The 57671-nt window shown below is 70.8% G+C and carries 51 protein-coding genes and 1 riboswitch (1 of these 52 running past the window's edge); of the genes, 24 read left to right on the forward strand and 27 right to left on the reverse strand.

Annotation, left to right across the window (positions count from 1 at the left end):
- Window positions 1-545 precede the first annotated feature (545 nt).
- Complete coding sequence (locus QSK26_RS39445) at window positions 546-1079, forward strand: YkgB family protein (RefSeq protein WP_285780485.1); 534 nt, start codon at window positions 546-548, stop codon at window positions 1077-1079.
- A gap of 152 nt (window positions 1080-1231) precedes the next feature.
- Here QSK26_RS39445 and QSK26_RS39450 read toward each other — a convergent pair whose 3' ends face one another.
- The 5 genes from QSK26_RS39450 to QSK26_RS39470 all read right to left on the reverse strand — a co-directional run bounded on the left by QSK26_RS39450 (window position 1232) and on the right by QSK26_RS39470 (window position 5377).
- Window positions 1232-1663 carry an HAD family hydrolase gene (locus tag QSK26_RS39450; protein WP_285780536.1) on the reverse strand — a complete coding sequence of 144 codons (432 nt, stop codon included), beginning with the start codon at window positions 1661-1663 and terminating at the stop codon, window positions 1232-1234.
- 56 nt (window positions 1664-1719) lie between these two features.
- Entirely contained in the window at window positions 1720-2325 is a 606-nt protein-coding gene (locus QSK26_RS39455; RefSeq protein WP_285780486.1) for a TetR/AcrR family transcriptional regulator, read from the reverse strand.
- Between the two features lie 8 nt (window positions 2326-2333).
- Window positions 2334-2750 (reverse strand): hypothetical protein, encoded by a 417-nt coding sequence (locus tag QSK26_RS39460; protein ID WP_285780487.1) that lies wholly within the window; start codon window positions 2748-2750, stop codon window positions 2334-2336.
- A 119-nt stretch (window positions 2751-2869) separates the two neighbouring features.
- Entirely contained in the window at window positions 2870-4633 is a 1764-nt protein-coding gene (locus tag QSK26_RS39465; protein ID WP_285780488.1) for an ABC transporter ATP-binding protein, read from the reverse strand.
- Between the two features lie 129 nt (window positions 4634-4762).
- Window positions 4763-5377 carry a flavodoxin family protein gene (locus tag QSK26_RS39470; protein WP_285780489.1) on the reverse strand — a complete coding sequence of 205 codons (615 nt, stop codon included), beginning with the start codon at window positions 5375-5377 and terminating at the stop codon, window positions 4763-4765.
- Between the two features lie 132 nt (window positions 5378-5509).
- On the opposite strand from QSK26_RS39470, the gene QSK26_RS39475 reads away from it, so the two are divergent.
- From QSK26_RS39475 to QSK26_RS39485, 3 genes are all read left to right on the forward strand, one after another.
- The gene (locus tag QSK26_RS39475; protein ID WP_285780490.1) at window positions 5510-6739 is read left to right on the forward strand and encodes a LuxR C-terminal-related transcriptional regulator; all 1230 of its coding nucleotides are present in this window, start codon (window positions 5510-5512) and stop codon (window positions 6737-6739) included.
- A 318-nt stretch (window positions 6740-7057) separates the two neighbouring features.
- Window positions 7058-8563, forward strand: coding sequence for an MFS transporter (locus tag QSK26_RS39480; RefSeq protein WP_502888803.1), 1506 nt, complete (start codon window positions 7058-7060; stop codon window positions 8561-8563).
- 1 nt (window position 8564) lies between these two features.
- On the forward strand, window positions 8565-10352 hold the full coding sequence (locus tag QSK26_RS39485) for an FAD-binding oxidoreductase (protein WP_285780492.1): 1788 nt from the start codon (window positions 8565-8567) through the stop codon (window positions 10350-10352).
- Between the two features lie 58 nt (window positions 10353-10410).
- Here the strand turns inward: QSK26_RS39485 and QSK26_RS39490 are convergent, their stop codons facing one another.
- A complete protein-coding gene (locus QSK26_RS39490; RefSeq protein ID WP_285780493.1) occupies window positions 10411-11910 on the reverse strand; it encodes an NCS2 family permease in 1500 nt (499 codons plus the stop codon).
- 177 nt (window positions 11911-12087) lie between these two features.
- Between QSK26_RS39490 and QSK26_RS39495 the strand changes: the two genes are divergently transcribed.
- Entirely contained in the window at window positions 12088-12405 is a 318-nt protein-coding gene (locus QSK26_RS39495) for a DUF2530 domain-containing protein (RefSeq protein ID WP_285780494.1), read from the forward strand.
- Between the two features lie 12 nt (window positions 12406-12417).
- Here QSK26_RS39495 and QSK26_RS39500 read toward each other — a convergent pair whose 3' ends face one another.
- Both QSK26_RS39500 and QSK26_RS39505 read right to left on the reverse strand, forming a co-directional pair.
- On the reverse strand, window positions 12418-15543 hold the full coding sequence (locus tag QSK26_RS39500; RefSeq protein WP_285780495.1) for a sacsin N-terminal ATP-binding-like domain-containing protein: 3126 nt from the start codon (window positions 15541-15543) through the stop codon (window positions 12418-12420).
- Between the two features lie 70 nt (window positions 15544-15613).
- Window positions 15614-16453 (reverse strand): DUF3027 domain-containing protein, encoded by an 840-nt coding sequence (locus QSK26_RS39505; RefSeq protein ID WP_285780496.1) that lies wholly within the window; start codon window positions 16451-16453, stop codon window positions 15614-15616.
- 239 nt (window positions 16454-16692) lie between these two features.
- Here QSK26_RS39505 and QSK26_RS39510 point away from each other — a divergent pair, with 239 nt between their 5' ends.
- Complete coding sequence (locus tag QSK26_RS39510) at window positions 16693-18198, forward strand: MFS transporter (RefSeq protein ID WP_285780497.1); 1506 nt, start codon at window positions 16693-16695, stop codon at window positions 18196-18198.
- 4 nt (window positions 18199-18202) lie between these two features.
- Here the strand turns inward: QSK26_RS39510 and QSK26_RS39515 are convergent, their stop codons facing one another.
- Together QSK26_RS39515 and QSK26_RS39520 are read right to left on the reverse strand one after the other, a co-directional pair.
- Window positions 18203-18598: a cold-shock protein gene (locus QSK26_RS39515; protein WP_285780498.1), complete on the reverse strand. Its 396-nt coding sequence runs from the start codon at window positions 18596-18598 to the stop codon at window positions 18203-18205.
- A 93-nt stretch (window positions 18599-18691) separates the two neighbouring features.
- Window positions 18692-19300, reverse strand: coding sequence for an HAD family hydrolase (locus QSK26_RS39520; protein ID WP_285780499.1), 609 nt, complete (start codon window positions 19298-19300; stop codon window positions 18692-18694).
- Window positions 19301-19490: 190 nt separating this feature from the next.
- Between QSK26_RS39520 and QSK26_RS39525 the strand changes: the two genes are divergently transcribed.
- The 4 genes from QSK26_RS39525 to QSK26_RS39540 all read left to right on the forward strand — a co-directional run bounded on the left by QSK26_RS39525 (window position 19491) and on the right by QSK26_RS39540 (window position 25027).
- Window positions 19491-20114, forward strand: a complete 624-nt coding sequence (locus QSK26_RS39525; RefSeq protein WP_285780500.1) for a TetR/AcrR family transcriptional regulator — start codon at window positions 19491-19493, stop codon at window positions 20112-20114.
- A 102-nt stretch (window positions 20115-20216) separates the two neighbouring features.
- On the forward strand, window positions 20217-22610 hold the full coding sequence (locus QSK26_RS39530) for a helicase-associated domain-containing protein (RefSeq protein WP_285780501.1): 2394 nt from the start codon (window positions 20217-20219) through the stop codon (window positions 22608-22610).
- A gap of 92 nt (window positions 22611-22702) precedes the next feature.
- Window positions 22703-23311: a hypothetical protein gene (locus QSK26_RS39535; RefSeq protein ID WP_285780502.1), complete on the forward strand. Its 609-nt coding sequence runs from the start codon at window positions 22703-22705 to the stop codon at window positions 23309-23311.
- A gap of 69 nt (window positions 23312-23380) precedes the next feature.
- Window positions 23381-25027 (forward strand): DNA repair helicase XPB, encoded by a 1647-nt coding sequence (locus QSK26_RS39540; RefSeq protein ID WP_285780503.1) that lies wholly within the window; start codon window positions 23381-23383, stop codon window positions 25025-25027.
- Window positions 25028-25217: 190 nt separating this feature from the next.
- On the opposite strand, the gene QSK26_RS39545 is transcribed toward QSK26_RS39540, so the two are convergent.
- Entirely contained in the window at window positions 25218-25526 is a 309-nt protein-coding gene (locus tag QSK26_RS39545) for a hypothetical protein (RefSeq protein ID WP_285780504.1), read from the reverse strand.
- A 171-nt stretch (window positions 25527-25697) separates the two neighbouring features.
- Between QSK26_RS39545 and QSK26_RS39550 the strand changes: the two genes are divergently transcribed.
- Complete coding sequence (locus QSK26_RS39550; RefSeq protein ID WP_285780505.1) at window positions 25698-27743, forward strand: HelD family protein; 2046 nt, start codon at window positions 25698-25700, stop codon at window positions 27741-27743.
- Between the two features lie 171 nt (window positions 27744-27914).
- Complete coding sequence (locus QSK26_RS39555; RefSeq protein WP_285780506.1) at window positions 27915-28586, forward strand: hypothetical protein; 672 nt, start codon at window positions 27915-27917, stop codon at window positions 28584-28586.
- 333 nt (window positions 28587-28919) lie between these two features.
- Here QSK26_RS39555 and QSK26_RS39560 read toward each other — a convergent pair whose 3' ends face one another.
- The 8 genes from QSK26_RS39560 to QSK26_RS39595 all read right to left on the reverse strand — a co-directional run bounded on the left by QSK26_RS39560 (window position 28920) and on the right by QSK26_RS39595 (window position 38069).
- A complete protein-coding gene (locus tag QSK26_RS39560) occupies window positions 28920-29777 on the reverse strand; it encodes a choice-of-anchor P family protein (RefSeq protein ID WP_285780507.1) in 858 nt (285 codons plus the stop codon).
- A gap of 48 nt (window positions 29778-29825) precedes the next feature.
- Window positions 29826-30542 (reverse strand): L,D-transpeptidase, encoded by a 717-nt coding sequence (locus tag QSK26_RS39565; RefSeq protein WP_285780508.1) that lies wholly within the window; start codon window positions 30540-30542, stop codon window positions 29826-29828.
- 397 nt (window positions 30543-30939) lie between these two features.
- On the reverse strand, window positions 30940-32565 hold the full coding sequence (groL, locus tag QSK26_RS39570; RefSeq protein WP_285780509.1) for a chaperonin GroEL: 1626 nt from the start codon (window positions 32563-32565) through the stop codon (window positions 30940-30942).
- Between the two features lie 411 nt (window positions 32566-32976).
- Window positions 32977-33177, reverse strand: a complete 201-nt coding sequence (locus tag QSK26_RS39575) for a cold-shock protein (protein WP_127936975.1) — start codon at window positions 33175-33177, stop codon at window positions 32977-32979.
- Between the two features lie 1197 nt (window positions 33178-34374).
- On the reverse strand, window positions 34375-35001 hold the full coding sequence (locus QSK26_RS39580) for a ribonuclease FAU-1 family protein (protein ID WP_285780510.1): 627 nt from the start codon (window positions 34999-35001) through the stop codon (window positions 34375-34377).
- 665 nt (window positions 35002-35666) lie between these two features.
- Window positions 35667-35945 carry a MoaD/ThiS family protein gene (locus QSK26_RS39585; protein ID WP_285780511.1) on the reverse strand — a complete coding sequence of 93 codons (279 nt, stop codon included), beginning with the start codon at window positions 35943-35945 and terminating at the stop codon, window positions 35667-35669.
- Window positions 35946-35988: 43 nt separating this feature from the next.
- A complete protein-coding gene (thrC, locus tag QSK26_RS39590) occupies window positions 35989-37254 on the reverse strand; it encodes a threonine synthase (protein WP_285780512.1) in 1266 nt (421 codons plus the stop codon).
- 14 nt (window positions 37255-37268) lie between these two features.
- Window positions 37269-37409, reverse strand: a riboswitch (SAM riboswitch).
- Window positions 37410-37508: 99 nt separating this feature from the next.
- Window positions 37509-38069, reverse strand: a complete 561-nt coding sequence (locus tag QSK26_RS39595) for an RNA polymerase sigma factor (protein ID WP_285780513.1) — start codon at window positions 38067-38069, stop codon at window positions 37509-37511.
- Between the two features lie 105 nt (window positions 38070-38174).
- Here QSK26_RS39595 and QSK26_RS39600 point away from each other — a divergent pair, with 105 nt between their 5' ends.
- Window positions 38175-39605: an alpha,alpha-trehalose-phosphate synthase (UDP-forming) gene (locus QSK26_RS39600; RefSeq protein WP_285780514.1), complete on the forward strand. Its 1431-nt coding sequence runs from the start codon at window positions 38175-38177 to the stop codon at window positions 39603-39605.
- An 89-nt stretch (window positions 39606-39694) separates the two neighbouring features.
- Window positions 39695-40876, forward strand: a complete 1182-nt coding sequence (locus QSK26_RS39605; protein WP_285780515.1) for an MFS transporter — start codon at window positions 39695-39697, stop codon at window positions 40874-40876.
- A 22-nt stretch (window positions 40877-40898) separates the two neighbouring features.
- Here the strand turns inward: QSK26_RS39605 and otsB are convergent, their stop codons facing one another.
- Entirely contained in the window at window positions 40899-41753 is an 855-nt protein-coding gene (otsB, locus tag QSK26_RS39610) for a trehalose-phosphatase (protein ID WP_285780516.1), read from the reverse strand.
- A 40-nt stretch (window positions 41754-41793) separates the two neighbouring features.
- Window positions 41794-42105 (reverse strand): DUF3263 domain-containing protein, encoded by a 312-nt coding sequence (locus QSK26_RS39615; RefSeq protein WP_285780517.1) that lies wholly within the window; start codon window positions 42103-42105, stop codon window positions 41794-41796.
- A 116-nt stretch (window positions 42106-42221) separates the two neighbouring features.
- Here QSK26_RS39615 and QSK26_RS39620 point away from each other — a divergent pair, with 116 nt between their 5' ends.
- From QSK26_RS39620 to QSK26_RS39635, 4 genes are all read left to right on the forward strand, one after another.
- Entirely contained in the window at window positions 42222-43028 is an 807-nt protein-coding gene (locus QSK26_RS39620) for an SAM hydrolase/SAM-dependent halogenase family protein (protein ID WP_285780518.1), read from the forward strand.
- A gap of 157 nt (window positions 43029-43185) precedes the next feature.
- The gene (locus tag QSK26_RS39625) at window positions 43186-43860 is read left to right on the forward strand and encodes a hypothetical protein (protein ID WP_285780519.1); all 675 of its coding nucleotides are present in this window, start codon (window positions 43186-43188) and stop codon (window positions 43858-43860) included.
- Entirely contained in the window at window positions 43857-45389 is a 1533-nt protein-coding gene (locus tag QSK26_RS39630) for a S8 family serine peptidase (RefSeq protein WP_285780520.1), read from the forward strand. Before QSK26_RS39625 ends, QSK26_RS39630 begins: the two co-directional genes overlap by 4 nt.
- A 158-nt stretch (window positions 45390-45547) precedes the next feature.
- A complete protein-coding gene (locus tag QSK26_RS39635) occupies window positions 45548-45751 on the forward strand; it encodes a hypothetical protein (protein ID WP_285780521.1) in 204 nt (67 codons plus the stop codon).
- Between the two features lie 73 nt (window positions 45752-45824).
- Here the strand turns inward: QSK26_RS39635 and QSK26_RS39640 are convergent, their stop codons facing one another.
- The 5 genes from QSK26_RS39640 to QSK26_RS39660 form a co-directional block, all read right to left on the reverse strand.
- A complete protein-coding gene (locus QSK26_RS39640) occupies window positions 45825-46841 on the reverse strand; it encodes an ABC transporter ATP-binding protein (protein WP_285780522.1) in 1017 nt (338 codons plus the stop codon).
- Window positions 46825-47862, reverse strand: coding sequence for an ABC transporter ATP-binding protein (locus QSK26_RS39645; protein WP_285780523.1), 1038 nt, complete (start codon window positions 47860-47862; stop codon window positions 46825-46827). Before QSK26_RS39645 ends, QSK26_RS39640 begins: the two co-directional genes overlap by 17 nt.
- Before the next feature lie 9 nt (window positions 47863-47871).
- Window positions 47872-48858 carry an ABC transporter permease gene (locus QSK26_RS39650; RefSeq protein WP_285780524.1) on the reverse strand — a complete coding sequence of 329 codons (987 nt, stop codon included), beginning with the start codon at window positions 48856-48858 and terminating at the stop codon, window positions 47872-47874.
- Entirely contained in the window at window positions 48851-49792 is a 942-nt protein-coding gene (locus QSK26_RS39655) for an ABC transporter permease (protein ID WP_285780525.1), read from the reverse strand. Before QSK26_RS39655 ends, QSK26_RS39650 begins: the two co-directional genes overlap by 8 nt.
- A 118-nt stretch (window positions 49793-49910) precedes the next feature.
- Complete coding sequence (locus tag QSK26_RS39660) at window positions 49911-51545, reverse strand: peptide ABC transporter substrate-binding protein (protein ID WP_285780526.1); 1635 nt, start codon at window positions 51543-51545, stop codon at window positions 49911-49913.
- A 533-nt stretch (window positions 51546-52078) separates the two neighbouring features.
- On the opposite strand from QSK26_RS39660, the gene QSK26_RS39665 reads away from it, so the two are divergent.
- The 4 genes from QSK26_RS39665 to QSK26_RS39680 all read left to right on the forward strand — a co-directional run bounded on the left by QSK26_RS39665 (window position 52079) and on the right by QSK26_RS39680 (window position 54792).
- Complete coding sequence (locus tag QSK26_RS39665) at window positions 52079-53011, forward strand: ABC transporter permease (RefSeq protein ID WP_285780527.1); 933 nt, start codon at window positions 52079-52081, stop codon at window positions 53009-53011.
- Entirely contained in the window at window positions 53004-53849 is an 846-nt protein-coding gene (locus QSK26_RS39670; protein WP_285780528.1) for an ABC transporter ATP-binding protein, read from the forward strand. The genes QSK26_RS39665 and QSK26_RS39670 overlap by 8 nt, the downstream gene beginning before the upstream one ends.
- A gap of 92 nt (window positions 53850-53941) precedes the next feature.
- The gene (locus QSK26_RS39675) at window positions 53942-54478 is read left to right on the forward strand and encodes a YbhB/YbcL family Raf kinase inhibitor-like protein (RefSeq protein ID WP_285780529.1); all 537 of its coding nucleotides are present in this window, start codon (window positions 53942-53944) and stop codon (window positions 54476-54478) included.
- 116 nt (window positions 54479-54594) lie between these two features.
- Window positions 54595-54792, forward strand: coding sequence for a hypothetical protein (locus tag QSK26_RS39680; RefSeq protein ID WP_285780530.1), 198 nt, complete (start codon window positions 54595-54597; stop codon window positions 54790-54792).
- Window positions 54793-54887: 95 nt separating this feature from the next.
- Here QSK26_RS39680 and QSK26_RS39685 read toward each other — a convergent pair whose 3' ends face one another.
- Entirely contained in the window at window positions 54888-56210 is a 1323-nt protein-coding gene (locus tag QSK26_RS39685) for a KamA family radical SAM protein (protein WP_285780531.1), read from the reverse strand.
- A gap of 173 nt (window positions 56211-56383) precedes the next feature.
- On the opposite strand from QSK26_RS39685, the gene QSK26_RS39690 reads away from it, so the two are divergent.
- Entirely contained in the window at window positions 56384-56941 is a 558-nt protein-coding gene (locus QSK26_RS39690; RefSeq protein ID WP_285780532.1) for a DUF1707 SHOCT-like domain-containing protein, read from the forward strand.
- A gap of 80 nt (window positions 56942-57021) precedes the next feature.
- Window positions 57022-57671, forward strand: the 5' portion of a protein-coding gene (gene plsX, locus QSK26_RS39695) for a phosphate acyltransferase PlsX (protein ID WP_285780533.1). The gene runs 385 nt beyond the window's last position; 650 of the gene's 1035 nt are visible here — the first part of the coding sequence; it begins with the start codon at window positions 57022-57024; its stop codon lies off the right edge, out of view.

Raw genomic sequence — 57671 nt, forward strand, 5'->3', positions numbered from 1 at the left:
CTGCTCCCACGACGGCGTGGACGCCCCACGCCTTGTCCGACCACCCCTGAAGCGGACGGCTGATCACAAAGCTGACGACATGCGATGAGGGCGTGACGGCATGATCGCGGCTCCCCTGTGGCTGTGACTCCCGCTTGCGGGGGCGCCCGTCGCACCCTTATCTTGGAATGGTCATTCCAAGATAAGGGTGTCGATGCCCGACGTGGGACATCTCGATCCAAAGATCGTGCTGGAGCGGGTGAAACTTGCGGCGGCGTAGTGCAGCCTTGACGGGCATCGCCGAGATCGTGGCCACGACAGGTCTCAGCCGCTCAAGCCTGTATGCCGCGTCGGCGGCGAGCAGGCGCTGTAGGAGCAGGCACCATGCCGCTCCGTCGAACGGGGCTCAGGACGCACGTTCGAGCGGCTGATCCGATCCCGCGACGAGGACGAGTACGCGCGCTGGCCAACGCCCAAGCCGGCAACGGGCGGCGGTCCTGGCGTACAGCAGATCCTCGACCAGCACCAACGGCACCTTCACGCGGCTTCCACATCTGGAGGAGCTTATGCATGGCATCACGGACTTGGCGGCGACCCTGGAGAGGGCGGGGGACCGCATCTCTACGGTAGGCCGCCTGGTGAGCCGGTATGGACTGGTAGTCGTCCTGGCATGGATCGGCGCAGGCAAGTACGTCAAAATGGACAGCCGAACCCTGGTCGAGCACAGCCCTCTCTTGAGCTGGGTCTACGACATCTTCAGCTACAAGATGTTCGCCGACGTGCTGGGAACCGTGGAGATCGTCGCCGCGGTACTCATCGCCGTCTATCCGCTCTGGCCTCGTGTCTCTGCGATCGGCAGCGCGGTGGCGGTGCTGCTGTTCCTGGGCACGCTGAGCTTCCTGTTCACGACCCCAGGAGTGATCTACAGCGTAGTCAACGGGCTTCCAGTGCTGTCCGGCCAGCCCGGTCAGTTCCTTCTCAAGGATCTCGTGCTCATCGGCGTCGCGATCTGGACCCTCGGCGAGTCATTGCGCAGTGCCCGTGCGAGGCGTGCGGACTACGCATCAGCGATGAGTCGCTCGTCCCAGAGCCGCGCCTGAACGATGTCATCGCTTCAACAAGCCGCGGCGTCGGCAGAGCGACAGCCCTTGCCTACCGTGACGGGGCACGGCGGCCCCTGGCAGCCCGCTCGGCAGGCGAACTGGCCGAACTCGCCGGACGGGTACGTCCCAGGTGGACGATCGTGAGGCGTTCACGCGGGGTCGGTGCCTGCGTCCCGCCACATTGCGGCGAGTGCTTCGAGGTCGGGAGCCGTGATTTGAGGGGCGGACATCGCGCTCGGGTATGGCTCGCCGCGCCGCTCCAGCCAGGCGCCGGTCAAACCGGCTCGTTGAGCTCCGTCGATGTCCCACGGGTGCACTGCGACCAGGGAAGCCCGGCCCGGCCGCACTCCGGCGTGGTCGACCGCGTAGTCGTAGGCTGCCCGAGCCGGTTTCCATGCCGCGGGGCCGCTCACGTCCAGCCGTGCCTCCACCAGGTCGATGAGCCCTTCGCGGGCAAGTATCTTCTCCGTCATCGCCGCGGCGCCGTTGGTCATGGTGAACAGCCGGATGCCGCTCTGGCGTAGCATCCGCATACCGCCGGGCACGTCGGGATGGACTCGAAGGTTGGTGAACTCGCCCAGAACGTGCTTGACCGCCTTTTCACACGTCGAAGATCACTACGTGTGGTCGCACCGGTTCAGTCATCGTCGCTCCTCAAGGGTTGAAGAGAAGTGAGCACCGCTGCCACAGCCGCGCGAAGCTCGGCTGGGTCGGCTCCGGCTCGGGAACGCAGGTTGACGCCGTAGGCCAGCAACGCGAGCGACTCCGCAGCAGAGTCCAGGTGCAGGTCCAGCCGGATCTGGCCCGCGGATCGGGCGATGTCGAGTGCCGCGGTCAGGGCCGCACGAAGCTGCCGTTGGTGCTGGTCGAGGATTCGCCGTACTCCTGGATCGCCGCTCTCGGTGCCGGCGTGGGCGTTGGATACCATGCATCCCCAGCGTGCGTGATCGCCCTCGCAGCGGGATTGGATCAGCCGCTCGAAGAAGTCGGCGATCGCCGGCAGCCCCCGCTTGTCCGCGGCGAGCCGGTCGAACATGGGTCCTGAGCGCCGTTCGACGTAGCGGCGTAGTGCCTGCTCGTACAGCGCCTGCTTGCCGCCGAACGCGGCATACAGGCTTGAGCGGCTGAGACCTGTCGTGGCCACGATCTCGGCGATGCCCGTCAAGGCTGCATTACGCTGCCAGAACAGCAGTTCCACCTGCTCCAGCACGGTCTCCGGATCGAAATGCCGTACGTCGGGCATCCACACTCCTATCTTGGAATGACCATTCCAAGATAGGAGGGCGACGGCCACCCCGCAACCGCGCGCGAGACGATGAGCCGACTCTTGTCGCCGCATGCCTGGCCGCACATCTCCCAGATGACCGACGGCTGGCAGTAGGCGTGCCGGAATCCATAGGGAGTGATCAGCGACCGGTCGAACGGCAGCCGACGCCCATCCGGGCCGAACTCTTCGGCCAGCAACTGCGGGACCGCATCGGCGAAGGCCCGGATGATTGGCGAGATCTGATCGGAGATCAGATGCCTCTCCTGCCCGAACTCTCCCGCCGGCGGGAACAGGAACCCCTGCGATCCGGTCGGCGACGCGATCGTGGCGCGGACGGCCAGCCAGGTGTGGACGGTGGCCACCGTCTCGGCCGGGATCGGCAGCCACGTCTGTCCCGACACCGGACGAGGCCGCCTGTCCTACCCGCGCGCCGAATACCTGTTCAAGACCACCTCGGCCGAGCTCGACCCGCATCGGCAGGGCAAAATTTCCCCGGGACTACGGGGACGCCTTGTAGCGTTCAACCGAGCTGCGCCGCCTGGAGCCCGCTGTACAGACCGCGACCGCGGACCAGCTCCTCGTGCGTCCCGATCTCCGCGATCCGGCCGTCCTCCATCACCACGATCCGGTCCGCCGTGCGGATCGTGGACAGCCGGTGCGCGACCACGAAGACGGTACGGCCGGCCACCAGGCGGGTCAGGGCCTGCTGGATGAGCGCCTCGGAGCGGGTGTCCAGCGCCGAGGTGGCCTCGTCCAGGATGAGCACCCGCGGGTCGCGGATGAGCGCGCGGGCGATGGCCAGGCGCTGCTTCTGCCCGCCGGACAGCCGCGCGCCACGCTCGCCGACCACCGTCTCCAAGCCCTCCGGCAGCCGCTCGACGAACTCCATCGCGTTCGCGTCGCGCAGCGCGGCGCACACCGCCTCGTCCGAGGCGTCCGGCAGGCCGTAGGCGACGTTGTCCCTGATGCTGCCCTCGAACAGGATCGACTCCTGCGGCACCACCGAGACGAACCGGCGGTAGGTGCGCAGGTCCAGCGCCTCCATGTCGCGGCCGTCGAGCAGGATCCGGCCCGAGTCCGGCCGCAGGAAGCCGATCACCAGGTTGAGGATGGTGGACTTGCCCGCGCCGGAGGCGCCGACCAGGGCGACGGTCTCGCCGGGCGCGACGGTGAGCGTGAAGTCGTCCACCGCGGAGCGGCCCGGCTCGTACGCGTAGCCCACGCCCTCGAACGCGACCTCGCCGCGTACCTCCTCGACCTCCTCCTTGCCCGCGTTGTTCTCCAGGTCCGGCTCCTGGAGCACCTCGCCGATCGAGCGCACCGACTCCAGGCCCTTGCTGATCACCGGCGTGAGGCTCAGCAGCGTGGTGACCGCCGTGGTCATAGTCGTGAAATAGGTGGACAACATCACCACGTCGCCCGGGGTGATCGGCAGCACCCGGTAGTACGACACGGCGGCGGCTCCGGCGAGGACGGCGACGCCGAGCGCGTTGAGCGTGATCCAGGCCAGCGCGCCGAACCTGCCGTTGGCCAGGTCGAGCCGCAGGCCGGTGCGCAGCACCTTGGTGAGGGTGCCGTCCACCCGGTGCAGCGCGTCACGTTCCAGGCCGTGGGCGCGGGTGATCGGGATCAGGCTGGTCATCTCGGCGACCCGGCTGGAGAGCCGTTCCACCTCGACCCGGAAGCTCTCGTTGTTGGACCGCAGCCGCCCGCGCATCCGCATCACCAGTACGGCTGCCGCCGGGACGACCAGGAAGAAGACCGGCAGCGCCTGCGGCACGTCCACGGCGATCACCGCGATGCCGCCGGCCAGCGTCACGATCGCCGACAGGCCCATGTCCCCCGCCTGCTGGGACATGTTCTCGACGCCCTCCACGTCGCGGATCACCTTGGTCTGCAGCACGCCGGCGCTGACCCGGGAGTGGTAGCCGATGGAGAGCTGCTGCATCCGCGCGCACAGCGCCGAGCGCAACTGGGTGCCGACCCGGCGGATCGCCCCGTACATGAACCGGACGTAGAGCAGGTGCATGGGATAGTTCGTCAGCAGCAGGGCGAACAGCAGCCCGGTGCTGAGCCACAGGTTCACGATCGGCTGCCGTTCGACGAGCACGTCGATGACCTTGGCCGTGATCAGCGGAAGCAGCCAGACCGGGCTGTGCTTCACCACGAACGCGAGCACGGCCAGCCCGAGCCGCCCGCGATCCTCCCTGAACAGGTAGGCGAGCGTGCGAACAGGATGCTCGCCCCGATAACGATGTTCGAGTGCCCCGTACGGCACCGCCACAGCGATCCCTCCCTTTGATCCCGCATTGCCATGAAAAAGCATGACGTATGGGTCTCAGGGAGCCCACGGGCGATCACCTCGACGACTCCTTCGGCGAGATCACATCTGCCCGGTGCCTCGGGTTCCGCTTCAGGCAGTGGCTTCACTCCCTGTGCGGGGCGCCGGGTCCTGGCAGAGGCGGCGGGCCTGCTCGGCGACCCGGCGGCCGAGGTGCTCGGCCGTCCGGAGGTCCGAGTCGTGCATCAGCTCCGGCCCCTCGTCGACGTTCGAGGCCGCCGCCGCACCCAGCCAGAAGCCGAGCCGGTTGAGCGCGTCCTCGTCGGAGGTGCTGGAGTTCCAGCCGGACACCAACCCGAGACTGACCCAGAGCATGCCGTGCTGGGCCGCCAGCAGCGCCATGTACTCCAGTGTGTGCAGCTTGTCCCCGCTCTTGGACCCCGAGTTCGTGAACCCGGCGGCCAGCTTGTCCGCCCAGGCCTGCTCCGTCCAGCGCTGCACCGAGTCCCGGGCGAACGTGTGGAACTGCGGGCTGGCCGACCCCATGTACGTCGGCGACCCGAACACGATGGCGTCCGCCGCGTCCAGCAGCGACCATTCCTGTTCGGTGATGCCGTCCACCGAGACCAGTTCCACCTTGGTGCCGTCCACGGACGCCGCTCCCGTGCGTACCGACTCGGCCAGCCGGGCCGTGTGCCCGTACCCGCTGTGGTAGGCCACCACCATCAGCGTCGACTCGTTCTTCATCGCGATTCCTTTCCTCAGGACGTACGCGCACAGCTTGGCCGCCACGGCCCCCTCGCGGACCGGCCGTTCGGGTGGGCCCGCCCACCCGAACGAGTGGGGGCCGGGGGAAGGGGGCCGACTAGCATCGGGGCCATGGCGGAGTCGTGGTCGGCCGCCCTGACGGCGGCGCTGAGGGTGGTGCGGGCGCCGCTCGACGGCGTCCTGCCGGAGTTGTCGGCCGTGCTGTCCGACCTGGTGCCGCACGAGGGGCTGGTGTTGTTCACCGGGGACTGCCTGCTGATGTCCCCGCTGCTCAGCCACGGGATCGACGGGGTGAGCGCCGACGAGGTGAGCCGCCTCGTCCCCCTGGTGGCCGTCGATCGTCCCTGGTTCGGCCCGTTCACGCTGGCGGGCGCCGAGCGGCCGGTGCTGGCCGTGGCCGTCAAGCCGCCGAAGACCACGGGCGGTCTGCTCGCCGTCGTCACGACCGGCACCGGCCCACCGGAACCCGACGTGCGGGAGATCGTGACGAAGCTCGTCGGGCTGACGACCGTGCACCTGGCCGCCCGCGTGTCGCACGCCGAGCCGCATGACGTGCCGGGCCCGTCTGTCACGGCCGTCGAGGACCTCGCCGACGCGCACGCCGCGACGCTGACCTCGCTGCTCGGCGTCCTGCGGTCCAGGCGGCTCGACGACGCCGCGGCCCGGCGGCTCGCGGTCCAACTGGCCGTGCCCGCACTCCTGGAGGCCAGGGCGGGCGGCGAGCGCGACGTCGCCGAAGAGACGGCGGGCGGGGCGTTCGACCTGCTGGCGGAGAAGCTCTCCGTGCTCACCCGCTATCACGATCTCAGGCTGGAGCTGGCGGGGCCGGAGCAGCGTGACAGGCGGTTGTCCGGGGAGGTGGCCACGGCGGCCAGGTCCGTGGTGCGGGGCGCGGTGCTGGCGATGCTCCAGCACGGCGGGCTGAGCCGGGTCAGGCTCTCCTGGGAGGTGGCGGATTCGCTGCTGCGGGTGACCGTACGCGATGACGGCCCCGGCTCGCTGGCGGCCGACGCCCTGCCGGTGCACCGGCTGCGCGACCGGGTGGCCGTGCTGGGCGGAACGCTCGGCGTGGACGCGGTCCCGGGCTGGGGCACGACGATCACCGCAGACCTGCCGTTCGGCCCGGTACGCCCCCGGCCCCCGGGCCCGCTGGACGCCCTCAACCCGCGCGAACGCGACGTCCTCCACCAACTGGCGCTCGGCCACCGTAACCGGGTGATCGCCACCCGGCTGAGCATCAGCGAGAACACGGTCAAGTTCCACGTCGCCAACATCCTCGGCAAGCTCGGCGTGAGCTCGCGGGGCGAGGCCGCCGCCCTGGCCCACGGTCGCACCCCCTGACGGCCGGCCGCGTCAGAAGGGTCGCCGAGGCGAGGGCACGCTGACCGCTGGAACCTCGCCTGAGCCGGTGGACGGCCAGGAGAGCCAGGTCACGGCAGGACCGCGCGGCGCGTCCCCGGGTGATGTCCACGAGGCAATCCGAGCAAATCGTTGGTGTCGCCAACAATTTTATGTATTGTTGGCCGCACCAACGTTGGCTTGTCCGGTGTTCAACCCCGACGCAAGGAGATTCCGTTGAGTACCGATGCCGGTACGCCGGCCGCACCGCGGGCGACCCGAAGAGAATGGCTGGGACTGGCGATCCTCGCGCTTCCCACCATGCTCATCGCCATGGACCTGACCGTGCTGCACCTGGCGCTGCCCACCCTCACCGCCGACCTGCGGCCCGGCAACACCGAGTTGCTGTGGATCGTGGACGTCTACGGTTTCCTGATCGCCGGCTTCCTCATCACCATGGGCGCGATCGGGGACAGGATCGGCCGCCGGAGGCTGCTGCTGATCGGCGCGGTCGCGTTCGGCGCGGCCTCGGTGCTCTCGGCGTTCGCGACCACCCCGGAGATGCTCATCGCCGCCCGGGCGCTGCTGGGCATCGCGGGCTCCACACTGATGCCTTCCACCCTCTCGCTGATCCGGATCATGTTCCAGGACCCCAAGCAGCAGGGTGCCGCCATCGGGGCCTGGACCGCCTTCTTCGGCCTCGGCACGGTGCTCGGGCCGCTGGTCGGCGGCACGTTCCTGGAGCTGTTCTGGTGGGGCTCGGTCTTCCTGCTCGGCGTCCCGATCATGCTGCTGCTGATCGCGGTCGGCCCGTTCGTGCTGCCGGAGTACCGGGACGAATCGGTCTCCCACCCGGACCTCCTCAGCGCGATCATGTCCATCGCCGGAATCCTCGCCCTGATCTTCGGTCTCAAGCGGATCGCCGAGGACGGCCTGCGCCCGGAGTCGGGCGTCGCCGTCGTCGCCGGCCTGGCGCTGGCGGCGCTCTTCCTCCATCGCCAGGGCCGGCTCAGGCAGCCGCTGGTCGACCTCTCGCTGTTCCGCAACGGCCTGTTCGGCACCGCCCTCGGCATGCTCGTGCTGGCGACCCTGCTCTCCGCGGGCTCGCAGTTCTTCGTCATGCAGTACCTGCAGCTGGTGCGCGGGTTCGCCCCGCTCGAGGCCGGGCTCTGGTCACTGCCCACCACCGTCGCGGTCATGATCGGCGCCATGGCGGCCCCCGGCCTCGCGGGCCGCATGAAGCTGAGCACGCTGCTCGCCGGCGGCCTGCTGGTCACGGCGGTCGGCATGGTGGTGCTGACCCGGGTCGGTGATCCCTCCGACGTGTACGTCGCGGTGGCCGGGGCGGCCGTCATCGGGCTCGGGCTCGGCCCGATGGTCTCGCTGGGCACCGGACTGATCGTGGGAGCCGCCCCGGTGGAGCGGGCCGGCGCCGCCTCCGCGATGGCCTCGACCGGCACCGAGCTCGGCAGCGCGCTGGGCGTGGCGGTGATCGGCAGCGTCGGCTTCGCGGTGTACCGGGCGAACCTGGCCGACAGGCTCCCCGAGGGGCTGCCCGCCCCCGTCGTCGAGGCGGCCAAGGACACCCTCGCCGCCGCCGTCAACGTCGCCCGCGAGCTACCGGCCGCCCAGGGCTCCGGCCTGTTGTCGGTGGCCCGTGACGCCTTCGTGCACGGCCTGCAGACGACCGCGATCGTCGGTGCGGTGCTCGCCGTGCTGCTGGCCGTCGCGGCCGCGGTCCTGCTGCGCAACGCCGCGGTGCCGGGCACCCCACCGCCCGCGGCGGCGGACGACATGGCGAAACCCTTCGAGAAGGCGGGCAACTGACATGCGGGAAACGCACCCCGCGGCCGACGTGGACCAGACCCCCGAGGGGGTATGGACCGGCCTGACGCACCACGGCGACGAGACCGGCTCCTTCAGCATCTCGTTCGCGCCCGACGGCACGGTCGCGCTGCGCACCCCCCACAGCGTGGGCACCGGGGTCTGGCGCGCGGGGCGGCCCGGCCGGTTCTCCTACGAGCTCACCGAGATCTTCACTCCGGCCGCGGATCACTCGGGCCACAGGCAGATCCAGGTCGAGGCTCACCTTGAGGGGGCCGTATATCGCGGGATCGGCACCGTCACGGTGTACACCGCCGACGGCGTGCCGGCGTCCACCACCACCTCGGCCGCGTTCACCGGCGACCGCCTCGCCGACGGGCAGGGGGCCTGGCACGCCCTGGTGGGCCTGGGCGCGACGATCCGCGGGCGCACGCTCCACCCCGGTGACGAGGGCTTCGAGGAGGCCTGCTCCGGCTGGTTGCTGACGGTCGCGCACCGCCCCGCGGCGGTCGTGGTCGCCGCCGACGCCGAAGACGTGGCCGCCGCCGTCAGGTTCGCCGCGGAGGCGGGACTCCCGGTCGCGGTGCAGTCCACCGGGCACGGCAAGTCGGTGCCCGCGGATGGAGCCGTGTTCATCGCCACCGGGGAACTGCGCGAGCTGTCGGTGGACCCGCGTGACGGCGGCACCGCGAGGATCGGAGCCGGGCTGCGGTGGAGTGAAGTGCTCACCGCGGCGGCCGAGCACGGCCTCGCGCCCCTGTGCGGCTCCTCCGGCCAGGTCGGGGTGATGGGCTACCTGACCGGCGGCGGGCTCCCGCTGGCCTGCCGCCCGTACGGCTTCGCCGCCGACTACGTCCGCTCACTCGACATCGTCACCGCCGACGGCCTGCTCCGCACCGTCTCGTCCGTCCGGGAGCCCGACCTGTTCTGGGCGGCGCGGGGCGGCAAGGGCAACTTCGGTGTCGTGGTCGCGGCCGAGATAGAGCTGCTGCCGCTGCGCACCGTCTACGGTGGTGAGCTTTACTACCCGGGCGAGGACCCCGGGCACGCCGCCCACGTCCTCGGCTCCTATCTGGCCTGGGTCAAGGAGCAGCCGGAGGAGATGTCGTCCTCTGTGACGCTGCTGCGCTTCCCCGACGCGCCGCAGTTGCCGGAGGAGTTCCGTGGCCGCTCGTTCGTGCAGTTCCGGGTGGTCTACACCGGGACCGAGGAGCAGGGCGCGCGGCTGGTGGAGCCGTTGCGGGCGCTCGGCCCGGAGAAGGACACCTGCGCCGCCATGCCGTACGCGCAGATCACCGAGATCTACCAGGACCCCAAGAACCCGGTCATGGCGCACCTGCGCAGCGCGCTGTTGCACGAACTGGACGACGAGGCGGTGCGGGAGCTGGTCTCGTTCATCGACCCGTCGGCGCCCGGAGGCCCGTTCCCCGGCGTCGAGCTACGTCACCTGGGCGGGGCGTTGAACCGGCGGCCCGGCCGCCCGCACGCGGTCAGCACCCAGGGCGCGGCCTTCCACCTGTGGCTGCGGATGCCGGCTCCGGCCGGGCAGGCCGACGTGGTGCGCAAGGCCGCCGACGAGGTGCTGGAGCGGCTCGGGCCGTGGGACACCGGCGCCATGCTTCCAGGGTTCATGTTCGACCACGACTCGGCTCCCGAGCGGGTCAGCCGGGCCTACACCGAGGCGGCCCACCGCCGGCTGGCCGCGTTGAAGGCGGAGTACGACCCGAAGCACCTTTTCCGTTTCAACCACAACATCCTGCCGCTCAGCGAGGACGAGGGCACCCGACCCTGAACTGAAGCCGGCAGAGAGCCCACCGGGCACGGGCGGAACCGCGCCCGGTGCGGCCGGATCACACCCCGAGGAGCGACCTGATCGGATCGACGGTGAAGTACAGCAGGAAGAGCGCGCCCACCAGCCACAGCAGCGGGTGCACCTCGCGGGCCTTGCCCTTCAGCGCCTTGATCACCACGTAGCTGACGAAACCGGCGCCCATGCCGACCGTGACGGAGTAGGCGAAGGGCATCAGCACGATCGTCAGGAAGGCGGGGATGGCGATCTCGTAGTCGGTGAAGTCGATCTCCTTGACCTGGGTCATCATCAGGAAGCCGACGACGATCAGCGCGGGCGCGGCGGCCTCGGAGGGCACGATCGCGGTCAGCGGCGCGAAGAACATCGCCAGCAGGAAGAGCAGACCGGTGACCACGCTGGCCAGGCCGGTGCGGGCGCCCTCGCTGACGCCGGCCGCCGACTCGATGTAGGTGGTGTTGGACGAGACCGAGCCCGCGCCGCCGGCCACCGCGGCGAGCGAGTCGACCAGCAGGATCTCCCTGGTCCGCGGCAGCGTGCCGTCGGGCTGGACGAGACCGGCCTGGCGGCCGACGCCCACCACCGTGCCCATCGTGTCGAAGAAGTCGGCCAGCAGCAGGGTGAAGACGAAGAGCACGGCGGCCAGCACGCCCACCTCGGCCGGGTTGCTGAACGCGCCGAACAGGCTGAACTGCCCGAGCAGCGACAGGTCGGGCAGCCCGACGATGGTGTCGGGGACCAGCGGCGGGATCAGGCTCCAGGCGTTGGGGTCGACCAGCTTGCCGCCCACGACCTGCGGGCCGAGGTTAGCGAACGCCTCCACGACGACCGCCACGACGGTGGTGCCCAGGATGCCGATCAGGATCGCGCCCTTCACCTTGCGGGCCACCATGAACGCGGTGGTCAGCAGGCCGATCACGAACACCAGGGTCGGCCACCCGCTCAGCGAGCCCGAGCCGCTGACACCGAGCTGCACCGGCACGGAACCCGACGCCGTCCTGCGGATGAACCCGGCGTCCACGAAGCCGATGAACGCGATGAACAGGCCGATGCCCACGCCGATCGCGGTCTTCAGGGACGCGGGGATGGCATGGAAGATCGCCATCCGCAGCCCGGTGAGGACCAGGATGAGGATGATGATGCCCTCCAGCACCACCAGCCCCATCGCGTCCTCCCAGGACATCTGGGAGGCGATGCCGAAGGCCACCACCGCGTTCAGGCCGAGGCCGGTGGCGAGCGCGAACGGCACCCTGCCGATCACGCCCATGGCGATGGTCAGGATGCCCGCCACGAAGGCGGTGGCGGCGGCGACCAGGGGAGGGTTCGCGGACGTGCCGTCGCCGAGGAACTGCCCGGTGCCGTCCTGGGCGGTGCCGATGATGATCGGGTTCAGCACCACGATGTAGGCCATCGTGAAGAAGGTCGCGAGGCCGCCGCGGACCTCGGCGGCGAACGTCGAGCCGCGGCGGGATATCTCGAAGTAGCGGTCGAGCAGCCCCGGGAAACCGGCTCGGGGCTCAAGGGGAGTTGTGGTGTCGCTCACCGCCGCAGAGTGCCATCCACCCCCATCCCCCGAAAGGTGCAACCTGGGATTTTGATGGTTCTGCAATGGATTTGCACACTGTTCAGATATCTGTCGGTTATGTAGCGATTCGTCGGCTTTGCCAAGATTGGCCGAGAGCTTTGCGAGCGCTCGGCCGCCGTCGCCTACGCTGGAGCCGTGAGCCAGCCACGCCGCCCCCAGCTTGAGCCGTTGAAGACCAACGACTCGGCCACCTTCATCGCGGGTATCGGGCTCTGGGCGGTGGCCCTGGTCACCCTGCTCATCGTGCAACCCGGCTCCGACCACATCTGGTGGGTCTGGACCTGCGTCGCGGGCATCGGCGGCGGCTTCTTCGGCCTCTGGTACGTCAGGCGCCGCGACCGGCACCCCGCTCCTCCCCCGCAGGAGACCCCCGTCGAGCCCATCGCCACCGTCCTGCCCAGCCCCGCTCCCGGGCAGGAAAGCACCGTCGCGCACCCGCACACCGCCGACTGACCGCCGAGCGGGTCAGGTCGCGAAACCGTCCAGATCGGCTTCGGCGAGCAGCAGCGGCACGGCGGCGGGATCGCGGAGCAGGGCGGAGACGGCGAGCCGGTCACCCCACTGCCCGGCGGCCCAGGCGAGCCCGCGGGCCAGCCCCTCGATGCCGGAGGCGTGCACCACGCCGTCGTAGAACCGCCACGAAGCGGGCATCCCATCCACCAGCAGCGTCTCGTGGTCGTGGTAGACGGCGGGCGCGGTGGGCAGCAGCGAGCGGACCACGGCGGGCACCCCACGCTCGACGCCCACCGAGGTGACCTCGCCGGTGACGGCCTCGCCGGCCAGCGGCAGGTCGAGCAGCTCGGACAGCGCCTCGGCCAGGTCGTACGGGGCGAGCACCAGCGGCCGGGCGGCCACCAGCGCCAGCAGGTCGGGGGCCTCGACCACGACCGGCTCCCCCGCGGGTGAGTCCGGGTCGGCGTCCGCGACCACGATCTCGCCGTTCAGCACCGCGCGCACCGCCCGCGGCGGCGCCACCCTGGCCGGGTCCACCGCGGCGAGGGCGGTCCACAGCGCCCTGAGCTGGACCCGGTCCACCTCGCGCGCCGGGTCGGCCAGCAGGTCGAGCAGCTCCTCCGGGCCGCCGTGCCCGGCGAGCAGGTCGGCGAGCGTGGTGCGCACGCCGATCATCGCCAGGGCCGCGTCGTCCAGGCCGGCCGGGGCGTCGCCGTACAGGCCGAAGAGCAGGGAGTCGGCGCCGGGGAGACGCAGCGAGGTCGGCACCTGGCCGCCGAGGACGGGGTGACTGCTCAGCCACCAGGCGGTGTAGGAGGGCACCTCGACGATCTCGCCGCCGGCCAGCACGCGCAGCGGTTGCAGGGCCGCGCGCAACGGCGGCCGGGTGAGCAGGGCGAGCGCGGTCGCCCAGTCCGAGACGTACTCCAGGTCGCGGATCGCGGAGAACTCCGGCGCCACCGGCGGCACCCCGAGGTCGGGCAGCAGGTCGAGGACGGCCTCCAGCCACTCGTCCTCGCGGTCGAGGTCGTGGTCGCACTCGTCGGGGTCGAGGAGCACGTCGGCGTCGTTGGCCACCGCGAAGCCGTCGAGCACCCCGGCCGCCGCCAGCACCCGCGGGCCGTACCGCTCGACCAGCTCCGGCGCGGCGGTGCCGAACGGGGCCTGCGCCGGATCGACGACGCCCGCCAGCGCGCCGCCGGGCAGCAGCAGCTCGCCCGCCGGGTAGATCTCGCCGTCCGCGCCGGGCAGCGCCAGCTCGGCCAGCCAGGGGGCCTCGCCCGCCGTCAGTCCCGCCGCGTCCACCAGGGAGAGCACGGCCCTGGCCACCGGCTCGGGGTCCGCGCCGTCCACCGACTCGGCGACCGCCGCCCGGGTGAGCGGGTCCTCCAGCACCGTACGCGGGGTGGCCTCGGCGGCGCCGACGCGCAGCAGCAGCCGGTGCGCGGCGTCGGGGTGCACGATGCGCAGGCCGAGCGGCGCGAGGTCGGCGGGGTCGAGCGCGGAGCCGTCCGACAGCAGCAGCGTGCCGCGCGGGCCGCGGACGAGCCGCCCGTCGGCCAGCGGCACCGGCAGCGCGCCGATCGCCTCGGGGTCGTCGGCGGGCAGCACGTCGTACAGCGCGTGCCACCAGGCGGGATCCTTGCCCTCGACCGCCTCGCCGGACAGCAGGTCGATGACGTCGGCCAGCTCGACCCGGCGGACGCCGAGCGGGCCCAGCGCGGGGTGCCGCGGCGGCCAGTCGGCGGGCAGCAGGCCGGGCACCACCTCGGCGACCCGCGCCAGGAACCCCGCGGGACCGGCCACCACGGCCGCCTCCCGCCCGGTCACCAGCCACGTGCCGTCCTCACCCGGCGCCTCCCCACGCGGGAAGCCGCCCGGCGCCTGCTCGCGCGGGGAGTCACCCGGCGCCTGCTCGCGCGGGAAGTCGCCCGGCGCCTGCTCGCGCGGGAAGTCGCCCGGCGCCTGGTCGCGCGGCTCCGTGCCCTCCTGCTCGGCGGGCGGGGAGAGGGCGGGCAGCAGCGGGGTGTCGGGGAGGCGGCGCAGGATCGCCCGCCGGATGGCGGCGTCGAGCTCGCTCTTGCCCATCAGCCCGGGCACCAGGTCGAGCAGCCTGGGCGTGCGCGGAAGCTCGCGCAGCAGCTCCAGGTAAGCCTCGGCGGCCCGCTCCACCAGGAAGTCGGTGAGCGGCCCGGTGGCGACATGCCGCCGGTCGGTGGCCATCGGGAAGCTGGCGATCAGCAACGCGCGCAGGTCGAGCGGCTCGTCGCTCGGCGTCGGGGCGTGCACCACGGCGGGCACCGCGGCCGGCAGCGGCCCGGACTCCGGCACCGCCCAGCGCACCTGCCAGTAGGGACGCGCCCGCTCCTCGGTCGGCCGGTCCGCGAACAGCTCGGCCACCTGGGCCGGAGTGAAGTCGCCGGACGCCGCGACCACCCGCCAGCCGTCGGCGGTGACCGTGCGCTCCTCGCCCTCGACGTCGATCTCGATCGCGGTCAGCGCGGGCATGCCGAGCAGCAGCGCCGGGCTGGTCTCCTCCAGCATCCGGCGCACCGCCTCCTCGGCGGTCTTGTCGCGCAGCGGCAGCCGTACGACGGTGTCGAAGCCCTCGGGCACGTCCACCGCGTCGGCGGGGAAGGGCAGCCGGAGCAGCGGCACGTGGCCCGCGCGGTCGGTGAGCTCCCTGGCGAGCGCGGGCTCCGCGGCCACCAGGGCCGCCGTCTCCTCGCGCGACCAGCGGACGGCGCCGCTCGCCCAGGAGCCGATCTCGGGCGCGTCGCAGACGGAGACCACGGCCGCGAAGCCGACACCGAAGCGGCCCACCGCCCCCACGTCGTCACGCTTGGCGGACACCCGCAGCGTGGACAGGCCCTCGACGCCCGGCGCGTCCAGCGGGGCGCCGGTGTTGGCGGCGGTGAGGACCCCGTCGCGCAGGGACAGCCGCAGCCGGCCCTGGACACCGGAGCGCAGGGCGGCGTCCGCCGCGTTCTGCGCGAGCTCCACGATCAGGCGGTCGCGGTAGCCGCCGAGGGCGAAGTCCTCCTCCGCGTTGGCGTCCTCACGGAAACGCGCGGGAGAGGCGGCCCAGGCCGCGAGCACCGCGGCCCGGACTCTTTCGGTGGCGAAGATGTCGGTCATGAAAGGACGGCTCACACTCGGGTGGCGTGACTCGGGGCGGCGTCACGGGGGGGTGGAAGGGTGGACGTGATCAGGAGTGGCCGAGCGGTTCCGAAGAGGACTCGTCGACGGAACCGACCAGCTCTGGACCCGCGTCCCCGGCTTCGCCCGCGATGACGGGCTCCTCCATGAGGTCGAATCCCAGGTCGTCGAGGATCGGCGGGGCGGGCTCGACGGTCACCGGGGTGGTCGTCGCCTCCGAGTGCGCCCCGCACCCGTGGTCGGCGGCGACCACGCGGCCGTCGTCGGGCGCGTATTCGTTGGCGCAGACGCCGAAGCCGAGCCGCAGCGCGCCCGCGAGCGGCCAGTAGAAGCCGCAGGTGGAGCACTGGGCGGGGGCGGCGTGGGCCAGCGGGGTGTGCGGGCCGGAGTCGCCGGAGTGCCAGCGGCGGACGGCCCGGTCACGGCCGATCGCCGAGAGCACCCGCGCCCTGCCCAGGCCGTACTCGAAGATCATCTGGCGCTCGGCGTCGTCGCCGGTCTCGGTGAACCCCGGGGCCAGCCGATCGTCGTCGGCCGAGGTCGGCAGCAGGTCGCCGACGCCCAGGTCGCCGGGGCGCAGCCGCTCGCTCCACGGCACCCACTGCGGCGAGAGCAGCGCACCGGGGCCGTGCAGCAGCACGGTCTCGCTCACCGTGACGGCCTTCGCCCGGGAGGCCCGGGTGACCGTGACGGCCCACCGCCAGCCGCGATAAGCCCGGTCGAGACAGGCGAAGTAGTGGGTGCCCAGACGGTCGCCCTCGGGATCGAAGCCGAGATGCTCGCCGACCTCGCCGGGCCGGGCGATCTCCTGCGCGGCGACGCGTGCCAGATCGACCGCCGCGGCGCATGCCTGGTCGGCGGGTGCGGTGCGGGACCTGGTGCGAATCACGAGGCCACCTCCGCCGGCCCGGCTCGCCGAAGGTCAAAGTTGTCCGCTCGCACGTTCACACTTCATTCTCACCCATCCCCGGACCTCACGGCACCGCTCCCCGCCCCTCGTCAAATCACGAAACGTGCAAGCCGGTCATCCCGGCTGCCACATCGCCTGTGCCGTAGGGGATTCCGGCGATGAAGAGCGATGAATGTCGTGCCGGGCGACACGGGCTCGCGTCGGGTATGACTGAAGGCGTGGCAGGTGGCTGGGAACGAGCACGAGGGGCGACCGGTGACGTCGCACGGCGGTTCGCCGGATCGATGGCGAGCGCGGGCAGGGCCACGGTCGGCGGCACCCGGGCGGCGGGCAGGGCGGCACTCGGCGGCTCCCGCGCGGTGCGCCGGGGCACGAAGCGGCTGACCCACGCCCAGGGCGCGGGCCGCACCGGCCTCGGCGGGCTGATCGAGCTGAGCGCGGCGCACTCGGCGGGCGACGCGCTGATCGCGGTCGCCCTGGCCGGCACGCTCTTCTTCGGCCTGCCGGTGGACGAGGCGCGCGGTCACGTCGCGCTCTACCTGCTGATCACGATGGCGCCGTTCGCGGTGGTCGCGCCGTTCGTCGGGCCGGTGCTCGACCGGTTCAGGTCCGGCCGCCGTTACGTCATGGCCGGGACGCTCTTCGCCCGCGGGCTGCTGTGCTGGTCGATGGCCGCGGCCGTGCCCTCGGGCGACGCGGTCACGCTCTTCCCCGCGGCCCTCGGCGTGCTCGTGCTGTCCAAGGCGTACAACGTCTCACGCGCGGCGATCATGCCGGTGGTGCTGCCCGCGAACATCGGCCTGGTCGCGGCCAACGCGAGGGTCGCGCTGTTCACCCTGGTGGCCGCGGGCGTGATGCTCCCGGTGGGCGCCGGTCTGACCGCGCTGACCGGCCCCGAGTGGGTGCTGCGCGGCACGATGGTGCTGTTCTTCGTCGCCGGCGTGCACGCCGTACGGCTGCCGCGGCACGTGGACTCGCCGGACCTCGACCTCGGCCCGGAGTCCGGGCCCCGCGAGGGGCGTCCCTGGCGCACCCTGTTCAACGTCGGCCCGATCGTCGGCGAGGCGATGCGGGCCAACGCCGGGATCCGCCTCTTCTCCGGATATCTGCTGTTCTATCTGCTCTTCCTGGTGCAGGAGGACCGCCTGCCCGGGCTGGATCCCGCGGTGACGCTCGGCGCGCTGGCCGCGGCGGCCGGCGCGGGCGGCCTGCTCGGCGCGGCGATCGCGTCCTGGGCGCGCGGCCACTCGCCGCGGCTGACCGTGCTGGGGATGCCGGCGGCGGCCGCGGTGACCGGCGTCGTGGCGGCGGTGCTGTTCAACGTGTGGACCGCCGTGGCGCTGGCACTGGTCGCGGCGCTCGCCCAGGAGCTGGGCAAGCTGGCCCTCGACGCGATCGTGCAGGAGGAGATCGGCGAGGAGGTGCGTTCCTCCACGTTCGGCGTGGTCGAGGCGCTGCTGCAGATCGCCTGGGTCCTCGGCGGGCTGGCCGGGTTGCTGATGTCGCTCTACTCGCAGGGCCCGGCCGGGCTCACGGTCGTCGCCGGGACCCTGTTCGTGCTGCTCGGCTGGCTGCTGGTGAGCCGCCGCCGGACCGGCGGGGAGCAGGGGACGGGGAGCGGTCTCACGACCACCGAGGTACTCCCCCACCCGGTCCCCGGCCACGGCGACGGCCAGAGCCAGACTCAGAGCCACACCAAGCCGCTCACCAACCCGCACGGGTGAGCGGTCAGCCGTCCAGGTCGTCCGCGACCGCGCGCAGAACGGTGGCGATCTGCTTCGCGTGCGGCGGCTCGGGGTGTTTGCCCTTCTGGTAGGACGTGGACAGCGAGTCCAGCAGCTTGATGAGATCCTCGACGATCACCACCATTTCGTCAGGCTTCTTACGCTTTGTTTTCTGCTTGGCCTTGGCGAGCGTCGGAGGCTGGTCGAGGACGCGCACCGACAACGCCTGTTGGCCTCGGCGGCCCTCCGCCACACCGAACTCGACCTTCTGGCCGGCCTTGAGCGAGTCCACGCCGCTGGGCAGCGCGGAGGAATGCACGAAAACCTCACCGCCGTCGTCGCGGGTGAGGAAGCCGAATCCCTTGTCGGCGTCATACCACTTGACCTTGCCACTCGGCACAGGGGTGACCTCGTTCAGACTGTCGTGAAAGGTGAATGGATGTAGGTTATGCCCACCTGGGGCGCGGGGCGACCGTGTATTTTGTGGAGAAATTCAGGGGTGCGCGGCACCGGTCCGCCACCGGTCGAACCACCCACCGAAGTGTGTCAAATCGGCGAGCACCACGTCCGCTCCGTAATCACGTAGCTCTCCTGCCGTGTAGGGGCCGGTGGCCACCGTGACGCTCACGGTGCCGCCTGCCCGCGCCGCCGCGATGTCGCCGACATGATCTCCAACATAAGCGGCGGCGCCGAAGGACGCGAGAGCCGTTCCCTTTTCCGCTCCGAACACCGACCCCTCGACCGCGTCCACCCGCAGTCCGAGGGCGTCGAGCGTGCGGCGGGCGTCCGGGGCGTTCTTTCCGGTGACGACGATGACCCTCCCGCCGTTCGCCCGGACGGCGTCCACCGCCTCCCGCGCGCCCGCCATCAGAGTGGTCATCGGCACCGCGATCCCGGCGTACATCTCCCGATACAGCCGGGCCGCGGCGGGAACGTCGGCGGCGGGCAGCCAATGGGCCAGCTCGGTCTCCAGCGGCGGCCCCAGCCGGGCCACCACGACCGCCGGGTCAATGGCCACGCCGAGCCGCAGCGCGAGCGCCTCCATGGCGGCCGTGATGCCCGCACGCGTGTCCGCGAGCGTCAAATCCAGATCGAATCCCACCGAATACACCCCAGAAGGATGCCAAAGCATCCGTAAGAACGCATGATGTGGCAGCGTTGACGTCAAGAAAGGAGTTACTTATCGAGCCGGTGCGTACATGCCGGACAACGGATGGAAACCGGTGGGCGACGTCCCGGGCGAACCGGTCGCGACCCGCCCGTTAGGGTCTTCGCGGAGGTAACGGCAGGAGATGACCAGATCCACGCGTGAGCGGATCGTCGACGAGGCGCTGCGGCTGTTCGCGGAGCGGGGGTACGCCGCCACGTCCGTGGCCGAGATCGAGGCCGCCGCCGGCCTCTCCCCCGGCGCGGGCGGCCTCTACCGGCACTTCAAGTCCAAGTACGAGGTGCTCGCCGCGGCGGTCAACGAGCACGCCGCCCGTACCCGGGCGCAGATCGCCGAGGCGCTGACCGAGATCAACGCCCGGGACGCCTCCCTGCCGCTGGAGGAACGGCTGACCCACCTGTGCGCGGCGGGCCTGGCCAGGATCGGCGACGAGCGCGAGCTGACCCGGGTCTTCTTCCGCGATCTCGGCCAGTTCCCCGAGCTGGTGGCCGCCGTCCGCGCGGGCCTGCTGCAACCGATGTCCGACGCGGTCGTCACGTGGTTCGCCGCCCAGCCGGAGTACGCGGGCGCCGACGCCGACTGGCCGGGCGTCGCCGCGGTGCTCGGCGGCTCCGTGGTGCACTACCGGCTGTTCCAGGAGACCGTCGGCGAGCCGCCCGTCCGCGCCGAACGCGACCGCTTCGTCGCCTCCTGGGTACGGCTGGCGCGCGGCCTGCTGCCCGCTCCCGCGTTCACGCCCGCGCCGTAGAACGTTCTCCCGGCATCCTGAGCGGCGATCTGGCCGGACCCGATTCGCCCCATACCATGAGAAGGATGGGGACAGATTGAGCACGGGAACCGGTGGGCTGGGATGAGCACGGACTTCGCCGACTGGCTGCGCGACCGTGAAGACGGGGAGCTGCGCGCCCTGGTCACCGCACGGCCCGAGCTCGTCACACCGGTGCCCGCCCACATGTCCGGCCTGGCCGCCCGCGCGACCAGCCCTTCGGCGATCGGCCGCGCCCTGGACCGGCTCGACCTCTTCGCGCTGGCCGCCGTCGAGACCCTGGTGATCCTGCCCGCCCCCACGTCCTACGCCGAGGTGCGCGCCCTGATGACCCGCGCGCTGCCATCTGGGGAGAGCGACGGGGAGAGCGGCATGGAGGCGGCGCTGCGCGAGACCGTGGACCGGCTGCGCACCCTCGCCCTGGTCTACGGCCCCGACGACGCCCTCGCCGCCGCCCCCGGCGTCCGGGAGGTGCTCGACGCGCCGGCCGCGCTCGGACCGCCGGCCGCCGAGGTGTTCCGGCACTACCCGCCCGAGCGGCTCGACGACCTGATCGGCGACATCGCCGGCGCCCCGAACGGCGTGGCGGGCGTCTCGCCGCGGGATCGCCTCGCGGAGCTGCTCGGCCGTCCCGAGGTGGTCACCCGGCTGGTGGCCGAGGCCGGCCCGCAGGCCCGCGCCGCGCTGGACGAGCTGGCCTGGGGACCGGCCACCGGGCGGCTGCCCAACGCCCGGCGCGAGGTGCGGGTCGCCACCGCGCAGTCCCCCATCGAACAGCTCCTCGCCCGCGGCCTCCTCGGCGCGACCGGCGAGGAGACGGTGGCGCTGCCCCGCGAGGTGGCCGTGCACCTGCGCGGCGGGCGGCTGCACCGCGACCTGTCCCCGGCGCCGCCGCCGCTGCGCGGCACGGAGCGCACCCGGGCGCTCGCCGACCGGACGGCCGCCGGCCAGGCGTTCACGTTCGTCCGCTCGGTGGAGGAGCTGTGCGAGCGGTGGAGCCACGACCCGCCCGGCGTGCTGCGCACCGGCGGCCTCGCCGTACGGGATCTCAAGCGCACCGCGCAGCTTCTCGAACTGCCCGAGTGGTCGGCCGCGCTGGTGATCGAGGTGGCGTTCGCGAGCGGGCTGATCGCCGCGAGCGGCACGGTGGACGGTGAGTGGCTGCCGACCCCCGCCTACGACGGGTGGCGGGTGCGGGCCACCGAGGACCAGTGGACCGGGCTCGCCACGACCTGGCTGAGCATGGACCGGATGCCCGGCCTGGTGGGCGAGCGCGACGACCGGGACCGGCTGCGCCCGGCGCTCCACCCCGACCTGCGCAGGTCCGCCGCGCCCGAGGTGCGGGCGACCACGCTCGGCGTGCTGGCCGCCGCGGCCCCCGGGCTCGCGCCCGCCGCGGACGCGGTGCGCGAACGGCTGGCCTGGGAACAGCCGCGCCGCCGGGGCACCTACCGCGACCAGCTCGTTGACCTCACCCTGCGCGAGGCCGAGCAGCTCGGCGTGACCGGACTGGGCGCGCTGTCCGCGCACGGCGCCGCGCTCGCCGCGGGGGACGTCCTGCTCGCCGCGAAACAGCTCGCGCCGCTGCTGCCCGAGCCCGTCGACCACGTCCTGTTGCAGGCCGACCTGACCGCCGTCGCGCCCGGCCCGCTGACCAGCGACCTGCGCCGCGCCCTCGCCCTGGCCGCCGACGTGGAGTCCACCGGCGGGGCGACCGTCTACCGCTTCGGCGAGGATTCGGTGCGCCGCGCGCTGGACGCGGGCCAGAGCGCCGACGACCTGATCGCCATGCTGGAGCGGCATTCCACCACACCCGTCCCGCAACCCCTGCGCTACCTCGTCGCGGACGTCGCGCGCAGGCACGGGCGGATCAGGGTCGGTACGGCCAGCGCCTACATCCGCTGCGACGACCCTTCCGTGCTCGACCAGGTGATGGCCGACAGGCGGGCCGTGCCGCTGCGCCTGCGCCGGCTCGCGCCCACCGTGATCGCCTCCAAGTCGTCCAGGCCGAGCCTCGTCGACGGCCTGCGCGCGATGGGCTACGCGCCGGTCGCCGAGTCGCTGGACGGCGACGTGCTGATCAGCCAGCTCGACGCCAGGCGGACCGAGGTGTCACCGGCGGCCCGCTCGTCCACCGTGGTCAACGGGCTGGACGACGAGGTGGTGGCGGCAGCCGTACGCGCGATGCGGGCCGGGGACGCCGCGCACCGGGAGCGCCGCCGCCCGGTGGACGCGCCCGCGGGACAGGTGCCCCGCTCGCCCGCCACCTCCACGATCAGCGTGCTCCAGGAGGCCATCCGGCAGGGGCACCGGGTGTGGATCGGCTACCTCGACAGCCAGGGCAACGCGACGAGCCGCATCCTCGAACCGGCCAGGATGGAGGGCGGCTACCTCACCGCCTACGACGAGACGAGGGCGGCCGTGCACCGGTTCGCCCTGCACCGCATCACCGGCGTCTCGACCTCGACCGACGGATAACGCTCGGCCACCGAAGGACCTGAGACCGGCTCCCGCGGTGATCCGACGTGGTATCTGTTGACGTGTTCCGCCGACAGAACTGGAAGATCTCCGTGAGCACCCACCCCGAGGGTCCGCAGCAGTCCGACGGCTGGCAGGGCGGCCAGAGCCACCCGTCCGACGCCGGATCCCCGCACCCCCATGGACCCCAGGGCCACGGCCCGGCGTACGACGCCGGCCACGGCCACTCCCCCTACGCCGCGCCGAACGACGGCCACACCCAGGTGTCCGGCTACGGCCAGCCGCAGGACGCCGGTTACGGCCAGCCCGGCCCGCAGCCCGGCTACGGTCAGCAGCCGCCCGGTTACGGCCCTCCCGGCGCCGGTTACGGGCAGCCGGGTCCCGGTTTCGGGCAGCCCGGGTACGGCCAGCCGGGATACGGCTACGGGCCGCCGCCGCGCGCCTCCGAAGGGCCGCGGACGCACGCCATCGTCGCCCTGGTGATCAGCCTCATCCTGGCCCTGTCGTGCTACGTCACGCCGGGCGGCATCGCCGGCGCGATCGTCGCGGGCATCGCGCTGAGCAAGGTGGACCTTGAGCCGCACCGGGCGCGCGGCATGCTGAAGTGGACCTGGATCGCCATCGGCATCAACGTCGCGCTGGTCGTCGCGGGCTTCATCGTGATCATCGCACTCGGGGTCAGCGGAGCTTTCGACTCCTGACCCGCGGGACTGTTCCGGCTCCTACTCTTGTTGGACAACCGTGAACGCCGTCGAAGGGGGGACGCAGCCGTGAACGACGGGCCGCTGATCGTGCAGTCGGACAAAACCCTGCTGCTGGAGGTCGACCATCCGAGCGCGGACCTGTGCCGCAAGGCGATCGCGCCGTTCGCGGAGCTGGAGCGCGCCCCGGAGCACGTGCACACCTACCGGATCACGCCGCTCGCGCTGTGGAACGCGCGAGCCGCCGGCCACGACGCCGAGCAGGTGATCGACGCGCTGATCTCGCACAGCCGCTACCCGGTGCCGCACGCGCTGCTGGTGGACATCGCCGAGGTCATGGCCCGGTACGGCAGGCTGCGCCTGGAGAAGGACCCGGTGCACGGGCTCACCCTCACCAGTACGGACCGGGCGGTGCTGGAGGAGGTGCTGCGGTCCAAGAAGATCCAGCCGATGCTGGGCGAGCGGCTGGGCGCCGACTCGGTGCAGGTGCACCCCTCCGAGCGCGGCACGCTCAAGCAGGCCCTGCTCAAGCTCGGCTGGCCGGCCGAGGACCTCGCCGGGTACGTCGACGGCGAGCACCACCCGATCCGGCTCGCCGAGGACGGCTGGACCCTGCGTCCCTACCAGCGGGAGGCGGCCGACGCCTTCTGGCACGGCGGGTCGGGCGTCGTGGTGCTGCCCTGCGGGGCGGGCAAGACGCTCGTCGGCGCCGCGGCCATGGCGCACGCCCAGGCGACCACGCTCATCCTGGTGACCAACACGGTCAGCGCCCACCAGTGGAAGCAGGAGCTGCTCAAGCGCACCTCGCTGACCGAGGACGAGATCGGCGAGTACACCGGCGCCAAGAAGGAGATCAGGCCGGTCACGATCGCCACCTACCAGGTCATGACGACCCGGCGGCAGGGCGTCTACCGGCACCTGGAGCTGTTCGACGCGCGTGACTGGGGGCTGGTCGTCTACGACGAGGTGCACCTGCTGCCCGCGCCCATCTTCCGGATGACCGCCGACCTCCAGGCGCGCCGCCGGGTCGGCCTCACCGCGACCCTGGTCCGCGAGGACGGCAGGGAGGGCGACGTGTTCTCGCTGATCGGCCCCAAGCGTTACGACGCGCCCTGGAAGGAGATGGAGAACCAGGGCTGGATCGCGCCGGCCGACTGCGTCGAGGTGCGGGTCACGCTGTCCGACGAGGAGCGTCTCGCCTACGCGATGGCCGAGGCCGAGGAGCGTTACCGCTTCTGCTCCACCACCTCCTCCAAGACCAGGGTCACCGAGGCGCTGGTGCGGCGGCACCTGGGCGAGCAGGTGCTGGTCATCGGCCAGTACATCGACCAGCTCGACGAGCTGGGCGAGCATCTCAACGCGCCGGTGATCAAGGGGGAGACCCGGGTCCGCGAGCGGGAGCGGCTCTTCCAGGCGTTCCGCGACAAGGAGTTGCAGGTCCTGGTGGTCTCCAAGGTGGCCAACTTCTCCATCGACCTGCCCGAGGCTTCGGTGGCGATCCAGGTCTCCGGCACCTTCGGCTCACGCCAGGAGGAGGCCCAGCGGCTCGGCCGGGTGCTGCGCCCCAAGGCGGACGGCGGGGGCGCGCGGTTCTACTCGGTGGTCAGCAGGGACACGGTGGACCAGGACTTCGCGGCGCATCGCCAGCGCTTCCTGGCCGAGCAGGGGTATGCCTACCAGATCGTGGACGCGGACGACGTGCTCGCCGGCGACTGACCGCCGCGCGCCGAACACGTCGTCCTTGTCAGATCCACGAAATTCCGCGGCTCCTGGACAAGAGAACCACCCCCTCGCTTGGCCCTAGGCTGGCCAACTGCGACATACCCCCCAATGATCTGTGCTACTCGCCGGACATGCCTGGCTTTTTCACCAAATTTCACGACATTGACGCAGAGTGTCGGAATGGTCACCCGACGAGCATTCCGCCCACGAACAATACGCCTTCCGCCGCCAGCCACGCCGCAATCGCCCCCGCCATCAACGACATGTAACTCCGCGGTGACGCGAACAGCCAGGCCGCCAGCGAGCACCCCGCCCCGATCACCGCGAACACGCTGGAGAACGTCGCCACCGTGTCCAGTCGCCGGGCGCAGTCCTCCGCCGACTCCCCCTGGCTGCAGAACGCCTCAAGCCCCCAGCCCGCGAAGACCGAAAAGCCCCACAGGGCGGCGAGCAGCAACACGGCCAAGGTCGGAATGACGGGCGCGAAGATCACTCGATCACGTGTCATCTTCTCCGGATCCCCACACTCTCCGAAGCCCGGCAAACGTTTTCCGGGCGGGCATTTAATACATCGTGGCAATCACAAAGCGGCGCTAGGCTAGCTGGTTCGCTGCCATTCTCGATGACCACCGCCCTTACTTACCACGCCAAGGAGGTCCTCCGCATGCCCGCACACCAGCTGGCCCCCGATATACAGGACGACCCTGGAGACGTCCTCGCCGCCGAGCAGGCCCACCTCGCGTCGGCCCGCGCCGCCCTCACCGCGATGCGCGAGTACGCCAAGTCGCTGTCCGCCGACGCGGCCGGCGACTGGGTGTCCCAGCAGATCCTGCAGGGGCTCCTCGACCAGCGGGTGGCCGCACTGGCCGACCACCCCGACACCCCGTTGTTCTTCGGCCGCCTGGACCGCGAGGCCGCCGCGCCCGACCCCGGCGACCCGGCCGAGGAGGAACTCCCCGCCACGATCTACGTCGGCCGCCGGCACGTGCACGACGAGCACCGGCACGCCCTGGTCATCGACTGGCGCGCCCCCGTCTCCCGGGCTTTCTACCAGGCCCAGCCCGCCGATCCGATGGGCGTCACGCTGCGCCGCCGGTTCGGCTACCACGGCGGCGCCCTGACCGCCTACGAGGACGAGCCCCTCGACCAGGGCGTCACGCTGACCGCCTCGCGCATCCTCACCGAGGAGATCGAGCGCCCGCGCACCGGCCCGATGCGCGACATCGTCGCCACCATCCAGCCCGACCAGGACGAGATCGTCCGCGCCGGCCTCACCCAGACCGTGTGCGTCCAGGGCGCGCCAGGCACCGGGAAGACCGCGGTCGGCCTGCACCGCGCGGCTTACCTGCTCTTCACGCACCGCGAGAAGCTGTCCCGCTCCGGCGTCATGATCGTCGGCCCCAACCGGGCCTTCCTGTCCTACATCTCCTCCGTGCTGCCCGCGCTGGGCGAGGTCAAGGTCGACCAGACCACGATCGCCGGCATCCTCGGCGACCACTCCGCGCCGGAGGATCCGCGGCTCTCCGCGCTCAAGGGCGACGCGCGCGTCGCGCCGGTACTCGAACGCGCCCTGTGGCTGCACGTCACCAAGCCCACCGAGGGCCTGCTGATCACCAAGGGCGCCAACCGCTACCGCGTCGCCGACCACGAGGTGCGTGAGATCGTCGCCTCGCTGCGCGGCACCACCCGGTACGGCCCCGGCCGCGCGGCCCTCGCGCAGCGGCTCGCGCACGCCGTGCTGGTCCGGATGGAGCAGCGCGGCGAGTCCCCCGACGACCGGGTGCAGGACGCGGTGGCCAGGTCCAAGCCGGTCAAGCAGCTCCTCGACGCCGTGTGGCCGAAGGTGAGCCCCGAGCAGGTGCTCTTCCGGTTGCTGTCCGACCGCGACTTCCTGGCCGCCACCGCGAAGTCCGACCTGACCGAGGCGGAACAGGAGCTGCTGAGCTGGGCCAAGCCGCCCAGGTCGTGGAAGTCCGCCAAGTGGTCGGCCGCCGACGCCGCCCTGCTGGACGAGCTGGCCGACCTCTCCGAGCGCACCCCGTCCATCGGGCACATGGTCGTCGACGAGGCCCAGGACCTCTCCGCGATGCAGCTGCGCGCGCTCGGCCGGCGCTGCCGTACGGGCTCGGCGACCGTGCTCGGCGACCTCGCCCAGGGCACCACGCCCTGGTCCACCAGCTCGTGGACCGCGGTCCTCGGGCACCTCGGCCAGCCCGCGGGCGAGGTGACCGAGCTGACCCTCGGCTTCCGCGTGCCCCGCGAGGTCCTCGACTACGCCGCCCGCCTGCTGCCGGCCGTCGCCCCCGGCCTCGCCGCCCCGCGCTCCCTGCGCCCCGGCACCGGCTCCCTCACCGTACGGCGGGCCGCCGACCTCGGCCCGGCCGTCGAGGAAGCGGTCCGGGAGGCCCTCACCCGCGAGGGTTCCATCGGCGTGATCGTCCCCGACGCGGCGGTCCCCGCCGTCTCGGCCGCCCTCGCCTCCCACGACCACGCGATCCTGCGCCCCGACGGCACCGGCGAGCACCGCCTCCTGGTCATCCCGGCCACCCTGGCGAAGGGCCTGGAGTACGACCACGTGATCGTGGCCGAACCCACCGCCATCGTCGAAGCCGAACCGCGCGGCCTGGCCCGCCTCTACGTCGTCCTCACCCGGGCCGTCACGTCGTTGACCGTCCTGCACACCGAGGACCTCCCCGCCGCTCTCACCTGATCGTCCGCACACCGAAAAGCTCCCCGAACCGATGTTCGGGGAGCTAACCTTTTGCAGTCAAGCGAGCACGGAGTGCGACGAACCGACTCCGAAAAAGCTTACCCCGGGGAGCTTGCAAGCAGAGGCTCATCCCGGGGCACCTGACTGAAGGTTATCACGGAAGGACGGACAGTGGCCAGAACGGTCGCGGAACATGTCACGAGAACACTCTCCGCGGAGCGCTTCGCGCCTTATCTCGCAGCCTCCGGGCACGCCCCCGAGCGCGCATTGCGGCTGTATGCGTGGAACATCGAGATGTCGGCGGCGTTCCACGGCCCGCTGCACGTCCTGGAGGTCTCGTTACGCAACGCGCTGCACAACCAGCTGACCTCCCTGTGCGGTCGCCCCGACTGGTGGCACTCTCCCGCGATCGGGCTCGACGTGACCAGCGCGATGAAGGTCGACGCCGCGAAAAGGGTCGTGGCGGCCCTGCATGTCACCCCCACCCCGGGACATATCGTGGCCGAACTCTCCTTCGGTTTCTGGGGCACCCTGCTTTCCGGCAAGCACACGTACGAGATGCGCCTGTGGCGCCCCGCCCTCCATCGCGCGTTCCCGGCCTATCACGGTCCCAGACGCCCTCTCTATCAGGACCTCTATCACCTGAGACGACTGCGGAACCGCATCGCTCATCACGAGCCCATCCATCAGCGCCATCTGACCGCGGACTACGACAGCATTCTCCGCATCCTCGGCTACATCTCCCCCAAGACCGCCGAATGGGTGAAGGTCAACGAGCGGGTGTCGGAGGTGCTGGGGAGGCGGGGCGGGGTGTGTGCGGCGATGGTGCCGACGCGATTCTGAGGGTGTTCATCCCGCGTGGTGTCCCTGCGGCGCCGGGGAATCGCCGGTAGAAGTGCGGGCGGTTTCTCGGGCGGGCGGTGCAGGCGGTCATGACATGCCGAAGCCGCCGACCGGCTGTGGATCGCCGGCGGCGGCGAGGTGGACATCGGAACGCGAAGCTACCGGCCGGCGTTCCGATGTCCCCTGCTGCTGCCGATCGCTCGGCTCGCACGCCGTACGACCCTCAAGGCCGCACCACTGTCAGGCGTGCGCGTTCAGGTCGTGGTGCCGGTGGACCGTGCGGTTCCGAGCCGCGCCGTCCCGGGGGCACCCGCCTGGGGGTACGGCCCGCCGTCAGCCGGTGACCGGGAGGGAGACCTTGCTGGGCAGCGGCGCGGGGGCCTGCTCCTTGACGTTCTCGACCGCGGTCTTGATGTCGTCGGAGCCCTGGTCGGTGTTGCCGTGCACGCCGCCGACCTCGCCGGAGTCGCCCTGGCCCGCGCCATCCTGACCGGCGCCGCCCTGGCCCGCACCGCCCTGACCCGCGCCACCCTGACCTGCGCCACCCTGGCCGGCGCCGCCCTGGCCGCCCTCCTGGCCGCCGGTCTCGCTGACGCCGCCGCGGGCGCCGCAGGTCACCGAGGCGACGTCGACCCGCTGGGACTTGCCGTTCGGTAGCGGGACGCTGACCTCCATGGCGGTGACGGACAGGCGGCCGTCAGCCCGGCGGAACTGCTTGTTCAGCGTCACCGACGCGGTGCCGTACTTCTCGATGGTCACCGGGATGACGGTGTTCGGCGCCGGAGCGGCGTCGATCGTGCGGCCGCCGATGTTGGCGTGCGTGAGGTTGGCGGTCCCGCGGCCGTTGCTGCACCTGGCGGTGACGGCCTCGGCCGTGATCGCCTTGTCCAGCGTCGCCACGTCGGCCGCGCTGGCCCGCGAGTTGGCCGAGTTCGCCTGCACGAGGAGGCCGGAGGCGGTGATCAGCCCGTTGGTGGGCTCCTGGAACAGGCTGCGGCGTGCGATCGCGCCGTTGGGCGAGGACACCGCGGGCAGCGGCGGGATCGCCACCGGGCCGGTGGCGGAGAGCCCGTAGGCGCTGCCCGGAGGCTGCTCGGTGTCCGCCTGCGAGGCCGGCGAGACGCCGATCAGCGCGACGGCGGCGCCGACGGCTAGCGCCGACGTCGCCAGCACATGCTTACGTAGACCCATGCTTTCCCCCTGAGATGGAGATACCAGTACGACGGCTAGGCGATGGACCTAGCGCGTGATGATGACGAGGGTGCCGAGCGGTACCCGCGACAGCGTGTGCAGTGCGTCGTCAGGCACTCGCACGCACCCGTGACTGACGGCCTTGCCGAAGACCGACGTGTCCGGCCATCCGTGGAACGCGACGGTTCCCGGCCCGCCGCCATAGGAGTCCAGCGTCGCCGAATGTGCCCCCGTGGGCATGACGAGATCGCCGGCATCCTTGCCGCTCGGGAGGAGCGAGGCGAGCAGGAAGGTTCGTCCGAGCGGTGTGGGCGTCTTGGGTGCGCCCACCGCGACGGTCCACTGGCCCGCCGTACGCCCGGATTCGAAGACCGTCAGACGACGAGCGGACGTCTCGACCGTGATCAGGTACGGAGTCCTGGCGATCTGCAGATCACCCCTGTCCCCCGAGATCCACCCCGTCGCGCGGTTGGGACGCGACGGCAGGAGAACCCTGATCCATCCCGGCGTGGTCTCCACGACCGGGACCCAGGTCGGATTGCCCAGCTGCAGACTGGGCAACTCCGCCACGGGCGGGCCGCCTGGCCAGGCGTGCACCACCCGTGAGGCGACCGGATGCACCACCACTCCCGACCCCGCACTGAAGGGAGCGGTGTCCAGCGGCGCCTCTTCCAGCCTCGTGTACGTCGTCGCCTGCGCCAGGGAGGTCATCCCCGTCGCGAACGACGAGGCAGAACCCGTCGTAAGCGCCAGGAGAGCGGCCACGACGAGGATTCCGCCACGCGGCATCCGTCGTGACCCACGATGACTCATGAAAGCTCCCCTGAGTTGGCTGTCCGTCCGGGGGAGGCTATCGAGGGCTCACAGACCGGGTCCGCCGCCCGGGAAAGAGCAGACCCAAGGTTTACAAACCGCTGGTGCGACCACTTTCCCCCGGACTCCGGGGCATCGTGCGCCGGGCCGTCCCGGGGCGTCCCGGGGCGTCCCGGGGCGTCCCGGGGCGTCCCGGGGCGTCGTACGGCGGAGCGGTGGGCGGCCGGAGCCGGGGCGTAGAGGCGTACAGCGGGCCTGGCTCAGAGGTGTGCGGGCCCGGGTGGACGCGAAGAAGGGGCGGTCCCGGGATGGGACCGCCCCCTCTTTGAGGAGCGTTGGACTCCGAGGATCAGAAGTCCATGTCTCCGCCACCGGGCATGGCCGGAGCGGGGGCAGCCTTCTCGGGCTTCTCCGCGATGACCGCCTCGGTGGTGAGGAACAGGGCCGCGATGGACGCCGCGTTCTGCAGCGCCGAACGGGTCACCTTGGCCGGGTCGATGATGCCCGACTCGAACATGTTGACGTACTCACCGCTCGCGGCGTTGAGGCCCTCGCCCGGAGTGAGGTTGCGCACCTTCTCCACCACGACGCCGCCCTCAAGGCCGGCGTTGACGGCGATCTGCTTCAGCGGCTCCTCAAGAGCCTTGCGCACGATCGCGGCACCGGTGGCCTCGTCACCCTGGAGCTCGAGCTTGTCGAACGCCTTGGCGCCGGCCTGCAGCAGCGCCACGCCACCACCGGGGACGATGCCCTCCTCGACGGCCGCCTTCGCGTTACGCACGGCGTCCTCGATGCGGTGCTTGCGCTCCTTGAGCTCGACCTCGGTGGCCGCGCCGGCCTTGATGACGGCCACGCCGCCGGCCAGCTTGGCGAGACGCTCCTGGAGCTTCTCACGGTCGTAGTCGGAGTCGGTGTTGTCGATCTCGGCACGGATCTGGTTGACCCGGCCCGCGATCTGCTCGGCGTCACCGGCGCCGTCCACGATGGTGGTCTCGTCCTTGGTGACGACCACCTTGCGCGCCCGGCCCAGCAGGTCCAGCGTCGCGGTCTCCAGCTTCAGGCCGAGCTCCTCGGCGACGACCTGACCACCGGTCAGCGTCGCGATGTCACCCAGCATCGCCTTACGGCGGTCACCGAAGCCCGGAGCCTTGACGGCGACCGAACGGAACAGGCCGCGGATCTTGTTGACGACGAGGGTGGCCAGGGCCTCGCCCTCGATGTCCTCGGCGATGATCAGCAGCGGCTTGCCGGCCTGCACGACCTTGTCGAGCAGCGGCAGCAGGTCCTTGTTCGCCGAGATCTTGGAGTTGACGATCAGGATGTAGGGGTCCTCGAGGACGGCCTCCATCCGCTCCGGGTCCGTCACGAAGTACATCGACGTGAGGCCCTTGTCGAAGCGCATGCCCTCGGTGAGCTCAAGCTCCAGGCCGAAGGTGTTGCTCTCCTCGACGGTGATGACGCCTTCCTTGCCGACCTTGTCCATCGCCTCGGCGATCATCTCGCCGATCTGGACGTCGCCGGCGGAGATGGAGGCCGTGGAAGCGATCTGCTCCTTGGTCTCCACGTCCTTGGCCAGCTTGGAGAGCTCCTCGCTGACCCGCTCGACGGCGGACTCGATGCCCCGCTTCAGGGACATCGGGTTGGCGCCGGCGGCCACGTTGCGCAGCCCCTCACGCACCAGCGCCTGGGCGAGCACGGTAGCGGTCGTGGTGCCGTCACCCGCGACGTCGTCCGTCTTCTTGGCGACTTCCTTGACCAGCTCGGCGCCGATCTTCTCCCACGGGTCCTCGAGCTCGATCTCCTTGGCGATGGACACACCATCGTTGGTGATCGTGGGAGCGCCCCACTTCTTCTCCAGCACGACGTTGCGGCCCTTGGGACCAAGGGTCACCTTGACGGCGTCGGCGAGCTGGTTCATACCGCGCTCGAGACCGCGCCGGGCGTCCTCGTCAAACGCGATCATCTTGGCTGCCATACGGCTAGACCTCCCAGATACAGGGTGGCTTGCAGCGGATCGAGCCGACGCCCGCGACGGCATGTGGACCCGCTTGCCCACGGCACCGGTCGCCGTGGTCGGCGAGGCCCCATCGCCTCGATCCCAGTATTGTCACTCTCGACAGAAGAGTGCCAACGACTGTTTAGCACTCTACCCTGCCGAGTGCAAGCGCAGACCCTGCTGACCTGGGTCAAATCCAGGCACGCGGCTTGGTGTCGTCCTGGAGCTCATGGGGTAGTCGGGGGTCACGCTGCCGGCGGAGCCCGGCAGACCAGGGCTCACTCGCGATGCCGCATGATCTGCCGGAACTCCCCGGCGAGTCTGTGACTTGCCTCACCCGCTCGGCGATCCGGGTGCTCCCGTCTCCGCCGGCGGACCGACTGACTCGGCTCAGACCGCCCTGACGGACTCCGCCTGAGGGCCCTTCTGGCCTTGAGTGATCTCGAATTCGACCCGCTGACCCTGCTCTAACGCACGGTAGCCGTCCATCAAGATTGCCGAGTAATGGACAAACACATCCTTACCACCGTCTACCGCGATGAAGCCGTAGCCCTTGTCCGCGTTGAACCATTTGACGGTGCCCTGCGCCACTTTCCGACTCCTCTTGCTGGGCTCAGGACCGAGCCCATTCCTCTGCCCGGCCCGTGATCTCAGAGCCGAGATGCCGCGCGAAGTCAGGAACTCCCTGTCAAACAGGGGGTCAACTTCTTACGGACTCGCTACGTCGATCGCCTCGACCATACCTGTGGTACGCCTTTGGGCAACAGAGTCAGGCCGCAAACTCGTTCTTGCCGTTCGCTCATAGCGGGAAGGGGAGAATTTTCTTCTAACCAATGCTTAGTTAAAGGTTGCATCATTTGCTATGACAGGAAAGGAACTAGGACACATTGCCGGTGTCACGGCAGACCCGCCGTACCGGCCCATTCCCCGTGGTGGACCGCCTTTCCACACACACGGCGACCTTCTCCGCACGCGCCGCACATCCCCGACGCCCTTCCCTCGCCACCATACGGCGGCGCGGCGGCGGGTGCGCGGGGGCGAGTGACGGTTTTCGGAGGAGCAGAGTGACGGCGGGGTACACACCGGCTATCCGAGGGACACAGATAACAATCCAGAGGGTAAGGGCATCAAAGCAACCCTTGGTTGATGATGTGGGGCGAAATGTCCTTTTTTAGTGGGATGAATGGTGGTGGGTGTCAGATGGCCGGGGCTGCTGATTGAGGGGGAGGGGCGGTACGTGTTGGGGGCGGTTGGGGAATCGCCTTCGGGGCTTCTCGGGGCTTCTCGGGGCTTCTCCGGGGCTTCTCCGGGGCGCCGCGACGGTGAGAGGTGGTGCGGCGTTGCCCGGCGCCTGTGGGCGCGACCGCAACCCATGGGCGCACCCCTGAACAACCAGGCGCACAACTGTGAGACCAGTGCCTATAAGCGGTGCCGCCGCCCATGACGTCAGCCAGCGCCCCCTATCAGTTCCCCTCCCCCTCATCGCCATTCACTCCTCCCCATCATCAGCTTCATCACCACTCATCCCTCCCAGCCCCCTCACCGCTCACCACTACTTGCCCCTCACGGACTCACTCTCACTAACAGTCACCCTCATCCCCATTCACCTCAGCTCACTCGCTGTTACCACTACTCACTTTGCTCGCCGCTCGCCTCTGACCGGCTTCATCCTCACCTTTCGCGGAGGAGTGATCGGTGTGAGGCGTTGGTGATGTGTGGGGGTGAGGGTGGGGGTTCGTCCCCCGACCTCTCACCAGCGCCGAACCTCACCAGCAGGGGTGGGAGGGGTTAGAGGACGCGGAGGGTGGGGGTTGGGGGGAGGGTGGGGGTTCGCCAGGAGCGGGGTGGAGTGAAGTTGCACCAGGTGCCGTCGAAGGGGAAGGCGGCGGTTTCGGCGAGGCGGGCGACGCGCCGGCCTTCCTCGCGGATGGACGCGGCCTCGTCGGCCGACCAGTAGGCGGGATGGCCGGTCTTCTCGGCGAAGGACTCCTCGTCCTTCCAGGTCCACGAGCGGTCCGGGGCGATCCACAGGTCCAGCTCGTGGTCGGCGACGTCGATGTCCTCCTCGCGGTGGATCCGGCGTTCCAGGTTGACGTACCAGCCGCGGAACCTGCGCCAGGCGCCGAACAGCCAGAAGACGGAGTACGCCGCGCCGGTGGGCTGGTAGATCAGCGCGTTGCCCTGGGACCAGCGTGCGGCGTGTACGGGGTAGCCATCGGCGGGACGCTTCTCCGGCGGGATGTCACGTAGATGAGTCCCCGCGGGCAGGTTCGACCGCCACATGGGGGTCCCCTTCTTCAACCACACCAACTGCCCGCCCGCCGTGTGCTCCACGACCCGCACCGGCACCGAGGTGCTCAGGTGACCGCCGACGAAAAGGTTCCACCGCACGACGTGCCCCGGCTCGACAGACATAAAGTCGATCATGTCACCCGTCCCGCCCTCGACTACGATCACCCTCCCCCGGAACCCCCACACCGCGCCGTACCAGGGCGCCGGGAACCACCGCTCCACAACTCACCGCCGCGGCGCCCAGGAAAGCCACACCAACCCTCAAAGCCCGCAGCGCTTCTAACCAACGAGTTGGAAGCAGGCACGCCCCCCAAGGACCAGTCACACTCGCAAGAGGTTGTACTCGCAAGAGGCAGTCGCACTCGCTAGAGGAGGTCCGCCGTCACCCGGCACCACCAGACGGGATCACCAACCGCCGCCAGACGCCCGCCCGCCACCGCCGGAAGCCCGCCCACCACATCGGACGCTCGCCCGCCGCCGCTGGAAGCCCGCCAGCCAACACCAAACACTCGCCTACCATCGCCGGACGCTCGCCCACCATTGCCAGACAGTGGCTATCAACACCAGACACTCGCCGGTCGCCGCCAAACGCCCCCCACCAGACGCTCGGCCACCACCACCGGACGCCGCCCCCACCAGACGCTGCCGCCGCCAGACGCCCGCCCACCACCAGACGGTCGCCCGCCACCACCCGGCGGTCGCCCACCCCCAGACCCCGCTGGCAACAGACCCCTACAAACAAAACCCGGCCGGTGCCCAGGTGGGCGTCGGCCGGGGAGGGGGTGGGGCTATTGGCCGCCGGCGACGGCGGGGATGACGGAGACCTGGGCGCCGTTGGGGGTGGGGGTTTCGAGGCCCTCGGCGAAGCGGACGTCCTCGTCGCCCACGTAGACGTTGACGAAGCGGCGGAGCTTGCCGGACTCGTCGAGGATGCGGGCGCCGATGCCGGGGTAGTCGGCGTCGAGCTTCTGCAGGACGTCGCGGAGGGTCGCGCCTTCAGCGGTGACGTCCGCCGCGCCACCGGTGTAGGTGCGCAGAATCGTGGGAATCCGCACGGAGACGCTCATACTCGTAGCTCACTTTCGTTTCGTTGGTACGTCGGGGAGGCGGTCAGCCGGATACGGCGTCGCGGAAGGCGTCGAGCGAGGGGCGGATGATCGCGCTGGGGCGGGCCTGCGCGGACACGGCGTCGAGGGTCTTGAGGCCGTCGCCGGTGTTGAGCACCACGGTCTCGGCGTCGGGGGCGAGCCGGCCCTCCGCGACCAGCTTACGCAGCACGCCGACGGTGACGCCGCCGGCGGTCTCGGCGAAGATGCCCTCGGTGCTCGCCAGGAGGCGGATGGCGTCCACGATCTCGGCGTCGGTGACGTCCTCGACGGCCCCACCGGTACGGCGGGCGATGTCCAGCACGTAGGGCCCGTCGGCCGGGTTGCCGATGGCCAGCGACTTGGCGATGGTGTCCGGCTTGACCGGCTGGATCACGTCGCGGTCGGCGCGGTAGGCGGTGGAGACCGGGGAGCAGCCGGCGGCCTGCGCACCGAAGATCTTGTACGGCTTGTCCTCGACCAGGCCGAGCTTGATCAGTTCACCGAAGCCCTTGTCGATCTTCGTGAGCTGCGAGCCGGAGGCGACCGGGATGACGATCTGGTCGGGAAGCCGCCAGCCGAGCTGCTCGGCGATCTCGTAGGCGAGCGTCTTGGAGCCCTCGGCGTAGTAAGGCCGCAGGTTGACGTTGACGAATCCCCACTTGTCGCCCATCGGGTCGCCGATGAGCTCGGAGCAGAAGCGGTTGACCTCGTCGTAGGTGCCCTGGATGCCGACCAGCCGCCCGCCGTACACGGAGGCCATGACGATCTTGGCTTCTTCGAGGTCGGCGGGGATGAAGACGCAGGCGTCGAGTCCGGCGCGGGCGGCCGCGGCGGTGACCGCGCCGGCGAGGTTGCCGGTGGAGGAGCAGGACAGCGTGTGGAAGCCGAAGTTGCGCGCGGCCTGGACGGCGATGGCCACCACGCGGTCCTTGAAGGAGTGGGTGGGGTTGCCCGAGTCGTCCTTGACGTGCAGGGAGCGCAGGCCGAGCTCGCGGGCGAGCCGGTCGGCGCGGACCAGCCTGGTCCAGCCGGGGGCCATGTTGGGCGTGCTGAGCACGTCGGCGGGGACGGGGAGCAGCGAACGGTAACGCCAGATGTTCGTCGGTCCCGCGGCGATCTGCTCCCGGCTGACCGGGCCGAACTCGTAGGCGATTTCCAGCGGCCCGAAACACTCGATACAGGCGAAGCTGGGGCCGAGGTCATAACGGGTGCCGCATTCGCGACAGGACAGCGCGGCGGCGGGGCCGAAGTCGACGGTGGTGGGCTGGTCTGCGGTTCCGAGCGCCATGAAGCGAGGCCTTTCCCTCATCTTCGCCCGCGACCACCCTGGTCACGGGCCGGAATTGGCACCTGTCCCGGCCGGCCTCGCCACGACTGCGAGCACGAACCGGGAGGGTTGCCGGGGCTTCGCAGGGCCGGTCCCTCCACCCCTCTGGATGAGCAATATGAAGTTGTCGGTCGGCCGCGATTTCCGGCAGACCCGTGAAAACTGTACATCGCCCGTCAGCTCACCTGACGGGCTGTCTCACTGTGCGAGACAGTCTAGGCGAGGCCGTAGGCGTCCCCAAGCGCGGCCTGGACGTACTTCCTGGCCTGATGGATACGGGATTTCGCGGTGCCGAGCGGGATGCCGAGCTGCTCGGCCACCTCGGCGTAGTCGAGCTGGCAGATGTCGCGCAGCACCAGCGCCTGCGCGAGGTCGGGCTTGTCGGACTCCAGCGCCTCCATCGCGTCGAGCAGGTCGAGGCGGGAGCCCGCGATCACGCTCACCCGCCGCGCGTCCGGCCGCTGCAACGGCAGCTCGTCGGAGCTCTGCTCGGCCGCCCGCCGCTTGAGCGAGCGGTAGGTCGTGCGCGCGCAGTTGGCCGTCACGATGTGCAGCCAGGTGCTGAACCTGGACCGCCCCTCGAACCGCCCGATGTTACGGGCGACCGCGAGGAGCGTGTCCTGGCATGCCTCTTCGGCGTCTTGGTGATAAGGCAGTATGCGGGCGCAATGCCGCAGCACGTCGGGCTCGATCCGCTTCAACAGCTCGCCGAGCGCCCTGTGGTCACCTTGCGCGGCGCCACGGGCCAGCTCTTCGGTCGTCTCGTCCAGCGCCATTCGGGGTCCCCATCATGCGTCGCGTCCAGGACATCCTATGGTCGGGGGTCAAGGTTGGTTAACCTTCCGGCAAGCGTCCCATGGCGAGGGAACGGTGGTCGATCGATGAATGCTGTCCTGGTGGCCTCCAACCGGGGCCCGGTCTCCTTCACCCTGTCCGAAGACGGCGGCCTCACCATGCGCCGGGGCGGCGGCGGGCTGGTCTCCGGCCTGTCCGGCGTGACCAAGGACATGGACGTGCTGTGGGTCTGCGCGGCACTGTCCGACGGCGACCGCTCCGCCGTACGGCTGGCGCCGGGCGGCCGGCTGGACCACGCGGGCTACGACACCGGCGCCCTGCGCATGCTCGACATCCCGCCCTCCACCTTCCACCGTGCCTACAACGCCATCGCCAACTCCACGCTCTGGTTCGTCAACCACCTGCTCTACGACACCCCCAACTCGCCGCAGTTCGGCAGGAGGTTCCGCCGGGAGTGGGAGTCCTTCCAGTCCTACAACGCGGCGTTCGCGCTGGCGCTGGCGGAGGAGGCCGGGCCGGGGGCGCGGGCGATGATCCAGGACTACCACCTGACGCTGGCGCCCGCGATGCTCCGCGGCGAGCGGCCCGACATCCGGATCGCGCACTTCTCGCACACTCCGTGGGCGCCGCCGGAGTACTTCTCGCTGCTGCCGGACGAGGTGGCGGTCGAGGTGCTGGCGGGCATCCTGGGCGCGGACCACGCGGGCTTCCTCACCGAGCGGTGGGCGACCGCGTTCATGGACTGCTGCGAGGCGATGCTGGGCGCCGAGGTGGACCGGCCCGGCCATACGGTCACCTATGAGGACAGGACCACCCGGATCGGCGTGCACGGGCTCGGTGTGGACGGCGACACGCTGTGGGCGCGCGCGCTGGAGCCGGATGTCGAGTCGCACATGGCGGCGCTGCGGCACCAGGTCGGCGACTGCCGGCTGATCGTCAGGATCGACCGCACCGAGCTGTCCAAGAACATCGTGCGCGGGCTGCTGGCCTACCGCGAGTTCCTCGCCGCGCACCCGGAGTGGCACGGGCGGGTGGTGCACCTGGCCTTCGCCTATCCCTCCCGGCACGACCTGCCGGAGTACCGCGAGTACACCGCGGCCGTGCAGCGCTGCGCCAAGGAGATCGAGGACGAGTTCGGCACCGAGGACTGGGATCCGCTCATCCTCAACGTCAACGACGACTACCCGCGCTCCCTGGCCGCCTACCGGCTGGCCGACGTGCTGCTGGTCAACCCGATCAGGGACGGGATGAACCTCGTGGCCAAGGAGGGTCCCGTGCTGTCGCCGCGCTGCGCGCTGGTGCTCTCCCGCGAGGCGGGCGCGGCGGCCGAGCTGGGCGGGGACGCGCTGCTGGTCAACCCCTACGACGTGGGCGGCACGGCGGAGGCGCTGTACGACGCGCTGGTCATGCCCGAGCACGAGCGGCTGGCCCGGGGCGGGCGGCTGAGGGCGGCCTCGACCGCGCTGCCGCCGAGCGCGTGGTTCACCGACCAGCTCACGGCCCTGGAGCTCACCTGATTCTCACTCCGGCGCTCTGTCCCCTCACCTGAACTATCCCTACGATTGGTCAGGTTTGCCGTATTTCCTGGGGGGACAACCGAGTGAGTGTGGACTCGTCTGCCGTCAAGCTGGTCCGTGACCGGGCAACCTGGCTCATCTACCTCCAACTCTCCATCTTCGCCACCTACCTGTACGGCCTGAGCGGCGCACTCCCCCTCCTCCGCATCGACCTGGGATTCTCCCCGACCGTCGCCGGCCTGCACGGCACCGCGATGGCGGCGGGCGGCGTCACCGCCGGCCTGATGCTCGCCCGGATCACCGCGCGCTTCGGCCGCAGGGCCGCGACCTGGGCCGGCCTCGCCGGCATGAACCTCGGCGTCCTGCTGGTGATCCTCGGCCACACCCTGCCGATGACCCTGCTCGGCTTCGGCCTGGCCGGCGGGGCCGGCACACTGTCCCTCTACATCGGCATGGCCGCCCTCAGTGACCACCACGGCAGGGCCGGCGCCGCCGCCATCAGCGAGGCCAACGCGGTCGCCGTGCTGCTCGGCATCGCCGTCTCCCTCGCGGTGAGCGCCGCCGCCCACACCGCGTACGGCTGGCGCGTCGCGCTGCTGGCCACCCCGATCCTGACCGTGTCGGTCGTCCTCGCGATGGGCCGCGTCTGGATCCCGGAGGCGGACCCGGCCGGGCCGCGGACGGTCGCGCCGGCGGCCCGGCGGGAGCCGTACGGGTGGCGGTTCCATGTGGCGACGGCGGTGCTCTTCTGCTGCGTGGCGCTGGAGTTCGGGTTCAACATGTGGGCGGCCGAGCTGGTCACGGTGCGCACCGGGCTGGACCCGGGGACGGCCGCGACGGCGCTGACCGCGTTCACCGCCGGGCTGGCGGCCGGGCGGTTCGCGGGGGCGCGGCTCGCGCTCACCATCGCCGCGGCGCCGCTGCTGACCGGGGCGCTCGCGGTCACCGCGGGCGGCTGGACGATCTTCTGGCTGAGCACCCACCCGGTCCTCGCCTACGCCGGGCTGATCCTGTGCGGGCTCGGCGTGGCACTGCACTTCCCGCTGTCGCTGAGCCAGGTGATCGCCGCCGCGAGCGCCCGCCCCGACCAGGCCGCCGCCATGGCGGCCGTGGCGGCGGGCGTCGCGAGCGGGGCGGGCCCCTTCGCGCTCGGCGCGCTCGCCGACGGCTTCGGCGCCCACAGCGCCTTCCTGCTCACCCCGATCCTGATCGCGCTGGCCGTCGCCGGGGTGCTCACGGCCGCGCCGCGCCGCACGGCTAACGCGACCTGAGCGCCACCGCCGGCCCGCGCGGCTACCGCGACCTGAGCGCCACCGCCAGCGCGCGCAGCAGCGCCACCACGCCGTCGGGACCGGGCACGATCAGATCCGCCCGCTCGGCCAGCGCGGTGACCTCCTCCGAACCGCTGCACACGGTCACCCCCGGCAGCCCGGAGGCGCGCACCGCCTCGAACGCGGCCAGGTCGCCCAGGTCGTCGCCGCCGAACAGCACGGACCGCGCGCCACGCTCGGCCAGGAACGCCGTCAGCGCGCGCCCCTTGTCCATGCCGGGCGGGCGCAGCTCCAGCACCAGCCGGCCGGGCTCGACGACGAGACCGTGCTCGCGCGCCAGGTCGGCCAGCGGCGCGCGCAGGACGGCCAGCGCGGCCTCCGGATCGCTCGCCCTGCGGGTGTGCACGGCGAGCGCCCGGCCCTTGTCCTCGACGCTGACCCCGCCGGCGCCGAGCGGACCGAGCGAACCGAGCAGCCTCGGCAGCGCGGAGCGCACGGCGTCCACCCCGCGCGGCGGCGGGGGCGAACGCAGCTCGCCGCGCTCCCACCGCTCCACGCCGTACTGGCCGAGCACCACGAGCCCGGGGACGTCGGCCAGGGCCGTGCCGTTCCCGCCCACGCCGTACTCCACCGCGACCGCCGCCGGCCGGCCGGTCAGCACGAGGACGGCGCCGACCACCGCTCCCAGCTCGGCGAGCACCGTGGGCGCCTCGGGGTGGATCCGCGCCCCGTCGGGATCGGGCACGATCGGCGACAGGGTGCCGTCGAAGTCCAGCCCGATGACCGCGCCCGCCGGGTCGGAGACGATCGCGTCGAGCCCCACGGCCCCCGCGGCGGAACGCGCACGCGGCAGACCCGTCACACCGTCGTCAGTCACTCGAAACTCCTTACCCGTGGGTCAAGGACGCATTCGGGGATCAGGGACGCATGCCGAAGCGGCGCGCGGCACGGTCGCGCTGCCGGGCGGCCCGCATCCGGCGCAGCCGCTTGACCAGCATCGGGTCGTGGGCGAGTGCCTCCGGACGCTCGATGAGCTCGCCGAGCAGTTGGTAGTAGCGGGTGGCGGAGAAGTCGAAGGTCTCTTTGATGGCCTGCTCTTTGGCTCCCGCGTAACGCCACCACTGGCGCTCGAAGGCGAGCAGCTCGCGATCCCGGTCGGAGAGGCCCGCCGGGGGTTGGGGGGTCGGTTCCTGGGCACCACTGTCACCGTGAACCGGCGCAGTGTCCATGCTCTCCTCCTCGGTCCGGCGAGCGGCGATCTCGCCGCCCGCGCGCGGCCCGTGGCCATCGTAGTCGCCAACGTACGGGCGTTCACGGCTGCCGTCGATACGAGAGGAGGTCTGTTGTGCCCCCAGTCATCACCCTTCTCACCGATTATGGGCTTGAGGATGGGTTCGTGGCGGCCTGTCACGGCGTGATCATCGGGCTCGCGCCCGAGGCGCGCATCATCGACGTCTGCCACCTCATCCCCTCCGGTGACGTGCGCCGCGGCGCCGCGGTGCTCGCCCAGACGGTGCCCTACCTGCCGCCCGGCGTCCACATGGCGATGGTCGATCCGGGCGCCGGCGGGGCGCGCCGGGCGGTGGCGGTCATGGCCGGCGACCGGATGTTCATCGGCCCGGACAACGGCCTGCTGTCCTGGGCGGTGGACGCCTGCGGCGGGGCCGCCGCGGCCTACGAGATCGTCAACGACGACCTCTTCCGGCACCCGGTCTCGCCGACCTTCCCCGGCCGCGACGTCTTCGCTCCGGTCGCCGCCCACCTGTGCCTCGGCCGCAAACCCGCCGACCTCGGCCCCGACGTGCCCCCCGACCGGCTCGTGTCACTGCCGAAGCCGACCTCCAAGCTGCGCGACGGCGCGGTCGAGGGCGAGGTCCTTTCGGTCGACCGCTACGGCAACACCCAGCTGTCCATCACCGCCGACGACCTCGCCGCGCTGGAGGTGCAGGTGGGTGACACGCTGGCCGTCTGGCTGGGCCGCCGCCAGCTCACCGTGCCGTTCCGGGAGAGCTTCGCCTCGGTGCCGCCGGGCGAGCTGGTGGCCTTCGCCGACTCGGCCGGTCTCATCGCCATCGCGGTCAACGCCGGCGACGCGGCCCAGCGTCTCGGCCTGCCACCGGGCGCCCACGTACGGCTGTCGCCCACATCCTGACAGCCGGCCGTGCATACGGTGCGTATCGACCTGTTTACCGATGCGCCTGATTAAGTCCAGAGCCGCATGTCAGAATGATGCCCCAGCACCGGGGGACGTGCCGTTGCCCTGGCCGGAAACTGCCCTCTGTCTCCCGCGAGCCGTTGGCGAGGCGCTCGTGACCCAAGCACGCTTCCGCATCCGTTTCCTCATCGTGCCGGCCGCACTGCTCGCACTGCTCGCCTGGGCCGCGATCCTCGCCTCGTCCTGGCCCGCCGCGCACGGCGGCGCCACCTCACCGGTCGGCGACCGGTGGCGGAGCTGGCCCGCCACCCGCGTCTTCCCGCCCTCCGTCCCGGCCACCAGCCCGTCCGGCGCCAGGATCAGGTATCTGCTCGCCGGCGTGGCCCGGGAGGCGCGCTGCGAGGACGCGCTCCAGCCCGAGGCGGCCCGCGCCCTCGCCCGGCTGGGCTGCGTGACGACCCTGCGGGCCACCTACACCGACAGCACGCAGACGTACGTCGTCACCGCGGGCATCGCCGTGCTGTCCGCCTCGGCGCCGTCCGCCGCCACCCCGGTGGCCGGCCGGCTGGGCATCCGGGAGACCGGCCCGATGCGGGAACGACCGCCCACCGTGCGCCCCGCCCCCTTCCCCGGCGGCGCCGCCGAGGGCTTCGGCGAGCGGCAGTACGTCGCCGGGGCGCTGGCCGCCGGTCACGACCGTTACGTGGTGCTCACCGCCGCCGGCTACGCCGACGGCCGGCCGTACGCGCCCGGTGTGCCGGCCGACCCCCGGCTGACCCGCGCGGCCCGCGACCTCGCCGCCGCGCTGCACCGGAACATCAGCCGATGACGGCGCCGGGACGGCCGGGAGCGGCGGTGCGGCTGGCGGTGGGAGGGTGTGTGCTGGGGGCGGCCGTGTTCGTGTCGCCGCCGTGCGCGTGCGGGCCGCGGGGCGGCGCCGCGGCGCTGGCGGACGACGTCGGCGCCACGGCCCGGGCCCGGCAGTGGTCGCTGAGGGCGCTGCGGGTCTCCGACGCGTGGCGGCGCAGCCGGGGCGAGGGCGTCCTGGTCGCGGTGCTCGACACCGGCGTCAACCCGCGCCACCCCGACCTCGCGGGCACGGTGACCCAGGGCCCCGACCTCACCGGCGGCCGGAGCGGGATCCGGCACTGGGGCCACCACGGCACGTCGATGGCCAGCATCGTCGCCGGCCGCGGCCACGGGCGGAACCGGCTGAGCGGCGTCCTCGGCGTCGCCCCCGCCGCCGAGATCCTCTCGGTCCGGGTCACGCTGGAGAACGACGACCCGCTGCGCGAGGTGCGCAGGCGCGGCACCGACGCGCTCGCCCGCGGCATCCGCTACGCCGCCGACCACGGGGCCGACGTCATCAGCATGTCGCTCGGCGGCGGCAGCGGCGCCTGGGAGGGCTCGGCCGCCGAGGAGGAGGCCGTGCAGTACGCGCTGGACGCGGGCGCGGTGCTCGTCGCCTCGGCGGGCAACGACGGCGACACCGCCAACCGGAAGAACTTCCCGGCCGCCTACCCCGGGGTGATCGCGGTGGGCGCGGTGGACGACCGGTTCCAGGTGGCGCCGTTCTCCAACCGGCAGTCCTACCTGTCGGTGGTCGCGCCGGGCACGCAGATCGTCAGCGCCGACGGCGGACGGTCCTACGTGCTGGGCGACGGCACGAGTTCGGCCGCGGCCATGGTCGCCGGGATCGCGGCGCTCATCCGGGCGGAGTACCCGGACCTGTCGCCCCTCCAGGTGCGCCGGGCGATCGAGCGCGGCACCGTACGGCGTCCCGCGTCCGGGCACGACCCCGGCTACGGGCACGGCGTCGTGAACGCCGTGCTGGCGCTCCGCGAGGCCGCCCGCGTCCAGTGCGCGCACTCCCGCGTCCGGTGCGGCAGCACCGGCCCGCTGCGCGCCCCCGCCGTCGCGGCGCCCGCCCCCTACCCCGGACCCGACCCCGGACCCGCGCCCGGCACCCGCCGCCCGGCACCGCCCTCCCACGCGGCACCCGCCCGTGGCGGAACCGCACGGCCGCGCGCCACCCCGCGGCCCGCCGACCTGGCTCAGAACGCTCAGGACGCTCAGGACGCCGCCGCTCCTCCGGTGGCCCCGGCCCGGCCGCGCGGCCCCGGCCCGGCGGTGCCCGGCGACGCACCCGCACCGCCCACCGCGCTCGACGCCGCGGCCGCCGGCGGACTCTCCTTCGGCGGCGGCCCCGCGCACCGCCCCGGCGACTTCCGCCTGCTCGCCGCCGGCCTCCTGGCCCTCCTCGCCGCCGGCGCCGCGACCGGCCCGGCGACCCGCCGCCTTCTCCGCCGCCGCGCCGTACGCGGCGCCCACCGGGCCCCGGGCCAGGGCGCCACCTGAACCGCGAGCACCGGCCGGGAAGGTCATGGCTCGCCCATCGGCCGCCCCGTAAAAGTCAAGGACGCCAACCCCCGCCGCGCCCACTGGGATTCTTCGGATGACACCAGAAGCTCTCCGGGCGCCCAAGGCATCAGCCCGGGTAAACATCGGGGGAACACATGATCCGTCGTATTCTCGCCGCCACCGCCATCGCGGGTCTCGCCGTGATCGGCAGCACGGCCGGCGCGCCCGCCAACGCCGACCCCGTCCGCGACCTGCTCGGCGGCACCCTGGGCGGCGCCCTCGGGGGCGCGCTGGGCGGCGGCGCGCTGGGGAACAGCGGCCTGGGCGGCGTGGGAATCGGGGGGGTCGGCGGCCTCTAAGCCTCGGCGAACATACGGAAGCCCTCCACATGACCGGCCTGTGGAGGGCTTCCGTCGTCTCCGGACGCGCGGGTCAGCCCGCGTGCACCACGTCCTGCGCCTCGGCGAAGTGGCAGGCGCTCTCGTGACTCGTCCCCGGCCGGATCTGCAGCAGGGGCTCCTCCGTGGCGCAGATCTCCTGCGCCTTCCAGCACCGGGTGCGGAACCGGCAGCCGGACGGGGGGTTGGCCGGCGACGGCGGGTCACCCTGGAGGATGATCCGCTCGCGCTGCTCCCGGCCCTCGGGGTCGGGCACCGGCACCGCCGACAGCAGCGCCTGGGTGTACGGGTGGGCCGGCTGGTCGTAGATCGCGGTGTCCTTGCCGAGCTCCACGAACTTGCCGAGGTACATGACCCCGACCCGGTCCGAGATGTGACGCACCACCGACAGGTCGTGCGCGATGAAGATGTAGGCCAGGTTGAACTCGTTCTGCAACCGCTCCAGCAGGTTGATCACCTGGGCCTGGATCGACACGTCCAGCGCGGACACCGGCTCGTCGCAGATGATGATCTCCGGCTGGAGCGCGAGGCCGCGCGCGATGCCGATGCGCTGCCGCTGGCCGCCGGAGAACTGGTGCGGGTAGCGGTTGATGTGGTCGGGGTTGAGACCCACCACTTCGAGCAGTTCCTGCACCTTGCGCCGCCGGTCGCCCTTCGGCGCCACCTCGGTGTGGATCTCGTACGGCTCGCCGATGATGTCGCCCACCGTCATCCGGGGGTTGAGCGACGTGTACGGGTCCTGCATGACCATCTGGACGTTGCGGCGCATCCGCTTGAGATCGCCGCCCCTGGCCTTGGCCATGTCCTTGCCGTTGATCATGACGGAGCCCGAGGTGGGCTTCTCCAGCGCCATCAGCACCTTGGCCAGCGTGGACTTGCCGCAGCCCGACTCGCCGACCACGCCGAGCGTCTCGCCCCTGTGCAGGTCGAACGAGACGCCGTCCACCGCCTTGATCTCGCCGACCTGCCGCTTGAAGACGATGCCCTGGGTCAGCGGGAAGTGCTTGACCAGATCGCGGACCTTGAGAATGGCCTCACTCGTCGGTGCCATCGAGGACCTCCCTCCAGTAGTGGCAGGCGCTGCTGCGGTTCGGGTCGATCTCGTACAGCTCAGGCACGCTGGTGACGCAGTTGTCCTGACGGTACGGGCACCGCGGGTGGAAGGCGCAGCCGGTGGGCATGTCCAGCAGGTTCGGCGGCAGGCCCTTGATCGCGTAGAGATCCTGGCCCTTGAGGTCCACCCGGGGAATGGACTCCAGCAGCCCCTTGGTGTACGGGTGCGCCGGACGCCGGTAGATGTCGTGGACCGGGGCGTTCTCCACGATCCGCCCGCCGTACATGACCGCGATCTTGTCGGCGACGTCCGCCACCACGCCCAGGTCGTGCGTGATGAGGATCAGGCCCATGTTGCTCTCGCGCTGCAACTCGGCGAGCAGCTCCATGATCTGGGCCTGCACGGTCACGTCGAGCGCCGTGGTCGGCTCGTCGGCGATCAGGACCTCGGGGTCGAGGGCGATCGACATGGCGATCATGATGCGCTGGCGCATGCCGCCGGAGAACTGGTGCGGGAAGTCGTGCACGCGCTGCTTGGCGGCCGGGATGCGCACCCGGTCCATCAGCTCGACGGCCTTCTTCTCCGCGTCCCGCTTCGACATGCCCTGGTGCACCCGGAACATCTCGCCGATCTGCCAGCCCACGGTGAACACCGGGTTCAGCGCGGAGAGCGCGTCCTGGAAGATCATCGCGATCCGCCGGCCGCGGATCTGGGTACGGGCCTCCTCCGAAAGCTTCAGCAGGTCCGTCCCCTGGAAGCGGATCGCGCCCTTCGGGATCCTGGCCGGCGGCATGTCCAGGATGCCCATGATCGCCTGGGCGGTCACCGACTTGCCGGAACCCGACTCGCCGAGCACGGCCAGGGTCTCGCCGGCGCTCAGCGTGTAGCTCACGCCGTTGACCGCCTTGACCAGGCCGGCCCTGGTGGCGAACTCGACGTGCAGGTCCTCCACCGAGAGCAACGGATCGTTGCCCAGCCCTCCCTCGGCCGGCAACACATCGGTCGCAGTCTTCTTCATGGATCCCCCTTACCGCAGCTTCGGGTCGAGCGCGTCACGTACGGCGTCGCCGAGCATGATGAACGCGAGGACGGTGATGCTCAGGAAGAGCGCGGGGAACAGCAGCGGCGCGAACGCCTCCAGGAACCTGTCCCGAGCACTGTCGATCATCAGCCCCCACGAGATGTCGGGGGACTGGATGCCGACGCCGAGGAACGACAGCGCCGCCTCCGCGGCGATGAAGCCGCCCAGGTTGATGGTGGCGATGACGATCACCGGGGCGACCGCGTTCGGCAGGATGTGCCGGAACATGATCCGCCCGGAACCCGCGCCGAGCGCCCGCGCGGCGATCACGTAGTCCTGGTTCTTGGCCGTGATGACCGCGGCCCGCATGATGCGGAACGTCATCGGCCAGGCCAGCACCGACAGCGCCAGCATGATCGTCCACACGTTGCCGGTGCCGAACACCGACAGGATGAGCAGCGCGCCCAGGATCTGCGGGATGGCGAAGAAGATCTCGGTGGTCCTGGACAGCACGGTGTCGGTCGCGCCGCTCTTGAAGCCGGCGATGAGACCGAGCAGGCCGCCGAAGAGCGCGGTGACGATCGTCGTGCTCACGCCGACCACGATCGAGTTGCGCGCGCCGTAGATGGTGCGGGCGTAGACGTCGCAGCCGAGGTTGTCGGTGCCGAACCAGTGCACCGAACTCGGCGCCTGGCGGGCGTTGGACAGGACGCAGGTCGTCGCGTCCATCGGGTTCACCCTGCTGAACAGCCCGGGGAAGACGGCCATCACCAGCAGGATGGCGATCAGCACGGCCGACAGGACGAACAGCGGCCTGCGGCGCAGGTCGTACCAGGCGTCGTTCCACAGGCTGGCCGGGCGGGCCTGCTTGCCGGGCTTGCGCTCCGGCTCGACCGTCAGCGGCGTCTCCGGGACTCCGACCGTCATCACCTGCTCGGCGGCGTCCTGCTCCGTCTCGGCGCGGGTCGGGCCGACGGGTCTGATGTCACTCATAGCGGATCCTCGGGTCGAGCACGGCGTAGAGCAGATCGACGATCAGGTTGGCGAGGATGTAGACCAGGACCAGGATCGTCACGATACCGACGACGACGGGCTGCTGGCGTTCGTACACCGATCTGAACAGTTCCTGCCCGATACCGGGGATGTTGAAGATCGATTCCGTGATCACCGCGCCGCCCATCAGCGTGCCGAGGTCGGCGCCGAGGTAGGTGACCATCGGGATGAGCGCGTTGCGCAGCGCGTGCCGCCCGACCACCCGGCGCCGCGACATGCCCTTGGCGACCGCGGTGCGCACGAAGTCGGCGCGCAGCGTCTCCACCAGGCTGGTGCGGGTGAGCCTGGTCAGATAGGCGATCGACGTGCCCGCCAGGACGAAGCCGGGGACCAGGTAACTCCGCCATCCCTCCGAGATGCCGGCCACCGGGAAGAAGTCGATGCCGAAGCTCTGCTTCAGCTGGACGCCGAGGATCAGCTGCAGGACGAAGCCGGTGACCAGCGTGGGGATGGAGATGAGCACCAGGGTGGAGGCGAGGATCGCGCTGTCCGTCGCCTTGCCCCGGCGCAGGGCCGCCCACAGGCCCAGCCCGACGCCGATGATCGCTTCCAGGATCAGCGCCGTCATGGCGAGGTTGAGGGTGACCTGGAACTTGCCGGCCATGATCTCCGAGACTTCGACGTTCGCGAACGTCCGCCCGAAGTTGCCCTGGAACACTCCTGAGATGTAGTTCCAGTACTGCACGAAAAATGGATCGTTCAGATGATATTGCTCGCGTAGAATAGCGACGATGGTTGGATCTGCCCGTTTCTCACCGGCCAGTGCCGCGATGGGATCACCGGGCAGCACGAAGACGGTGGCGAAAATCAGCAGGGTTGATCCCAGCAGCACTGGGATCGCCTGAATCAGGCGCCTGATGATGTAACGGCCCATACAAGCCTCCCGTACATGCCTGGGGGCAGCCACTCGGAACCCTGGGTTGCGGTGCCAAGCGGGCTGCCCCCAAAAGCGGGCCCCGGGGCCGGGCTCTCAACCGGCCCCGGAGCTTTGATCAGACCTTCTCGACAGACGTCCACTCAACCTGGTTGAGCAGGTTAATCTTCACACCCTTGACGTGCTGCGAGAAGCCCGCGTTCACTCGGTAGAAGTAAACCGGGACATACGGCAGGTCCTTGATCAGGATGTCGTCCGCCTGCTGGTAGAACGCGATGCTCTCCTCAGGGGTCTTCGCGGTGTCACCCTTGACCAGGAGCTCGTCGAACTCCTTGCTGGAGTAGCCGGCGTAGTTCGAGCCGGTCTTGGCCGCCGCGGTGGAGAAGATCGGCGTCAGGTAGTTCTCCGGGGACGGGTAGTCGATCGCCCAGCCCATGCGGAACATGCCCGCGTACTTCTTGGCGTCGAGCTCGTCCAGGATCGCCTGGAACTTCTCGAACGGCTTGACCGTGACCTCGATGCCGAGGTTCTGGCGCAGGTTCAGCGCGACGGCCTCGATCCACTCCTTGTGGCCGCCGTCGTTGTTGTAACCGAGCTCCAGGGTCTTCGGGCCGTTCGCCGCGGTGTAGGTCTCCTTGGCCTTGGCCGGGTCGTACGTGCACACCGCGCACGCGCCCTGGCGGTAACCGTCGATCGCCGGGTTGATGAAGTCGTCGGCGGGCGCCCGGGTGCCGGAGAAGACCGTGTCCGCGATGGTCTGCCGGTCGATGGCCATCGAGATGGCCTCGCGGACCTTGACGTTCTCGTAGTCCTTGTTGTACTTCAGCGGGAAGCCGATGTACCCGATGCCCGCGTCCGGCTGGTCGATGTACCGGTCGCCCAGCTCGCCCTTGGCGCGGGAGATCGAGGACGGGCCGAGCTGGTCGATGATGTCCAGGTTGCCGGCCGCCACGTCGTTGTACGCGGTCTCGTTGTCCGTGTAGATCTTGAACTGGAGCTTGTCGAACTTCGGCTTCTCGCCGGGGTACTTGTCGTAACGGATCAGGTCGATCGACTGGTCCGTACCCTTGGCGTAGTCCTTGGTGAACTGGAAATAGCCGTTACCGATCGGCTTCTTCGCAAACGCCTCGGTGACCTTGCCCTCCGCGTCGAAGGCGGCCTTGGGCAGCGCATAGAACGCGGTGTAGCCGAGCATGGTCGGGAACTGCGAGAAGGGCGCCGCGAGCGTGACCTCGAAGGTGCTGTCGTCGACGACCTTGAGGCCCTTCATGCCATCGGCGGTGACGGTCTTGCCCTCACCCGGGTTCAGGTCGGCATAACCGTCGATCCGGCCGAAGAAGTAGCTGGCGGACTGGACGTTCTCCTGATTCGCGGCGAAATTCCACGCGTCGACGAAGTTCTGGGCGATCACGGGCTCGCCGTTGTGCCAGGTGTAACCCGGCTTGAGCTTGATCGTCCAGACGGTGTTGTCATCCGAGGTGATCGACTCGGCGAGATCCATGACGACCTTTTTGTTGTCGTCATAGCTCACCAGCGGGGTCATGATGGCCGCGAGGACTTCGGAGCCCTCGGTTTCCGTCGTGTCGCTCGGATAGAACAGCTTCTGCGGCTCGCCGATCTCCATGCGGACGGGGGTGTCGCCACCGCCCGTGGCGCCCGGCGAGCTGCTGTCGCCGCCACTGCCGCACGCGGCGACAGCGAGGGCTAGCAGCGCGGTACCGGCGATAATTTTCGCGCCCTTGGTCACACGCATTGTGGGTATTTCCTCCCTCTCAGGTGGGCGTTGGCGCTGAACTGCGGTATCGCCCGCACAGCCCACGGGGTCAGGTTGCCCCGGATTTGGCTGACACGGTCAACTCAGCTGACGCCCTGCCAGTCGATCGCGACTATCCCTCACTACGTCTCACCAGCGAGTCTCTGCAGCGTTGCAGTTCGGTCACACGTGTGTCCTTGTGACGTCACACTCATACCTGCTCGCAAGGGCGTAATGCCTTATCACGCTGAGAAACAGCCAAGAACGTACATGCATCGTTACGCGGCGTCCGGGGGCCGCCGGGCCTGCCGGGGTGTCGCGGCATGGGCGTCATCTGACCGGCTTCTGGGCTACGGTTGACCTCGGTGTGTCCGCCTGGGAGCAGCGAGCGACAGAGCGGTGTTGCGCGGAAAACCCGGCAATAGACCTGGAACCGCTCTCTCCTCGGGCACGTCCAACCTCCCGTGCGGCGGCAGTCGCACAGACGACCATCCCAGGCATCCCAACCACGAGCATCCAATAGAGTCCTTGCCATGAGCCAGCCGGAATCCGCGGTCGCGGACGCCCGGGCGGGCGGCCGGAAAGACGGCACCCCTTCCCGGGGGAAGGAGCCGCTGGCCGAACTCGCCTCGCGATACGGGCTTCGACGTGCCATCGCACGTCCTAGTCTGCCCGCCTACGTGCGTCAACTGTGGGAGCGTCGGCACTTCGTGTTGACGTACGCCACGTCACGCAACGTGTCGAGATACTCCAGTTCCATGCTGGGCCAGCTGTGGCAGGTGCTGACCCCGCTCCTCAACGCCGGCGTCTACTACCTGATGTTCGGCCTGATCCTCGGTGCGCGCAACGACTCCGACAACTATGTCGCGTTCCTCCTCACCGGGGTCTTCATCTTCTCGTTCACCCAACGTTCGGTCTCCAGCGGGGCGAAGTCCATCTCGGGCAACCTGTCGCTGATCCGGGCGCTGCATTTCCCCCGGGCCGCGCTGCCGCTGGCCTACACGATCCAGGAGCTCCAGCAGCTCGCCGTGTCGATGGTCGTGCTCCTGGTGCTGGTCCTGCTGACCGGCGAGCCGATCACCCTGCTGTGGCTCTTCATCCCGGTCGTGCTGCTGCTGCAGACGATGTTCAACATCGGGGCCAGCCTGGTCCTCGCCCGCATCGGCTCCACCGCGCGGGACATGAACCAGCTGCTCCCCTTCATCACCCGCACCTGGCTCTACGCCTCCGGCGTCTTCTACGCCATCGACGTCAAGGTCGAGCACGCGGGCGGGCCGCCCTGGCTGGCCGACATCCTGTACCTCAACCCCGCGGCCTCCTACATCGAGTTCATGCGGGATATCCTCATTTCGAGCCACACGCCGCGCGATTGGGTATGGGGTTCTTGCGTATTCTGGGCAGTGTTCGCATTGCTCGTCGGCTTCTGGTACTTCTGGCGCGCCGAGGAGAGGTACGGCCGTGGCTGAGCTGACCAAGGAGCTGTCGCAGGTGAAGGCGGAGGACAACAACGTCCCCAAGCAGGACGGCAAGGCGCGTCCCACGGCGGAGCCCCTCCCTACGGGCACGCCCACGGTCATCGTCGACGACCTGCACATCGTCTACCGCGTCTACGGCGCCTCCTCCGACGCCGAGAAGGGCAACGCGGCCAACGCCCTGATGCGCCTGCTCCGGCGTCAGGGCCGCCCGCAGATGCGCGAGGTGCACGCCATCAAGGGCGTGTCCTTCGTCGCCTACCACGGCGACGCGATCGGCATCGTGGGCCGCAACGGCTCGGGCAAGTCCACCATGCTGCGCGCCATCGCCGGCCTGCTGCCCGCGCACCAGGGCTCGGTCTACACCGACGGCCAGCCGTCGCTGCTCGGCGTCAACGCCGCGCTGATGCGCGAGCTGACCGGTGAGCGGAACATCGTGCTCGGCTGCTACGCGATGGGCATGACACCCCGCCAGGTCCGGGCGAAATACGATGAAATCGTGGATTTCTCCGGTATTGGGGAGTTCGTCCAGTTCCCCATGTCCACGTACTCCTCGGGCATGGGCGCGCGGCTCCGCTTCGCCATCGCCTCCGCGAAGGCGCACGACGTGCTGCTCATCGACGAGGCGCTGGCCACCGGCGACCGCGAGTTCAAGCGCAAGAGCCAGCAGCGCATCCAGGCCATGCGCGCGGAGGCGGGCACCGTCTTCCTCGTCGCGCACAACCTCGACGTGATCGAGGAGACCTGCAACCGCGTCATCTGGCTGCACAAGGGCAAGATCAAGATGGACGGCGACCCGCAGACCGTCCTGGCCGCCTACAACCGCGCCTGAGCCCGCTCAGCCCCGCACCGGGGTGTTTGTGACGCCTTCCTGGGGCGAGCAAGATAGGGACGACCAACTGGACGATCCCAGCGGAGGCTACCGTGTCACAGCGGCCACCGATCCCCTATGACTTCCTGCCCCAGGTGCCCGGGCTGACCGTGGAGAGCGACGACGTCAGCCACGGCGCCACCATGTCCGACTCCCACGTCTTCGACGGGTGGGGGATGACCGGGCTCAACGTGTCCCCCCACCTGCGCTGGTCCGGCGCGCCGGAGGGCACCCGCAGCTTCGCGGTCACCTGCTACGACCCCGACGCCCCCACCACCAGCGGCTTCTGGCACTGGCTGCTGTTCGACATCCCCGCCGACGTGACCGAGCTTCCGGCGGGCGCCGGGGCCGGCGAGATGAAGGGCCTGCCGGCCGGCGCCGTGCACGGCCGCAACGACTACGGCCTCCAGTCGTACGGCGGAGCCGCGCCGCCGCCCGGGCACCCGCACCGCTACCTGTTCGCCGTGCACGCGCTCGGCGTCGAGAAGCTGGGCGTGGACGCGGACGCGTCGGCCGCCGTGGTGGGCTTCAACATCGTGGCGAACACCCTGGCCAGGGGCTACATCGCCCCGGTCTACCAGACCGGCTGAGGGCGCGTCCCGACACACCCCGCCCGGCGCGCCGAACCCCTGACGCCACGACCGGCACTCCGCTATGATTCGAACGTCAATTCGATGGAGACGCCGTCATGGAGCGGGGGCGCGCGATGCGAGATCTGTCGACCGCGATCGACCACCTGGCCGCCGAAGATCCCTCCGAGATTCCCCGTGCCGAGCTGGCCGAGCAGTTGCTGGAGCTGCACTGGCAGATGGCCAGGCTGCAGGCCCAGATCGCCCGGCGGACGGGCGTGCGGCACCCCAGGCTGCCGCCGCTGGGTGAGGTGCGGAGGCCGCTGGACAACTGACCGCGCGTGGGCGCGGGGCCGGCGCACCGGGGGAAGCCCTCCGGCGCGCCGGTCCCGCGTTACCCTTCCGCCGGCCGCACCCGGCGGAAGTCCTCTCAGGCCGACAGCCGGGCCGTCGGCACCGCCGGCTCGAACGGGAACCGGTCGGCGAACGCGGGCCGCAGATCGGTCAGCCAGGTGGCCTTGGGGTCATACCTGGCGAAGAACGGCCGCCCCACCAGTGCGGGGTCACGCGCCTGGATGAGGTGCAGCACGAAGACCCGCTGTCCCGCGATCTCGGCCACCCCGTCGACGCAGACCTTGCCGGGAGTGGCCGACATGGAGGGCCCCCGGACCGTCCGGCACAGGCCGGACACCTGGGAGTACGCGTCCCTGAAGATCTCGTAGGCCCGGCCGAGCGGCACCGCGAAGTAGTCCTGCGGACCGGTGTCCCGTTCCACGAACATGTAGTAGGGCACCATGCCCAGGGCGAGCTGGCGCTTCCACATGCGCGCCCACGTGCCCGGGGCGTCGTTGATCGAGCGGATCAGCGGAGCCTGGGTGCGGATCACCGCTCCAGTGTCGAGGATCCGGCGCACGGCCGTCTCCACCACCGGCGCCTCCATCTCCTTCGGGTGGGAGAAGTGCGCCATGAAGGCGAGGTTCTTGCCCGCCCCCACCACCTGCTCGAACAACCGCAGGGTGTCGTCGGCGTCCGGGTCGGTGACGTACCGCTGCGGCCAGTAGCCCAGCGACTTGGTGCCGATCCGGATGGACTCCAGCTGCTCCAGCTCCAGCAGCGGTTCCACGTACCGGCGCAGCACCGGCTCACCCATGATCATGGGGTCGCCGCCGGTGAGCAGCACGCTGGTCACCTCGGGGTGTGCGCGCAGGTAGGAGACGAGCTGATCGACGTTGTCGGAGGCCATCTTCAGATCGGGCTCGCCGACGAACTGCGCCCACCGGAAGCAGTAGGTGCAGTAGGCGTGACAGGTCTGCCCCTGCTTGGGGAAGAACAGCACGGTCTCCGGATACTTGTGCTGCATGCCGGGGACCGGCTCGTGACCGATGCGCGGCAGGTTGAGGCTCAGCTGGCCCGCGGGATGCGGGTTCAGCCGCATGCGGACGTCGTGCGCGACGGCGTTGATCTCGGAGTTGGCGGCTCCAAGGCGCAGCAGGTCGGCCAGCCGGTTGACGTCGTCGGCGGGCAGCATGTCGGCCTGCGGGAACACCAGACGGAAGATCGGGTCGTCCGGTGCCGACGGCCAGTCGATGAGCTCGTCGACGACGTAGGCGTTCGTCCGGAAAGGCAGGACGGTGGCGACCGCGCGGATGCGCAACCGCTCCACGTCGTCGAGGTCGGCCCGCTTCAGCAGATCGTCCAGATGCTTGCTGGTGTAGGCCCGGAACCCGCGACTACCACTGTGTTTCAAGGTCACTAGCTCTTTCCCCTCCTTTTGTCATCTGCCACGTAAACCTTCCGATCAGTTCGCGCGTCTATGCCGTCCATATACCCGGACGTTGTATCCCTGTGACTTGGTTCCAGTGAGGCGCAAGTTTCTTCTGATGATCACATCTCGCGACATATCGCGTCTCGGCGTAGAATCGCCCTATGAGCCCTACTTTGCCGGAGAAAACGGTCCAACGGGCCTCCGACGCCGAGCGGGATCAGGTGGCGGCCGTTCTCGGCGAGGCACTCGCCACCGGCCGCCTCACCAGCGTGGAGCACGCCGACCGGCTGGAGGCGGCCTACGCCGCCGTCACCCTCGGCGAACTGCTCCCCCTCACCTCCGACCTTCCCACGCTCACCGAGGCGACGGCACCCGGCGCCGAGCGGCAGGACGTCGCGGCGGTGTTCAGCAAGGTCATCCGCAGCGGCCGGTGGGTGGCCGGACGGCACACCCGGTTGCGCTCCACGTTCGGCGCGCTCATCGTCGATCTGTCCGACGCCGTGCTCCCCGGCCGCGAGGTCGTCCTGGAGCTCGACGCGCTCTTCGGCAAGCTGATCGTCCGAGTGCCGCGAGACGCCAGAGTGATCGACGAAGGCGAAGCGCTGTTCGCCAAACGGCAGGTCGCGGGCGGTGCCGACGGCGCCGGATCCGGCCCGCTCATCCGGGTCACCGGCAAGGCGCGCTTCGGCAAGGTGGTGGTCTGGCGCGCCGACGACTGAGTAAAGGGCCTACCCGCGAGTAAGTACCCGGCTGCATTCTGCCTACGATGCGGTGAGACTGATTCCGCACGAGGTGACACTTGCCAGACACCGACCGTTCCGGCGGTGCGCCGATCGCGCTGGACGCGATGGGCGGCGACCACGCGCCCCACGAGATCGTCGCAGGGGCCGTCGAGGCCGTCAGGGATCGCGGCCTGCGGATCGTCCTCGTCGGCGCGCCCCGCCCGCTCTACGAGGCGCTGGCCGCGCACGGCGCCACCGGTGAGATCCCGATCGTGCGGGCCGAGGAGGCCCTCGCGATGGACGAGGGCGCCCTGGCCAGCCTGCGCCGCCCCCGTTCCAGCATCGCCGTCGCCTGCCACCTCGTACGGCGCGGCGACGCCTCGGCCGTCGTCTCCGCCGGCTCCACCGCCGGCATCGTGGCCACCGCCCGGCTCCGGCTGCGCGGCCAGCAGAACGTGCTGCGCCCCGCCATCGCCGTCGCCCTGCCCACCCTGCCGCACCCCACGCTGCTCCTGGACGCCGGGGCGAACGCCGAGACCAAGCCCGAGATGCTGCTCCAGTTCGGCCACCTGGGCGTCGCCTACGCCGAGACCGCTCTCGGCCTCGAACAGCCGACCGTCGGCCTGCTCACCATCGGCAGCGAACCGGAGAAGGGCAACAAGGTCGTCAAACGCGCCCACGAGCTGCTGCGCGCCGCTCCCGGCCTCGACTTCAAGGGCAACGTCGA

It is taken from the genome of Microtetraspora sp. NBRC 13810 (assembly GCF_030268685.1).
Taxonomy (GTDB): domain Bacteria; phylum Actinomycetota; class Actinomycetes; order Streptosporangiales; family Streptosporangiaceae; genus BSRQ01.

Coding starts and splice junctions, on each gene's coding strand:
- QSK26_RS39445 (WP_285780485.1), top strand. CDS start 546: ATGCATGGCATCACGGACTTGGCGGCGACCCTGGAGAGGGCGGGGGAC.
- QSK26_RS39455 (WP_285780486.1), bottom strand. CDS start 2,325: ATGCCCGACGTACGGCATTTCGATCCGGAGACCGTGCTGGAGCAGGTG.
- QSK26_RS39470 (WP_285780489.1), bottom strand. CDS start 5,377: ATGAAGAACGAGTCGACGCTGATGGTGGTGGCCTACCACAGCGGGTAC.
- QSK26_RS39475 (WP_285780490.1), top strand. CDS start 5,510: ATGGCGGAGTCGTGGTCGGCCGCCCTGACGGCGGCGCTGAGGGTGGTG.
- QSK26_RS39480 (WP_502888803.1), top strand. CDS start 7,058: ATGCTCATCGCCATGGACCTGACCGTGCTGCACCTGGCGCTGCCCACC.
- QSK26_RS39485 (WP_285780492.1), top strand. CDS start 8,565: ATGCGGGAAACGCACCCCGCGGCCGACGTGGACCAGACCCCCGAGGGG.
- QSK26_RS39500 (WP_285780495.1), bottom strand. CDS start 15,543: ATGACCGACATCTTCGCCACCGAAAGAGTCCGGGCCGCGGTGCTCGCG.
- QSK26_RS39525 (WP_285780500.1), top strand. CDS start 19,491: ATGACCAGATCCACGCGTGAGCGGATCGTCGACGAGGCGCTGCGGCTG.
- QSK26_RS39530 (WP_285780501.1), top strand. CDS start 20,217: ATGAGCACGGACTTCGCCGACTGGCTGCGCGACCGTGAAGACGGGGAG.
- QSK26_RS39550 (WP_285780505.1), top strand. CDS start 25,698: ATGCCCGCACACCAGCTGGCCCCCGATATACAGGACGACCCTGGAGAC.
- QSK26_RS39560 (WP_285780507.1), bottom strand. CDS start 29,777: ATGGGTCTACGTAAGCATGTGCTGGCGACGTCGGCGCTAGCCGTCGGC.
- groL (WP_285780509.1), bottom strand. CDS start 32,565: ATGGCAGCCAAGATGATCGCGTTTGACGAGGACGCCCGGCGCGGTCTC.
- QSK26_RS39580 (WP_285780510.1), bottom strand. CDS start 35,001: ATGTCTGTCGAGCCGGGGCACGTCGTGCGGTGGAACCTTTTCGTCGGC.
- QSK26_RS39585 (WP_285780511.1), bottom strand. CDS start 35,945: ATGAGCGTCTCCGTGCGGATTCCCACGATTCTGCGCACCTACACCGGT.
- thrC (WP_285780512.1), bottom strand. CDS start 37,254: ATGGCGCTCGGAACCGCAGACCAGCCCACCACCGTCGACTTCGGCCCC.
- QSK26_RS39595 (WP_285780513.1), bottom strand. CDS start 38,069: ATGGCGCTGGACGAGACGACCGAAGAGCTGGCCCGTGGCGCCGCGCAA.
- QSK26_RS39600 (WP_285780514.1), top strand. CDS start 38,175: ATGAATGCTGTCCTGGTGGCCTCCAACCGGGGCCCGGTCTCCTTCACC.
- QSK26_RS39615 (WP_285780517.1), bottom strand. CDS start 42,105: ATGGACACTGCGCCGGTTCACGGTGACAGTGGTGCCCAGGAACCGACC.
- QSK26_RS39630 (WP_285780520.1), top strand. CDS start 43,857: ATGACGGCGCCGGGACGGCCGGGAGCGGCGGTGCGGCTGGCGGTGGGA.
- QSK26_RS39635 (WP_285780521.1), top strand. CDS start 45,548: ATGATCCGTCGTATTCTCGCCGCCACCGCCATCGCGGGTCTCGCCGTG.
- QSK26_RS39640 (WP_285780522.1), bottom strand. CDS start 46,841: ATGGCACCGACGAGTGAGGCCATTCTCAAGGTCCGCGATCTGGTCAAG.
- QSK26_RS39645 (WP_285780523.1), bottom strand. CDS start 47,862: ATGAAGAAGACTGCGACCGATGTGTTGCCGGCCGAGGGAGGGCTGGGC.
- QSK26_RS39650 (WP_285780524.1), bottom strand. CDS start 48,858: ATGAGTGACATCAGACCCGTCGGCCCGACCCGCGCCGAGACGGAGCAG.
- QSK26_RS39655 (WP_285780525.1), bottom strand. CDS start 49,792: ATGGGCCGTTACATCATCAGGCGCCTGATTCAGGCGATCCCAGTGCTG.
- QSK26_RS39660 (WP_285780526.1), bottom strand. CDS start 51,545: ATGCGTGTGACCAAGGGCGCGAAAATTATCGCCGGTACCGCGCTGCTA.
- QSK26_RS39665 (WP_285780527.1), top strand. CDS start 52,079: ATGAGCCAGCCGGAATCCGCGGTCGCGGACGCCCGGGCGGGCGGCCGG.
- QSK26_RS39680 (WP_285780530.1), top strand. CDS start 54,595: ATGCGAGATCTGTCGACCGCGATCGACCACCTGGCCGCCGAAGATCCC.
- QSK26_RS39690 (WP_285780532.1), top strand. CDS start 56,384: ATGAGCCCTACTTTGCCGGAGAAAACGGTCCAACGGGCCTCCGACGCC.